This window comes from Paraburkholderia tropica (assembly GCF_914484835.1).
Taxonomy (GTDB): Bacteria; Pseudomonadota; Gammaproteobacteria; order Burkholderiales; family Burkholderiaceae; genus Paraburkholderia; species Paraburkholderia tropica_A.
The window spans coordinates 342,381-400,051 of record NZ_CAJZAR010000062.1; the positions used below are offsets into that span (position 1 = coordinate 342,381).

Annotated in this window: 52 protein-coding genes (2 of these 52 cut by a window edge); 30 read left to right on the forward strand and 22 right to left on the reverse strand. The window is 64.7% G+C overall.

Translation table 11 applies throughout. The features are described from left to right. From LDO54_RS22585 to trpS, 5 genes are all read left to right on the forward strand, one after another. Positions 1–624, forward strand: partial view of a TonB-dependent siderophore receptor gene (locus LDO54_RS22585; protein ID WP_224012883.1) — the 3' portion only. It extends 1,554 nt beyond the left edge of the window; the window shows 624 of its 2,178 coding nt (coding positions 1,555–2,178); its start codon lies beyond the left edge, outside the window; the stop codon is at positions 622–624. A gap of 25 nt (positions 625–649) precedes the next feature. Then, the gene (locus LDO54_RS22590) at positions 650–1,576 is read left to right on the forward strand and encodes an ABC transporter substrate-binding protein (protein ID WP_224012884.1); all 927 of its coding nucleotides are present in this window, start codon (positions 650–652) and stop codon (positions 1,574–1,576) included. Beyond that, the gene (fhuB, locus tag LDO54_RS22595; RefSeq protein WP_224012885.1) at positions 1,569–3,590 is read left to right on the forward strand and encodes a Fe(3+)-hydroxamate ABC transporter permease FhuB; all 2,022 of its coding nucleotides are present in this window, start codon (positions 1,569–1,571) and stop codon (positions 3,588–3,590) included. The genes LDO54_RS22590 and fhuB overlap by 8 nt, the downstream gene beginning before the upstream one ends. Before the next feature lie 195 nt (positions 3,591–3,785). Then, on the forward strand, positions 3,786–5,852 hold the full coding sequence (locus tag LDO54_RS22600; protein WP_224012886.1) for a M3 family metallopeptidase: 2,067 nt from the start codon (positions 3,786–3,788) through the stop codon (positions 5,850–5,852). A gap of 222 nt (positions 5,853–6,074) precedes the next feature. Continuing rightward, on the forward strand, positions 6,075–7,091 hold the full coding sequence (gene trpS / locus LDO54_RS22605) for a tryptophan--tRNA ligase (RefSeq protein WP_224012887.1): 1,017 nt from the start codon (positions 6,075–6,077) through the stop codon (positions 7,089–7,091). 55 nt (positions 7,092–7,146) lie between these two features. On the opposite strand, the gene dinB is transcribed toward trpS, so the two are convergent. After that, positions 7,147–8,307, reverse strand: a complete 1,161-nt coding sequence (gene dinB / locus LDO54_RS22610) for a DNA polymerase IV (RefSeq protein ID WP_224012888.1) — start codon at positions 8,305–8,307, stop codon at positions 7,147–7,149. A 537-nt stretch (positions 8,308–8,844) separates the two neighbouring features. Between dinB and LDO54_RS22615 the strand changes: the two genes are divergently transcribed. Then, positions 8,845–10,182 carry an MFS transporter gene (locus tag LDO54_RS22615; protein WP_224012889.1) on the forward strand — a complete coding sequence of 446 codons (1,338 nt, stop codon included), beginning with the start codon at positions 8,845–8,847 and terminating at the stop codon, positions 10,180–10,182. Here LDO54_RS22615 and LDO54_RS22620 read toward each other — a convergent pair. The 10 genes from LDO54_RS22620 to LDO54_RS22665 form a co-directional block, all read right to left on the reverse strand. After that, on the reverse strand, positions 10,174–10,428 hold the full coding sequence (locus LDO54_RS22620) for a hypothetical protein (RefSeq protein WP_224012890.1): 255 nt from the start codon (positions 10,426–10,428) through the stop codon (positions 10,174–10,176). The two genes, LDO54_RS22615 and LDO54_RS22620, sit on opposite strands and share 9 nt — an antisense overlap. Before the next feature lie 69 nt (positions 10,429–10,497). Next, the gene (locus tag LDO54_RS22625) at positions 10,498–11,493 is read right to left on the reverse strand and encodes a hypothetical protein (protein WP_224012891.1); all 996 of its coding nucleotides are present in this window, start codon (positions 11,491–11,493) and stop codon (positions 10,498–10,500) included. 25 nt (positions 11,494–11,518) lie between these two features. Further along, the gene (locus LDO54_RS22630; RefSeq protein ID WP_224012892.1) at positions 11,519–12,676 is read right to left on the reverse strand and encodes a mandelate racemase/muconate lactonizing enzyme family protein; all 1,158 of its coding nucleotides are present in this window, start codon (positions 12,674–12,676) and stop codon (positions 11,519–11,521) included. A 76-nt stretch (positions 12,677–12,752) separates the two neighbouring features. Next, on the reverse strand, positions 12,753–13,838 hold the full coding sequence (locus tag LDO54_RS22635; RefSeq protein WP_224012893.1) for a glycerol dehydrogenase: 1,086 nt from the start codon (positions 13,836–13,838) through the stop codon (positions 12,753–12,755). Between the two features lie 39 nt (positions 13,839–13,877). After that, positions 13,878–14,630 (reverse strand): SDR family NAD(P)-dependent oxidoreductase, encoded by a 753-nt coding sequence (locus tag LDO54_RS22640; RefSeq protein WP_224012894.1) that lies wholly within the window; start codon positions 14,628–14,630, stop codon positions 13,878–13,880. A gap of 73 nt (positions 14,631–14,703) precedes the next feature. Then, complete coding sequence (locus tag LDO54_RS22645) at positions 14,704–16,395, reverse strand: GMC family oxidoreductase (protein ID WP_224012895.1); 1,692 nt, start codon at positions 16,393–16,395, stop codon at positions 14,704–14,706. A gap of 73 nt (positions 16,396–16,468) precedes the next feature. After that, positions 16,469–17,464 (reverse strand): ABC transporter permease, encoded by a 996-nt coding sequence (locus tag LDO54_RS22650; RefSeq protein WP_224012896.1) that lies wholly within the window; start codon positions 17,462–17,464, stop codon positions 16,469–16,471. 3 nt (positions 17,465–17,467) lie between these two features. Continuing rightward, positions 17,468–18,406 (reverse strand): ABC transporter permease, encoded by a 939-nt coding sequence (locus tag LDO54_RS22655; RefSeq protein ID WP_224012897.1) that lies wholly within the window; start codon positions 18,404–18,406, stop codon positions 17,468–17,470. Then, complete coding sequence (locus tag LDO54_RS22660; RefSeq protein WP_224012898.1) at positions 18,403–19,926, reverse strand: sugar ABC transporter ATP-binding protein; 1,524 nt, start codon at positions 19,924–19,926, stop codon at positions 18,403–18,405. Before LDO54_RS22660 ends, LDO54_RS22655 begins: the two co-directional genes overlap by 4 nt. Positions 19,927–19,945: 19 nt before the next feature. After that, positions 19,946–21,022: an ABC transporter substrate-binding protein gene (locus LDO54_RS22665; protein WP_224012899.1), complete on the reverse strand. Its 1,077-nt coding sequence runs from the start codon at positions 21,020–21,022 to the stop codon at positions 19,946–19,948. Between the two features lie 151 nt (positions 21,023–21,173). Between LDO54_RS22665 and LDO54_RS22670 the strand changes: the two genes are divergently transcribed. From LDO54_RS22670 to LDO54_RS22705, 8 genes are all read left to right on the forward strand, one after another. Then, a complete protein-coding gene (locus LDO54_RS22670; protein WP_224012900.1) occupies positions 21,174–21,863 on the forward strand; it encodes a GntR family transcriptional regulator in 690 nt (229 codons plus the stop codon). Positions 21,864–21,942: 79 nt separating this feature from the next. Then, the gene (locus LDO54_RS22675; protein WP_224012901.1) at positions 21,943–23,043 is read left to right on the forward strand and encodes a lactonase family protein; all 1,101 of its coding nucleotides are present in this window, start codon (positions 21,943–21,945) and stop codon (positions 23,041–23,043) included. Positions 23,044–23,074: 31 nt separating this feature from the next. After that, positions 23,075–23,959: an NAD-dependent epimerase/dehydratase family protein gene (locus tag LDO54_RS22680; protein WP_224013000.1), complete on the forward strand. Its 885-nt coding sequence runs from the start codon at positions 23,075–23,077 to the stop codon at positions 23,957–23,959. A gap of 15 nt (positions 23,960–23,974) precedes the next feature. Further along, positions 23,975–25,207 (forward strand): alpha-hydroxy acid oxidase, encoded by a 1,233-nt coding sequence (locus tag LDO54_RS22685; RefSeq protein WP_224012902.1) that lies wholly within the window; start codon positions 23,975–23,977, stop codon positions 25,205–25,207. Positions 25,208–25,240: 33 nt separating this feature from the next. Beyond that, positions 25,241–25,768, forward strand: a complete 528-nt coding sequence (locus tag LDO54_RS22690; RefSeq protein ID WP_224012903.1) for a 2,4'-dihydroxyacetophenone dioxygenase family protein — start codon at positions 25,241–25,243, stop codon at positions 25,766–25,768. Between the two features lie 99 nt (positions 25,769–25,867). Then, a complete protein-coding gene (locus LDO54_RS22695) occupies positions 25,868–26,596 on the forward strand; it encodes an SDR family NAD(P)-dependent oxidoreductase (protein ID WP_224012904.1) in 729 nt (242 codons plus the stop codon). A 136-nt stretch (positions 26,597–26,732) separates the two neighbouring features. Further along, positions 26,733–27,722 (forward strand): 2-dehydro-3-deoxygalactonokinase, encoded by a 990-nt coding sequence (locus tag LDO54_RS22700; protein WP_224012905.1) that lies wholly within the window; start codon positions 26,733–26,735, stop codon positions 27,720–27,722. Between the two features lie 23 nt (positions 27,723–27,745). Continuing rightward, positions 27,746–28,408 carry a 2-dehydro-3-deoxy-6-phosphogalactonate aldolase gene (locus LDO54_RS22705; protein ID WP_224013001.1) on the forward strand — a complete coding sequence of 221 codons (663 nt, stop codon included), beginning with the start codon at positions 27,746–27,748 and terminating at the stop codon, positions 28,406–28,408. Between the two features lie 100 nt (positions 28,409–28,508). Here the strand turns inward: LDO54_RS22705 and LDO54_RS22710 are convergent, their stop codons facing one another. From LDO54_RS22710 to LDO54_RS22735, 6 genes are read right to left on the reverse strand one after another with little or no spacing between them, the layout of a single operon-like run. Then, positions 28,509–29,516, reverse strand: a complete 1,008-nt coding sequence (locus LDO54_RS22710; protein WP_224012906.1) for an ABC transporter permease — start codon at positions 29,514–29,516, stop codon at positions 28,509–28,511. Further along, positions 29,513–31,087, reverse strand: a complete 1,575-nt coding sequence (locus tag LDO54_RS22715; RefSeq protein WP_224012907.1) for a sugar ABC transporter ATP-binding protein — start codon at positions 31,085–31,087, stop codon at positions 29,513–29,515. The genes LDO54_RS22710 and LDO54_RS22715 overlap by 4 nt, the downstream gene beginning before the upstream one ends. Further along, on the reverse strand, positions 31,077–32,039 hold the full coding sequence (locus LDO54_RS22720; protein WP_224012908.1) for a substrate-binding domain-containing protein: 963 nt from the start codon (positions 32,037–32,039) through the stop codon (positions 31,077–31,079). The genes LDO54_RS22715 and LDO54_RS22720 overlap by 11 nt, the downstream gene beginning before the upstream one ends. A 52-nt stretch (positions 32,040–32,091) precedes the next feature. Further along, the gene (locus tag LDO54_RS22725) at positions 32,092–33,450 is read right to left on the reverse strand and encodes an MFS transporter (protein ID WP_224012909.1); all 1,359 of its coding nucleotides are present in this window, start codon (positions 33,448–33,450) and stop codon (positions 32,092–32,094) included. Between the two features lie 41 nt (positions 33,451–33,491). Beyond that, a complete protein-coding gene (locus LDO54_RS22730; protein WP_224012910.1) occupies positions 33,492–34,169 on the reverse strand; it encodes an RraA family protein in 678 nt (225 codons plus the stop codon). A gap of 27 nt (positions 34,170–34,196) precedes the next feature. Beyond that, positions 34,197–35,177 carry a C-terminal binding protein gene (locus tag LDO54_RS22735; RefSeq protein ID WP_224012911.1) on the reverse strand — a complete coding sequence of 327 codons (981 nt, stop codon included), beginning with the start codon at positions 35,175–35,177 and terminating at the stop codon, positions 34,197–34,199. A gap of 210 nt (positions 35,178–35,387) precedes the next feature. Here LDO54_RS22735 and LDO54_RS22740 point away from each other — a divergent pair, with 210 nt between their 5' ends. The 16 genes from LDO54_RS22740 (at position 35,388) to LDO54_RS22815 (ending at position 52,641) form a co-directional block, all read left to right on the forward strand. Further along, positions 35,388–36,134, forward strand: coding sequence for an IclR family transcriptional regulator (locus LDO54_RS22740; RefSeq protein WP_436975649.1), 747 nt, complete (start codon positions 35,388–35,390; stop codon positions 36,132–36,134). Between the two features lie 314 nt (positions 36,135–36,448). Next, positions 36,449–37,489 (forward strand): sialidase family protein, encoded by a 1,041-nt coding sequence (locus tag LDO54_RS22745; RefSeq protein ID WP_224012913.1) that lies wholly within the window; start codon positions 36,449–36,451, stop codon positions 37,487–37,489. Positions 37,490–37,506: 17 nt separating this feature from the next. Further along, positions 37,507–38,367 carry an HpcH/HpaI aldolase family protein gene (locus tag LDO54_RS22750; protein ID WP_224012914.1) on the forward strand — a complete coding sequence of 287 codons (861 nt, stop codon included), beginning with the start codon at positions 37,507–37,509 and terminating at the stop codon, positions 38,365–38,367. A 33-nt stretch (positions 38,368–38,400) separates the two neighbouring features. Then, a complete protein-coding gene (locus LDO54_RS22755; protein WP_224012915.1) occupies positions 38,401–39,339 on the forward strand; it encodes an ABC transporter substrate-binding protein in 939 nt (312 codons plus the stop codon). A 25-nt stretch (positions 39,340–39,364) separates the two neighbouring features. After that, on the forward strand, positions 39,365–40,261 hold the full coding sequence (locus LDO54_RS22760) for a phosphate ABC transporter substrate-binding protein (protein ID WP_224012916.1): 897 nt from the start codon (positions 39,365–39,367) through the stop codon (positions 40,259–40,261). A gap of 35 nt (positions 40,262–40,296) precedes the next feature. Then, complete coding sequence (locus LDO54_RS22765; RefSeq protein WP_224012917.1) at positions 40,297–41,229, forward strand: VOC family protein; 933 nt, start codon at positions 40,297–40,299, stop codon at positions 41,227–41,229. Positions 41,230–41,268: 39 nt separating this feature from the next. Further along, a complete protein-coding gene (locus LDO54_RS22770; RefSeq protein WP_224012918.1) occupies positions 41,269–42,279 on the forward strand; it encodes an amidohydrolase family protein in 1,011 nt (336 codons plus the stop codon). A gap of 24 nt (positions 42,280–42,303) precedes the next feature. Next, positions 42,304–43,083, forward strand: coding sequence for an SDR family oxidoreductase (locus LDO54_RS22775; protein ID WP_224012919.1), 780 nt, complete (start codon positions 42,304–42,306; stop codon positions 43,081–43,083). A gap of 53 nt (positions 43,084–43,136) precedes the next feature. Then, positions 43,137–43,994: a fumarylacetoacetate hydrolase family protein gene (locus LDO54_RS22780; protein WP_224012920.1), complete on the forward strand. Its 858-nt coding sequence runs from the start codon at positions 43,137–43,139 to the stop codon at positions 43,992–43,994. 36 nt (positions 43,995–44,030) lie between these two features. Next, complete coding sequence (locus LDO54_RS22785) at positions 44,031–45,335, forward strand: LysR family transcriptional regulator (RefSeq protein ID WP_224012921.1); 1,305 nt, start codon at positions 44,031–44,033, stop codon at positions 45,333–45,335. A 142-nt stretch (positions 45,336–45,477) separates the two neighbouring features. Next, positions 45,478–46,728: an MFS transporter gene (locus tag LDO54_RS22790; protein ID WP_224012922.1), complete on the forward strand. Its 1,251-nt coding sequence runs from the start codon at positions 45,478–45,480 to the stop codon at positions 46,726–46,728. A 214-nt stretch (positions 46,729–46,942) separates the two neighbouring features. After that, positions 46,943–48,322: an MFS transporter gene (locus LDO54_RS22795; RefSeq protein ID WP_224012923.1), complete on the forward strand. Its 1,380-nt coding sequence runs from the start codon at positions 46,943–46,945 to the stop codon at positions 48,320–48,322. A gap of 157 nt (positions 48,323–48,479) precedes the next feature. Then, on the forward strand, positions 48,480–49,211 hold the full coding sequence (locus tag LDO54_RS22800) for a maleate cis-trans isomerase family protein (protein ID WP_224012924.1): 732 nt from the start codon (positions 48,480–48,482) through the stop codon (positions 49,209–49,211). Between the two features lie 43 nt (positions 49,212–49,254). Next, the gene (locus tag LDO54_RS22805) at positions 49,255–50,091 is read left to right on the forward strand and encodes an amidohydrolase family protein (protein WP_224012925.1); all 837 of its coding nucleotides are present in this window, start codon (positions 49,255–49,257) and stop codon (positions 50,089–50,091) included. Between the two features lie 83 nt (positions 50,092–50,174). Next, positions 50,175–51,389: an MFS transporter gene (locus LDO54_RS22810; protein ID WP_224012926.1), complete on the forward strand. Its 1,215-nt coding sequence runs from the start codon at positions 50,175–50,177 to the stop codon at positions 51,387–51,389. A 106-nt stretch (positions 51,390–51,495) separates the two neighbouring features. Then, entirely contained in the window at positions 51,496–52,641 is a 1,146-nt protein-coding gene (locus LDO54_RS22815) for a porin (protein WP_224012927.1), read from the forward strand. A 145-nt stretch (positions 52,642–52,786) separates the two neighbouring features. On the opposite strand, the gene LDO54_RS22820 is transcribed toward LDO54_RS22815, so the two are convergent. The 5 genes in view from LDO54_RS22820 to LDO54_RS22840 are tightly spaced (at most 43 nt apart) and all read right to left on the reverse strand, a layout consistent with a single transcriptional unit that may run on beyond the window. Further along, a complete protein-coding gene (locus tag LDO54_RS22820; protein ID WP_224012928.1) occupies positions 52,787–53,554 on the reverse strand; it encodes an SDR family NAD(P)-dependent oxidoreductase in 768 nt (255 codons plus the stop codon). After that, entirely contained in the window at positions 53,551–54,660 is a 1,110-nt protein-coding gene (locus LDO54_RS22825) for a glycerol dehydrogenase (RefSeq protein ID WP_224012929.1), read from the reverse strand. Before LDO54_RS22825 ends, LDO54_RS22820 begins: the two co-directional genes overlap by 4 nt. Continuing rightward, a complete protein-coding gene (locus LDO54_RS22830; protein WP_224012930.1) occupies positions 54,654–55,346 on the reverse strand; it encodes an HAD family hydrolase in 693 nt (230 codons plus the stop codon). Before LDO54_RS22830 ends, LDO54_RS22825 begins: the two co-directional genes overlap by 7 nt. After that, the gene (locus LDO54_RS22835; RefSeq protein WP_224012931.1) at positions 55,343–56,908 is read right to left on the reverse strand and encodes a xylulokinase; all 1,566 of its coding nucleotides are present in this window, start codon (positions 56,906–56,908) and stop codon (positions 55,343–55,345) included. The genes LDO54_RS22830 and LDO54_RS22835 overlap by 4 nt, the downstream gene beginning before the upstream one ends. A gap of 43 nt (positions 56,909–56,951) precedes the next feature. Next, positions 56,952–57,671: the 3' portion of an MBL fold metallo-hydrolase gene (locus LDO54_RS22840; RefSeq protein WP_224012932.1), read on the reverse strand. 231 nt of this gene lie beyond the right edge of the window; only the last 720 of its 951 coding nucleotides appear in the window; the start codon falls outside the window, past its right edge; it ends in the stop codon at positions 56,952–56,954.

Here is a 57,671-nt window from a genome sequence, read left to right on the forward strand (position 1 = left end):
ACGGGCGTGAATTTCTCGGGCCAGGCGCTGATGCCGACCACGGGCCAGGAATACGAGGTGGGCGTGAAGTATCAGCCCAGGAGCTATAACGCGCTCTATTCGGCGGCGATTTTCGATCTCACGCAGCACAACGTCACGACCACCGATCTGAACCATCCGGGCTATTCGGTGCAGACGGGCGAAGTGCGCTCGCGCGGTCTCGAACTCGAAGGCCATATCCAGCTGACCGACGACCTCGCGCTGCTCGGCTCGTACACGTATCTGAACCAGGTCGTGCTGGAGACCAACACGCCGTCGCAACTCGGCAAGCGTCCGACGATGGCGCCGCGCAACATGGCGAATCTCTGGGCCGATTACACACTGCATGGCGGCCCGCTGCGCGGTCTGGGCTTTGGCGGCGGCGTGCGTTATATCGGCATGTCGGCGGGCGATACGGCCAATACGTTCGACGTGGGCAGCGTCGTGCTGCTCGATGCGGCGCTTCACTACGACATCCGCAACTGGAAGTTCGCGCTCAACGGCACCAACCTGACGAACCGCACCTATGTCGCGTACTGTTCGGGCGGCGCGTGCTATTACGGTTCGAAGATCGGCGTGCTCGGGACTGCGAAGTATCAGTGGTGAGCGATTCACGGTGAAAGGGGCGCGCATGCATCGACGTCAATGGATCGGGTTCGCCGCCGCGGGCCTCGCGTGCGGGCTGGGCGTCTTCGGCGCGCGGTCGGCGTGGGCCGCGCCGCGCGCCGCGCCGCAACGGATCGTCGTGATGGATTTCGGGCTCACGGAGATGCTGCTCACGCTCGGCGTCACGCCGCTCGCGGCCTCGGTGCCCGACTGGTATCGGCGCACCAACGTCGAGCCGCCACTGCCGGCCAGCGTGATCGACATCGGCTTGCTCTATCAGCCGAATTTCGAGCTGCTAGAACAATTGCGTCCCGATCTGCTGTTGCTCACGCCCGCGCATGCGCCGATGCGCACGCAGCTCGAACGCATCGCGCCGACGCTCACGCTCGCGCTGTCCGCGCCGGGCGTCGAGCCGTGGCGGCAGATCGCGCACGAGACGCGCCGTCTCGCGAGCGTGCTGGATCGCGTGCCGCAGGCCGAGTTGGCGATCCAGCACGCCGACGCGCAACTGAGCGCCGCGCGCTCGCGTCTCGACACGGGCGGCGAGACTGGCGCGCCGCTGTTTGTTGTCGAATTCATCGACGACCGGCATTTGCTCGTGTACGGGCCGGGCAGTCTGTTCGGCGATGTCATGACGCGCATGGGCGTGCGCAATGCGTGGCGTGGGGCGACCAACGCGCGCGGTTACGCGGTGACCGACTTCACGCGTCTGGCCGATGCCGCCGACACGTCCGACTCCGCCGGAGCACGCCTCGTTTATCTCGACCCGCTGCCCGACGCCGCGCGCGCGACGCTCGCGCACGGCGTGCTCTGGCACAGCCTGCCGTTCGCGCGCGCGGGCCGCGTGGCGGGCATGCCGAAGGTCTCGCAGGGCGGCGCGCTCTATAGCGGCGCGCGCTTCGCGCGTCAACTCGCGGACGTACTGCTTGCGCTGGAGGCACGCCATGCATGATCTGCCGATAACGCGCACGCAAGGCACCTGGCACACGCGCACTCCGTTGATCGGATTGTTCGGATTGCTGATCGTTGCGATGATCATGACGCTGCACGGGCTCGCGACGCATCTGCCCGCGAGCGATTGGACGCGGGCGTTGTTTGCGCCCGATGAGAGCGACATCCGCGAAATGGTGGTACATGAGAGCTGGCTGCCGCGCCTGGCGATCTCGCTGCTGTGCGGCGGGGCGCTCGCGCTGGCGGGTGTGGTGCTTCAGCAGGTCTTGCGCAACCCGCTCGCCGAGCCGATGACGGTGGGTGTGTCGGCCGGATCGTATCTCGCGCTGCTGCTCGCGACGCTTTGGGCGCCCGCGTGGCTTCAGCCGTGGCGCGCGGGCGTCGCGCTCGCGGGCGGGGCGCTGGCGATGCTGTTCGTGTTCGCGCTCGCCTGGCGGCGTGCGTTCGCGCCGGTGACGCTCGTGCTGGGCGGCATGATCGTCAATCTGTACTGCGGCGCGCTGAGCCTCGCGCTGTCGATCGTTTACGAGCGTTCGCTGGCGGCGATGTTCATCTGGGGCGGCGGCGCGCTCGCGCAACAGGACTGGCAGACGACGCTGTGGCTGCTGCCGCGCGTGCTCGTCTGCGCGGCGCTGTGCGGCGCGCTGGTGCGCCCGCTCACGCTCGCCGGACTCGATGATGCGGGCGCGCGCAGCCTCGGCCTCGCGCTCACACGCACGCGTTTTCTGGCGCTGGCGGCGGCGGTCGCATTGACGGCGTTCGTGGTCGCGGCGGTCGGCGTGATCGGCTTTATCGGGCTCGCTGCGCCCGCCGTCGCGCGCGCGTGCGGCGCGCGGCGCTTGCGCGATCAACTGACGTGGGCGCCCGCGATTGGCGCGCTGCTGCTCTGGGTCACCGATCAGGCGATCCAGCAGTTGGGCGGCCTCGCGGGCGAACTCCTGCCGACGGGGGCGGCGACGGCGCTGTTCGGCGGCCCGCTGCTGCTCTGGCTGGTGCCGCGCCTGAAGGTGCGCGCCACGCCGCCGGGCATCGATTCACCCGCTGCATCCGGCGCAATGCCGCTGCGTTCGCTGCGGGCTACGCGTCGGCTGCTGGCGGGCGGCGCGCTGGCGCTGGCCGTGGCGGTAGTCGCCGCCGCCGCTTTCGGGCGCGGCATGACCGGCTGGCATTGGGCGAGCGCCGACGAATGGCGCGGCCTGTTGCACTGGCGCGCGCCGCGTATCGAAAGCGCGCTCGCGGCGGGCGCGCTGCTTGCGCTCGCGGGCACGCTGCTGCAACGGCTCTCCGGCAATCCGATGGCGAGCCCCGAGGTGCTCGGCATCAGCGGCGGCGGCATGCTCGGCATGATCCTGCTGCTGTTCGCGGTGCGTGCGCCCGGCGCGCCGCTGATGTTCGCCGCTTGCGGCGCGGGCGCGCTGACGACCTTGCTGGCGATGCTCGCGCTCGCGCGCCGCAGCGGCTTTGCGACCGAACAACTGCTGCTCGCGGGCATTGCGGTCGGCGCGCTGTCTCAAGCCGTGTTCGGCCTCGTGATCGCGGGCAGCGGCCCCTATGCGCCGATGCTGCGCAATCTGCTGATGGGCTCGACCTATCTGATCGATGCCTCGCTCGCGGGGGGCGCGCTCGCGCTGACGGTCGTGCTGCTCGCGCTGACGCTGTGCTGCGCGCGCTGGCTCGATATCTTTCCGCTGGGCGCGCCGGCGGCGGCGTCGCTGGGCCTGCCGGTGCGCCGCGCGCGTTTGCTGATCCTGCTGCTGGCGGCGTTGCTGAGCGCAGCGGCCGCGATGATCGTCGGTCCGCTGTCGTTCATCGGTTTGATGGCGCCGCATGCGGTGCGGCGCATGGGGTTTCGGCGCGCGGCGGTCGAACTGCTGGCATCCGCGCTGCTCGGCGCGCTGTTGATGGTGGTCTCCGACTGGTTGAGCCGAAACGTGCTGTTTCCTCAGCAGATGCCGGCGGGCTTGCTGGCGATGCTTGCCGGTGGGGTGTATTTGATGGTGGCGTTGGGGCAGTGAGTGGCTGAATTGTGATGCTTTCGTAAGCCGACTGCGAGCGCGGCAGAGATGGCGTCAGCAATTCTGGCTTGGTACGCTCGACGACGCGCCGATTGATGCGAATGGCCCGAGTCGCAGCGCTTTCGTGCCCCGCGATTGAATCCGCGCGATGGATCTTCTCCTGGAAATTTCAATTGAAAGGATCGCAAGCAATCTATGACCGCGTCGACGCACAATCCGTTGTTATCGGACTGGAAAGCGCCGGGCGAATTTCCGCCTTTCGCCGAGATTCGTCCCGAGCATTTCGCCCCCGCCGTTGCTCACCTTGCCAGGGAGCGGATCGCTCAGGTCGACGCCATCGCCGCGAATCCCGAACCGCCCACGTTTGACAATACGGTCGCGGCTTTTGAAGCAACGGGCGGCCACCTTGAAAGAATCGATGCCCTGTTTGAAATCCTGCGGCTAACGATGGGGACCCGCGATGTGTGGGCGGTTGCAGGCGAAGTCTGCGCATTGCTCGCGAATCACCATGCCGCGTTGCTCAGTCATCGGCCATTCTTCGCGCGTCTCGATGTGCTGTGGCGCACGAGGCACACGCTTGACCTGAAGGCGGACGAACTGCGTTTGCTCGAATTGATTCACGCGGATTATGTTCGCAACGGCGTTCATCTTTCGCCTCAGGATTCGACGCGCCTTCACGCAATCAAAGAACGTCTCGCGCAACTCTACGTGTCGTTCAATCACAATCTCGTCGCATCGACGGACGCATTCAAACTCGTTCTGACCGAAGACGCGGAACTCGCGGGCCTGCCGGATTTCATCCGGCGCGCCGCGCTCACCGAAAAGCAAGCGGAGCACGCGAATCAGTATGTTTTCACGCTCACCTATTCGAGCGTCGTTCCATTCCTTACCTGGTCGGCGCGGCGGGATCTGCGCGAACGCATCTGGCGTGCGTGGACAAGCCGTTGCACCGAACCCGATGTCGACAACCGGCCCGTCGTGCGAGAAGTGATTCAGCTGCGCGCCGAACAGGCGAAACTGCTCGAATTCGAAAACTTCGCGCACTATGCGTTGACGGACCAGATGGCCGGCACGCCGCAGGCCGTGCGCGATATGCTCGAAAGCATTTGGGAACCGGCCAGCGCATTGTGCGAAAGCGAACTCGCGGCGCTACGGTTATTCGCGCAGGAAACCGGCGAGCCGGTCGATATCGAACCGTGGGACTGGCGCTATTTGACAGAGCGCTTGCGTACCCGCGAATTCAATATCGACGCCGAACTGGTTGGCCAGCATTTCGAACTGGAGTCGTCGATTCGTGCGGCGTTTGACTGCGCTCACCGTCTCTTTGGCCTGAGTTTTCGCGAGCGGCACGACGTGGCGCTTTACCACCCGGATGTGCGGCTTTGGGATGTCGAGCAACGCGGGCAGACCATCGGCTATTTCGCCGCCGACTATTACGCGCGCGACGGTAAAACATCCGGTGCGTGGGAATCGGAATTCCGCATGCGTTGCGACGGGCTCAACGCGACTTTGCCCTTCGTGATCAATAGCGCGTCGTTCCAGGGCGCGCGAGGCAAGCGAACGCAACTTGCCCTGAAAGATGTGCGTACGCTATTCCATGAACTCGGGCATGCGCTGCATAGTCTTTTGTCCGGCGTCCGTTTTCGCCGTTTGTCGGGAACGCGCGTGCAGCGCGATTTCGTCGAGTTTCCGTCTCATCTGATGGAAAATTGGGTTCTCGATCCCACGTTGCTCGCAACACACGCGAGACACGCCGATACCGGCAACGTCATTCCCGATGAACTCGTCCGCAGTCTGCGCGCGGCGAGTCGCTTCAACGAAGGCTACGAACTGGTTCGATACATTGCCTCTGCGCTCGCCGACATCGAATTGCATTCACTCGACGATTGCAGCGATGTCGATATCGACGCATTCCAGGCGAGCTATTTCGAGCGGCTCGGTGTGATGCGCGAGGTCGACGTCAATCATCGGCTGCCTTGCTTTCGGCACGCCTTTGGCGGGATTGAATACGCTGCGGGTTACTACAGTTATTTGTGGGCGCAGGTGCTCGAAGCGGATGCTTTCGAGGCGTTTACCGAAACAGGCGATGCCTTCAACACGGAACTGGCCGCGCGATTGCACGATTCGCTATTCAGCATTGGCAATTCGATCGATCCGGGGTCTGCCTATCGGGAGTTCCGCCGTCGTGCGCCCGATCCGTTGGCACTCGCGCGCAAACGCGGATTTGGTGCCGGGCTGAAGAAGGAGCGTACCCCGGCATGAAACCACCCGGATCAGCGCCATCGCCGGACCTACGCTATACTCCCTCCCATGGAAACCAAACCGCTTACGCTCATGCTGCATGGTTGGTGGCGCGCCTGAATCCGGCGGCCCGTTTCCCCACGCATAATGCAAACGTGATGCCGCCAGTCCTGGCGGCATTTTCGTTTCTGCACGCCGACGACTGGTGCATCGAACAGCTCGAACACTGTGAGGCACCCGTCAATGACCCAAGCCACCCGTTCCACGATCCTGACCGGCGACCGGACCACCGGCCCGCTGCATCTCGGCCACTATATCGGCTCGCTGCGCGCGCGCGTTCAGCTTCAGCACGAAGCCAATCAGTTTCTGCTGCTCGCAGATGTGCAGGCGCTGACCGATAACGTCGGCCGCCATCAGAAAGTCACCGAGAATGTCGTCGAAGTCGCGCTCGATTATCTCGCTGCCGGCATCGATCCCGCGAAGTCGACCATTCTGATTCAATCGCAGGTGCCGGAACTCGCGGAGTTGTCCCAGTATCTGCTCAATCTCGTGACTGTCGCGCGTCTCGAACGCAATCCGACCATTAAGGAAGAAATTCGCCTGCGCGGATTCGAGCGCGATATTCCGGCCGGTTTCCTGACGTATCCGGTCAGTCAGGCCGCCGATATCACGGCGTTCAAGGCCACGCACGTGCCGGTCGGCGACGATCAGTTGCCGATGATCGAGCAAACCAACGAGCTCGTGCGCCGTTTCAACAACACGGTCGATCGCGCGGTGCTGGTCGAATGCGAGGCGGTGCTTTCGCAGGTCACGCGCCTGCCCGGCATCGACGGCAAGGCCAAGATGAGCAAGTCGCTCGGCAACGCCATTACGTTGGGCGCGACGCCGGACGAAATCACCAAGGCCGTGAACAATATGTACACCGATCCGAACCATCTGCGCGTCAGCGATCCGGGGCAGGTGGAAGGGAATGTCGTGTTCGCGTTTCTCGATGCGTTCGAACCCGATGTGCAAAAGGTCGATGAACTGAAAGCGCATTATCAGCGCGGCGGTCTGGGCGACAGCGTGGTGAAGCGCGTGCTCAATGAGCGCCTTCAAACGCTGATCGAACCGATTCGCACGCGTCGTCAGGAACTGGAAGCCGACCGTGGCGAGGTGATGGAGATTCTGCGTCGCGGCACGATGCGCGCGCGGGAAGTGGCGGCGCAGACGCTGTCCGAGGTGAAGGGCGCGTTGGGACTCAGCTATTTCCAGAACTGAGATTCAGCATTGAGTTCCAGCACCGAGGAGCGCGCGTCTTAAGCACCGAACGGCATTAAGGACCGAACGGCAACTCGCCCTGGATGGCGCCCGCGATGGGGCTGTCCGCCGAGTACCGTTCGAGCGCGCTGACGCGCACGCCAATCAGCCGGATGCGGCGGTCGAGTTCGATACGCTTCAGACACGCGCCGACCGCGCGGCGAATCGCGGCGGTATCGCGCACGGCCATCGGCAATGAAATATCGCGCGTGACGATTTTAAAGTCCGCGAATTTGATTTTCACGCCGACCGTGCGGCCGCAATAACCTTTGCGATCCAGATCCTGCGCGACGCGCTCGCATAGGTGCGTGAGCGCGGGCGTGAGTACCGCACGGTCGCGGCCGACGTGCATGTCGCGCTCGAAGGTCGTTTCGCGGCTCATCGATTTCGGCTCCGACGACACCACGACCGCGCGATCGTCCTCGCCGTGCGAAATCCGCGCGAGCCATGCCGCGTAGGTGCGTCCGAAATGCTCCTGCAAGAGACCGAGGTCGGCCTTCGCGAGATCGCCGATCGTGGCGATGCCCAGTTCCTCGAGCCGCTTGCTCGCGCGCGGCCCGATACCGTTGACCTTCCGCGCCTCCAGCGGCCAGATGCGCGCCTGGAGATCGGCCATCGTGAGCAGTGTGAGGCCGTCTGGTTTGTCGAGTTCGGAACCGATCTTCGCGAGCAGTTTGTTGGGCGCGATGGCGATCGAGCAGGTGAGGCCGGTTGCCTCGCGTACCGCGGCCTTGATGCGTGCGCCGATGTCGCGCGATTCGCCGTCCACGTCGGTGAGATCGACATAGATTTCGTCGATGCCGCGATCCTCGATCTGATCGGTGAAGGTGCGCACCGCGCTTTTGAACAGCCGTGAATAGTGGCGATAGGACTCGAAGTCGGTGGGCAGGAGAATGGCGTCGGGTGCGAGTTGCGCGGCCTTCATCATGCCCATGGCGGAGAACACGCCGAATTTGCGCGCCTCGTAGGTGGACGTGGTCACGACGCCGCGCCCTGCATAGTCACGGAGCTTTGCGAAGCGGCGTGTGCCATCGGGCTGCAACTGCGGCTCGGCGTTGCGCCCGCCGCCGATGACGACCGGCTGTCCTCGTAACTCAGGATAGCGAAGTAATTCTACCGATGCATAGAACGCGTCCATGTCGACATGCGCGATGCGGCGTAACGGTGAGCTGTTCATGTCGACGGTCCTGCCAAAAATACGGCTTTGCTCGAAGTTGTCAAATGGGTTGTCGAGCGCAACAGGTGTTTAGATTGCGCTATCGGAGCAGACAACAGCGCCAGGCGAACCCGGCAACGCCCCGAATGAGTTTCTTCAGATAAGACAGACTATCAGGCGTTTATTGACTGTATATTTGTACAGTATTTTACTGCGGCGCGGCGTGCTTCGGCAAGATATCAGCCGCCCGCATCTACGCCAGGCGCACATAGGCAGCGGTCGTTGGCGCAACCGGTATTGGCACGCGGTGATCGACACACCCATGTCGGTGCCTAGCCATGATCTCGTGGCACGATTTGACCCCGTATCTTGGGTCCAGCAGAGCACCGAAAATTATCGTAAGATATGTTTTTCGATATTTTCACCTGATGCGCCGGCCAGAGTCGTTTGACGCGCCCGCGTGCTCACCGTATGCCCCATCTGCCCCCAGCCAAGACCGTGCCGTCCTCCTCAGTTCGTCTCCGCGCGATCATGATTCTCGTAACAGGGGCGCTTTTCATGGAGATCCTCGACGGCACCGTGATTGCCACGGCGCTGCCCGCCATGGCGCGCTCGTTCGGCACAACGGCGGTCGCGCTGAATATCGGCGTGAGTGCCTATCTGCTCGCGCTTGGCGTGTTCGTGCCTGCGAGCGGTTGGGTGGTCGACCGCTTCGGCGCGCGCCGCGTGTTCGCGTTCGCGATCGCATTGTTCACGTTGACGTCGGCACTGTGCGGCTTGTCCAACGGGCTGGTGATTTTCGTTGCATTGCGCGTGCTACAGGGCGTTGCTGGTGCATTGATGGTGCCGGTGGGCCGGCTGGTTGTCATGCGCTCCACGCCGAAAGAGCGCCTCATGGCGGCGATGCAGTCGCTTGTCTGGCCTGCGCTTATCGCGCCTGTGCTTGGGCCTCCGATTGGAGGCTTTATCACGACACACTTTGGCTGGCGCTGGATTTTTTATTTGAACGTGCCGATCGGTCTGATAGCACTGGCGGTCGCTTGCTTCATCATCCCCGACGCGCGAGAAGCGCGCGCGCACCGCTTCGACTGGCCGGGATTTCTGTTAAGCGGCGCGGGGACATTCGCTTTGCTTACGGGTCTTGAGCGCGCCGACGCACGACTCGATGTCATTGCATTCGCCATGCTGGCCGGTGGCATCGCGCTTTTAATCGTGGCGATTCGCCATTTATTGCATTCGCGCGCCCCGCTTGTCGATCTGTCCGCATGTTCGATTCCGACCTTTCGCGCCGCATTGCGGGGCGGTTCGCTGGCACGTATGGCGATCGGCAGCGCGCCGTTTCTCCTGCCGTTGATGTTTCAGGTCGGCTTCGGCTACGACGCTTTTCATTCGGGCTTGCTCGTGCTCGCCGTGTTCGCGGGCAATCTCACGATGAAGTCGGTCACCACGCGGATTCTGCAGCGCTTTGGCTATCGGCCGGTCATGATCTGGAATGGCGTGTTCTGTGCGGTTTGCCTCGCAGCGTGCGCGTGGCTCCGGCAAGACACGCCAGTGCCGGTCACGGTGCTCCTGCTTTTCCTCGGCGGCATGACGCGGTCGATGCAATTCACCGTGCTCGGCACGATTGCTTATGCGGATGTCCAGAAAGAGCGTATGTCCGACGCTAACAGTCTCTTCAACACGGCTTCGCAAATTGCAATGGCGGCGGGCATTACGCTCGGCGCTTTGGGCGTGCGTCTCGGTCACTTTGTTGCACTGAGCGCCGATTGGCATAGTCCCGGAATCGAGTACCGCGTGGCATTCGATCTTATCGGAGTCGTTGCGCTCGCAAGTATCGTCGACGCAATTCGTCTTCCCCGAGGGGCTGCCGATCATTTCATCACGCGTTCAGCTTGATTTATTCCGATTCATTCGCAGGGGGGAATGCCTGGAGTTCCCACGCTGAACTGCGGAAAACCGGTTTGCGTTGGCGAGCGTGTACGTGGCTGCGCTTTCGTACGCGTTCTGGCCCACGGCAGGGTCATGCTGTCGTCGGCCAAACACCACCGTTGAGAAACCATCGGCGAACAGGGCGTCGAACGCGTCAGTGTCCTGCGGGTGCAGCGACGGCGCGGCGTGTTCGCGGCGATCGTAGCGATTCATATTCCCGGCTCCTGTGAATAGATAAGGACGATTTGTCGGCTTAGCCATGGCTTGCGCTGCCGACTCGCATCACACCGCAATTGCCGATAGCCGATAGCGGATCGTGCGCGGCGTGCTGCTCACAAACGCCAATCCTGTCCGGCTCGCGAGCGGGTGGTCGGCAGACGGCGTTACAACTCTGCCCAGATCGAAAAACCCGCTGACAGGCTCCACGCCCAGCGCAAAATTGCGGCTGGCCCATGGTTCGTACTTGCGCCCGCCGTTACTGATCCAGAGCACGGCGTCCGGAAAATCGCCAGGGTCCCAGTCCAGTTTGACTTCGGCCCGGTCCGCCGGGTAACGCAGCACGAAAGGCGGCTCGCAGGCCTCCAGTTGAACGAGTTCCTCGGTTTGCTGTGGCAACGGTAGCCGCGACAAATCGATCGATCCATCCCAGGTTTCGAGCTTGCGCAGCGAAGCGAAACTCCGGTTGCGCAGAATCTGCGAAAACTCCGGCTCGATGGCGACCGGATACGTGTGAACGGCGCGATACGGGCACGCCAGTACATCGACACCCTCCGGCGGCACCGCGAAAGTCGGATGGAGTGCGAAGGGCAGCGTCACGTCGCGCCGCACGTGCACCGTCAGCGAGACGGACAGTGACGCTTCGTGCGGGCTCGCTTCAATGAGCCGTTCGAGATAGTCGACCGGGCTTTCGGGCGGGTAGTCGATGCGCAACCTGATCGCGTGCCCGGTCTGCTCCACGCGCCGCCACATGTGATTCGAACTGTAGCCGTGCCGCCATGCGTCGTCGGCATCCCGGGACTCGAAGCCTTCCGGCAGGCCCGGCGGCGCTTCGGTAGTGCCGAACGGCAGGCAAGGCCATTCACCGCGCAGCGCACGCAGGAGTCCAGGCCATTGGGGATCGTCGCCCCAGGGCGCGACATGCAGCGGCGAGACGCTGCGTCCCGCGCCGAGGTCGAATCGCACCGGCGCCAGCATGCCGCCCAGCGATTGCACAGTCGCCTCGCCATGCGGCCACTTCAAGGTCCAGCGTTCGTTGTTCACCGTCGTTGCGTCTTCCACGTTCGTCTCCTGGAGCGCAGGGTTCTCAATGCCCGATGCGGATTGCGGTTTTGTCGAAGAACGCACGGTCCAGTTCGAAGCCCAGGCCCGGCCGGTCGGGGACATCGAGCCAACCGCTGCGCTGTTCGAGAGGCTGCGTGACCAGTGCCGTCCTGAACGGATGCGACGACGTATCGTATTCAAACAACGGCTGATCGGCGTACAGCGCATAGTGCGTGTCGGGCGTCGCGGCGATCATGTGTAGCGAAGCGTATTGGCCGATGGCGGTGCCCCAAACGTGCGGATTGACCTTCACGCCGTGAACCTGCGCGAGCGCATTGATGTGCCTGAGCGCGGTGAAACCGCCCGCGAGACAGATATCGGGTTGCGCGATATCGACGGCGCCTGCTGCGAACAGATCGTGAAAGCCATACATCGAAAACTCGGCTTCACCGCCTGCGATCGGCGTGTCGATGGCATCGCGCACGCGGCGATAGCCGGCCAGGTCTTCCGGCACCACGGGTTCTTCGAGCCAGCGCAGGCGCATCGAGTCGAGCGCGCGCCCGAGACGGATCGCTTCGTTCGCGCTGTACGCGTGATTGACGTCCACCATGAGTTGCGTCTCGGGCGCGAGCGTGTCGCGGATTGCGTGCATCACCGCGATATCGCCGTTCAGGCCGAAGCCCAGTTTGACCTTCATGATCGAGAAGCCGGCGGCCTGGTGGCGTTTCGCTTCGGCGGCCATATCGGCGGATTGCCCTTGTCCCTCGGGGCGGAAGAAGCCCGTCGCGTAGCACTGCACGCGCTGGCGGAACGCGCCGCCCAGCAGTTGCCACACGGGCTGGTTCGCGACCTTGCCGCAGATGTCCCACAACGCGATGTCGACCGCGCTGATGGCGCCCAGCACGACGCCTTTACGGCCGAAGTCGCGCGTGCGGACATACATGGAGTTCCAGAGTACTTCGGTGTCGAGCGGATTTTTTCCGAGCAGCAGCGGCTTGAGTGCGCTGTCGATCACGGTCGCCGCGATTTCGGGCGGCTGGAGGCCGACGCTGAACGTTTCGCCCCATCCTTCGATGCCGTCGGTGGTGCGAATCCGCACGACGGTTGTCGAGCGGCCGGTAACCCATCCCTGCGAATAGGCGAAGGGTTTGTCCAGCGCGGTCTTGAGCACGTAGGTGTCGACGCTTTCGATTTTCAACATGAGAGACGTTCCTTGCAATGCGTTCGATAAATGGCGGCAACTGTCGCAAGTGCGCAGCGCCATACGGCGGGTGTTGCTAGTCGACGAGTCTCGCGGCGTATCGGTCCATGGCTTGCAGCGCCGCGACGACCCGCTCGGGCGTGACCGGATACGGCTCGTTATGGATGATCTCGCCCGCGCGGCATGCGCGCTGCGCGACCGTCATCAGCGCGGCCGTATCGTCGACATCGACGTTGATCGCAGCGAGCCGCGTGGGCAGGCCGACATCGCGGCAGAAGCGGAATATCCGCTTGCGCTCGTCGTCGGGGACCGCCCACAGAAAGAGCGACGCGAGCGTGCCCACGGCCACTTTTTCTCCGTGCAGCAACGCGTGCGCGGCGGGCAATTCGGCGAGTCCGTGATGAATGGCATGGGCGGCGGCGACCCCGCCAGACTCGAAGCCGATACCCGACAGCAGCACGGTGGCTTCCAGCGTGGCCTCGAAATCCGGGGTGACGAGGTGGGCGCGGCAGTCGTCGACCGCCTGTACCGCGTGCGCGAGCAACGTGTCGAGGCACAGCTTTGCCGCAGCGAAGGCGAGGGCGGTTGCGCGTCCGCCGCAAAGGTTCGGCGCGTAGGCGCGATGGCAGGCCTGCGCTTCGTACCAGGTGGAAAGCGCGTCGCCGATCCCCGCGATAAGGAAACGCACGGGTGCCTGCGCGACGATCCGCGAGTCGACGAGCACGAGGTCGGGATTGCGCCGGACGAAACGATCGCGCAGCACCCGGCCGTTATCGTCATAGATGACCGACAGCGCGGAGCAGGGCGCATCCGATGCCGCGATCGTAGGCACGCACACGAAGGGCAGGCGCAGATCGTCGGCAGCCGCGCGGCCGACGTCGACCACCTTGCCACCGCCGAACGAGACGACCATTTGCGCGCCGGTTTCGCGAATCCATGCAGCGGTGTCGGCAATCGTGCGGTCCGTGCAGGCGGCTTCCAACGTTCGCACGTTGAGTTCGACGCGTTGTGCGTTGGTGTGCAGACGATCGAGCATCGCACGCACCTTGTCGTCGACGAGGCAGGCAGCCGAAGTGCCGAATCGGGCCAGTTCGTCGTCGAGCGTGTCGAGTGCGCCGGCGCCCTGCACGTATCGAGAAGGAAAAACGCTGGTTCTCAGCATGAACGGAGGCTCACGGTCGTGGCGCAATGGGTCCGTCGATCAACCGACGACATAGCCGCCGTCGACGGCCAGCGTGGCGCCCGTTATATAGCGCGAAGCGGGGGTCGAAAGAAAAACCGCTGCACCGACGAGATCGTCGGCTTCGCCCCAGCGCTTGAGCGCGGTACGGTCGGCGATTTTCGTTGCCGCGTGCGGTTCGCTCCAGAGGCCGTGCGTCATGGCGGTGCGGTGATAGCCCGGCGCGATCGCGTTCACGCGCACGCCGTCGCGCCCATGCCGGTGCGCCAGCGCGCGCGTCAGGCCGAGAATGCCGCTTTTGCTCGCGCAATAGGCGGGCACTTCCTCATCGGCGAGATAGCTGAGCATCGACGCGATATTGATGATCGTGCCGTGCGAGCGTTTCAGGAGCGGCATCATGGCCGTCGAAAGACGCATCGCGCTGATGAGATTGATATCCACGACATTCAGGAACGTCGCGTCCTCGTATTCCTGACCGGGCCGCGAAATGCCCTGCGAATTGACGAGGATATCGAGGCGGTCGAAACGTTGCGCGAACGCGGCAATCGATTCCGGCGAGGTCACGTTCAGGCTGTCGAATTCGATCCGATCCGTCGCGTGTTCACGTTTGAGTTGCGCGATCTTGTCGGCCGAGCTGCCGGTCGCCGTGACGCGTGCGCCGAGACCGGCGAGCCCCCTGGCGATCTCCAGGCCGATGCCGCTCGTGCCGCCCGATACCAGCGCGGTCTTGCCGGCAAGCAGGTCGGGCGCGAAGCAGGAGAGAATATCGTTCATTGAATGGTTTCCAGTTTAGGCATCCTGATCATGTCGGGGCGATCAAGGAGGCGTCGAATAAGGAGGCGAACGGTTAGAGCGCGGGCATCAGCGTCGCATCGGCCGGGCTAATCAGGGTTGCGGCAGGCGCGCCCGGCAGCGTCTCGCCCATCATCAGCGCCACGCCGCGATCGGCAACGGCATAAGTCGTGGCAACCGTATTGCCGCTGATGATGGTGGGCCACGACGACGTGTCGAACACGCGCAGGCCCGCGATGCCGCGCACGGTCATGTCGTTGCGCAAGACGGCCATGGGGTCGTTGTCCGTGCCCATGCGCGCCGTGCCCGCCGGGTGATAGACGGTCTTGACGGTGCGTCTGCAATGCTCGGCCAGCGCGTCGTCCGAAGCGGATGAAGTCTGGGTGACGGCCTGCTCGTCGGGCAGCACGATCCGGTCGACCATCGCGGCGAGCGGACCTTCGCGCATGATCTGCGCGGCGCGGCGCAGTCCTGCAATCGACAGCCGCAGATCGTCGGGGTGCTCCAGATAGTTCGGATGGACGATGGGCGTAGCGTTCGGGTCGGACGTTTGCAGCGTGACGCGGCCTCGGCTCTTCGGGCGCATCACGCAACTGTTCAGCGTGAAGCCGTAGGTCGCTTTGGTCGACGTTACGTCGGGGTCGAGGTACACGGTCGGCAGGCAGAACATCTGGATCGAAGGCGCGCCGGATGCATCGTCGGGATTGAAGAAGGCACCGGCTTCCACGGCGTTCGACGCAACGGGTCCATTGCGGAACGCGAGATATTGCAGGCCGTTGCGAAGCTGGTTCCAGCCGCGGTCCTGGCCGAAATAGCCTTGCTTGCCGTTGCAGAACGCCACGACCGGCACTTCATGATGATCCTGGAGATTCTCGCCGACGCCCGGCAGATCCGCGATCACCGGAATGTTCAGGCGCGAGAGTTCATTGGCCGGACCGATGCCGGAAAGCATCAACAGCTTGGGCGTGACGAGCGCGCCCGCCGTGAGCACGATCTGATCCGCGAACACCTGCTCGCGCTGCGTTCCACTCTGGATTTCGATGCCCTTCGCGGCGTTTCGCTCGATCAGAATCCGCGTGACCTGCGCGCCGGTGCGGATCGTCAGACGCGAATCGTTCATGACCGGCGCGAGGAACGCGTCGACGCCGCTGCATCGGCGGCCCTGAAACGCGGTGGTCTGGAAGAAGCCCGTCCCCATCTGCGTGCCGCTGTTGAAGTCCGGGTTATAGGGCAGACCGTTCTGCTGCGCCGCGAGCACGAACGCACGCGATACGTCGCTCAGATTGGCGCCATCGGATACTTTCAGCGGCCCGTTGACACCGTGCGCGGCATTGTTGAAGGTCGAGTTGCCTTCGAGCCGCATGAAATGCGGCAGCAACTGCCGATAGCGCCACGACTCGTCGCCGGTGATCGAGACCCAGTCGTCGTAATCGCGCGCCTGGCCGCGAATGTAGACCATCGCGTTGACCGAACTGCCGCCGCCCAGCACCTTGCCCTGCGGGATCGACGGTTGCCGGCCGTTCAAGTGCGGATGCTGCGCGCTGCGGTGGAACGTCATGTAATCGTGATTCGACAGCAGTTTGACGAAACCCGCAGGCATGTGAATGAGCGGGTTGCGATCGGGCGCGCCGGCTTCGACGAGCAGAACGCGCGCGCCGTGATCGCGCACGAGCCGGCCCGCCGTCAGGCATCCCGCCGCGCCCGCGCCGATGACGATGAAGTCGTAGTGTGTCGTTGCTTTAGCCATGAATAAAACCTTGGAACTGATCTGTGGTCCGTCCGCTGGCCCGGCGCGATGGCCATGCCAGCGGGCCGGGCGTTCAGCGGCGCGCTTGCCGCGCCATGCCCGCGAGAATCGCCGCGCCCGCAATCGCGAGGCCTTGAACGATGAGCTTGCCAGACTCGCCCGCACCATACGCGTTGAGCACGTTGAACAGCAGTGTCAGCGCGAAGGCCGCGGCGCCGGGGCCGATGAGCCCGCCACGTCCGCCGCCGAACGTGATGCCGCCCAGAATCACGCCGGCAATCGAATTCATCACCACATCCGCGCCGACGCTGGTCGTGCTCACGCCCACATAGCCCGAGAGCAGGAGGCCGCCGCCCGCAGCCAGCAGTCCGGCCGCGACGTGCGAGGCAATGAACACGCCTTCGACCGGCAGCCCGGAGAGCGCGGCTGCGGCCGGATTGCTGCCGACCGCCTTGAGCAGGCGGCCGAACACCATCAGCCGCAACGGGATGGCAAGCAGCACCAGCACGGCCAGCCAGAGCACGGTTGCGATCGGCACGATGCCGATCTTCGCGCTGCCAAGCACCTGCACGGCGTCGGGCACCGAGCCGGGGCTGCTTCCTGAGCTCAGGAACAACACCGTGCCCGTGAGGATCGACGCCATCGCCAGCGTCGCGATCACGGCGGACGCGCGGAACTGCGTGATCAGCAGACCGTTCACAAGGCCGACCAGCGCACCGATGGCGAGCGCGCCGGCGATCAGCATCGGGGCCGACATCTCGTTGAGCGGCGCGGAGGTGATTACATAGTTGGTGAGGACGAAAACGCCGCCGATCGACAGGTCGATCGACCGGCAGCGCATCACGATCATCTGCGCGGCCACGGCGAGGCCGAGCGGCGCTGCTTGCCGCGCGATCACCATCTGAAACGGCCATTGCAGCAGCACGGGCCTGAAGAACAGACAGAACAGGAGCAGCGCGACGAGCACCACAATCGACGGCGGCACCACATTGACGAACTGGCGCACATTGAAGCGCGGTGCCGCGCGCAGCGTCAGGTTTCCGGTTTCGGAGGCGTGTTGAGCTGGCATGATTTAGATCCCGATTTCTTTGCGGCGACGCAGGCACACCGCGAACAGAAGCAGCGTCCCGTTGACGACGGAGAGCAGGAAGGGATTGATCTGAACGATATTCATCCCGTTGCCGACGATGCTGAGCAGCAGCGCGCCGAAGATCGTGCCGAGCGGGCCGCCGATGCCGCCGCTCAACTGCGTGCCGCCCAGCGCGACGGCCGCGACCGAATCGAGCCCGTACGACGCGCCGACCCACGGGTCGCCCGACGAAATGCGTCCGGCGAGGAAGATGCCCGCAATCGCTGCGAACAGCGCGCAGAGCACGTAAGCGGCGATGGTCGTGCGCGCGACGCTCACCCCCGCGAGCGCGGCGTTATCCGCGCCGCCGCCCACCGAGTAGAGATGCAGCCCGAAGCGCGAGCGATGCAGCAGCGACCACGCGATCCAAGCTGCCAGCGCGACCCACACCACGGCGACCGGCACGCCCATCACCGAGTTGCCGACTGCCGCGGAAATCGGCGCCCAGATGCTGCCGCCGGGCGAAGGCTGGACGAGCAGCACGATGCCTTGCAGGATCGTGCCGGTCGACAGCGTCATGATGATCGGATGCACGCGAAACCGCGTCACGCCGATGCCGTTCACGACGCCGACCAGCGCCGCGCTCAAGACGGTGAGCGCGATCGCGAGTGCGGGCGAGCCGGTCGTCGCGAGGATGCAGGTCGAGAGACTCATGACGACGCCGACCGAAAGATCGAGGCCGCCGGTCAGAATCGGCAGCGTCTGTCCGAGCGCGACGACCAGAAGAGGCGTTGCCTGAACGATCAGGTTGGCGAGATTCTGCGGCGTGCGGAAACTGCTGAACGACACGGCCAGAGCAGCCACGGCGACCAGCAACAGCAGCCCCGATACATATTGGCCGCCGCTACGGTCCGCGCGCCACGACGTGATGCGATTGATCATGCTGTGACTCCTGCGGGTTGGGCGGTCCGCGCGACGGCGGCCTGAAGGATGTCTTCTTCGGTCGCGTCTTTCGCGTCGATTTCCTTCACGATGCGATGGCCGGACACCACCAGCACGCGATCGGCAAGGCCGATCACTTCGGGCAGTTCGCGCGACGTGAAGAGTACCGATCCGCCACGCGCGCAGAACGTGCGCAAGGCGTTGTAGATCTCCACTTTCGCCCCGACATCGACGCCGCGCGTCGGCTCCTCGATCAGCAGCACATCCGCGTCGATCGCGAGCCAGCGCCCCAGCATCACCTTTTGCTGATTGCCGCCCGACAGGTTCACGACAGCCAGCGCGTGACTCGCGGCGCGAATCCGCAAGTCGTCGGACAGGCGCTTGACGAGCGCCGTGAGCGGCCGCGCGAAGGCCCACGGCATCCGGCGCTGATGCACGCCGAGCGTGAGGTTGTCGCGAATCGGCTGATCGAGATACAGGCCTTCGCCTTTACGGTCCTCGGGCATGAAGGCGAAGCCGTTCGCCAGCGCGCGGCGGGCGCTCGCCCGCGGACGGAAGCTCATCGAGGCGCCCGAGCGGCGCTGCAATTCCAGCTTGCCTGTGCAGCCTTTCACGACGCCGGCCAGCGCGCGAACGAGGTCGCGCTGGCCTTGTCCTTCGAGACCGCCGAGCGCTACGATTTCGCCGCGCCGAACGGTGAAGTCCACGCCGGAGCGGCCCGGCGCCGTGCTCAGGCCGCTCACGCGCAGCGCAACGTCATGGCGTGTTTCGGCACGCGGCGGGTAAAGGTGCGCGACGTCGCGGCCCACCATCAGCGAAAGCAGGCGGTCCGGGTTCAGGTCGGCGGTGGCGTACGAGCCCACGAGCTTGCCGTCCTTGAGCACCGTCGCCGTATCGCACAGGTCGAAGATCTCGCGCATGCGGTGCGAAATGTAGAAGATGCACTTGCCCTGATCGCGCAGCTTCAGCAGGAGCGCTTCGAGGCGCTCGACGTCCTTCGTATTGAGCGCGGCGGTCGGTTCGTCGAAGATGAAAATATCGGCGTTGACCGCGAGACCCTTGGCGATTTCAACCGATTGCTGCTCCGCCACGGTCAGCGAACCGACCAGACGGCGCGGGTTGATCTGCAAGCCGATGTAGCCGAGCGCGGCCCGCGCCTCTTCTTCCATGCGCCGTCGATCCACGCTGTACAGCCCGCGCTTCGGTTCGCGGCCGAGGAACATCGTTTCCGCGACCGTGAGATTGGCGACCAGCGAAAACTCCTGAAACACGGTCGATATCCCCGCGTTCAGCGCATCGAGCGGCGACGAAAACTTCACCGGCTTGCCGCGCAGCAACACCTGACCCTCGGTCGGCGTGACCACGCCGGCGATGATTTTCATCAGCGTCGACTTGCCCGCGCCGTTTTCGCCGGTGACGGCGTGAATCGATCCGGCCCGCCCGGTAATGCCCACATTTACGAGCGACGGCACGCCGTCGTACAGCTTGGTGATGTGGGTCGCAGCGATTAACGTATCCATGCGAATGACTCCCGCGTGACTACTTCGAGCCGTAGAACTTTTTGAGGTCGGCGTCGGAGAGCGCGCTCGGCGCCCAGTAGTTGTCGTTCAGGTCAGGCCGGTAGAACTGCGCGAAATTCGCCTTGGTGATGGGCGCGGGGCGCAAGACGTAGTGCTTGTGCAGCGATTCGCCGCTGAGCAGCGCGACGGCGGCGCGAATACCCGCCGCGCCCTGCTCGGACGGGAAGACGGCGGCCGTGGCGTTTGCGCCGCTGTCCTTCCATGCGCGCATGAAGCCGTTATTGCCTTCGCCGGTGATGGGCGGGACGGGCTTGCCGAACTCCTTGAAGACTTCGATGCACGCGCGGCTCATGTCGCCGCCCGAGGACCAGATCCCATCTGGATTAGGATTACTGAGCATCAAGGACTCGCAAACCTGCTTGCCCTTGTTGTAAGACCAGTCTCCGTATTGTTCGGAGGCGATCTTGATGTTCGAACCGGCGAGCGCCTTGCGCAGGCCGTCGTAACGCATGGTGTCGGCGGCAATGCCCGCCTGGCCGCGCAGCACCCAGATATTGCCTTTGCCATGCAGCGTATCGACGAGGAACTTGCCGCCGACCTCGCCGAAGTACAGCGCTTCGCCCTGAATCTCCGTGGTGTAAGCGTCGGTTTCGACTTCCGTCGAATGCACGATCACGGGAATGCCTGCCGCGACGGCCTTCTTGATGACGGGCGTCAGCGCCGTATAGGAAACGGGCGCGACGATGATCGCATCGACCTTCTGCGCGATCATGTCCTCGATATCGGCGATCTGCTTGGCGGGTTTGGAATTGGCGTCGGCGAAAATGAGCTTGCCGATTTCCTTGTGTTTCGCGGCTTCCGCGTCGGTCTCGTGGACCATCTGCGTCATCCAGGTGTTGCCGAAACCCCAGATGCTGAAGCCGATGCGCCAGGGCGGCGCTTTCTTGAACTGGTTCGGCGCGGTCACCGGATTGTTGCCTTCGCGCACAATGGCGCCGGGCATCAATACCGGCTCGGCTGCGTGAGCTGCGACGCCCGCGAGGGCGAGCGCGGCCGCGACAATGGCTTGGCCGAACAAGGCTTTGCGTTGCTTCATGAGTGTCTCTCTCCAGGTTGTCCTGCGTCTTATGTCTTGTGTGCACTGCTTGGCAGCGTCATTCGTGTAGTGTAATATGTCACATGTTAGATGTTGATGTCAACGACATCTGCGACGGCTCGTCGCACTCGAATCGAAAGGAGCAGTGCAAATGAATCGCGTGTTTACGCCTATCACGCATACCCATCTGACCGATCAGGTGTACGACGCGGTGCGGGCCCGCATCCTGAGCCGCGCCATCAAGATCGATGAGCAGATCAACGTGGAAGAAGTGGCCGCCGAGTTGCAGGTCAGCCGCACGCCGGTGGTCGACGCCATCAAGCGGCTGGCGACCGACGGTCTGGTCGAGGTGAGGGCGCGGCGCGGCACGTTCGTCAAAGGCATCACCGAGCAGGATGCGAACGAGATCTTTCAGGTTCGCGAAGCGCTCGAACTGTTCGCGGCGTACCAGGTGATCCACAGCCCGGAGAGCGAGGCGGTGACGGCGCGCATGCAGTCGCTGATCGAGGAGATGAGCGGCTTCATGTCCAACGACGAGTTCCGCGACTACACCGCGTTTTCCATCGCCGACGCCGGTTTCCATAACGCGTTGATCGATGCCTGCGCGAATCAGCGCCTGAAAACCAGCTACGAAAATCTCAACATCTATATGCACATCATGCGCAGCCATTTTTATCGGCCGCTCGTGCCGCCCCGGCGCGTGCATACGGAGCACCTCGCGATTCTCGAAGCCGTCGTGGCGAAAGACGACGCGGCGGCGGCGCGCGCCATCCGCCAGCACCTGGCTTCGACGCGCGAAAAGATGATCAACAACATTCGCAACAGCGGCGGCGTGTTGTAGGCGGCAGCACGCCTGTCCCGAGCACCGGCCAGAAGAAGCCGGGCAGCGGGCCTGCCGGTTCGCCGGAAAGCAAACAATCATGGAGACAAACGTGAACAAGGACGCGGGCAGTACGTCCCTGCTGGCGGTGGGCACTTACACCTTGCCCATGCCGCATGTGGAGGGCAAGGGCGAAGGCATTTATCTGCTGAACTTCGACGCGACGACCGGCCGGTTGAGCGAACTCGCGGTGCAGCGGGCGGCGAATCCGTCGTATCTCACGCAATCGAAGGATGGCCGCCGCCTCTATGCGGTTCGCGAAGTGAACGCCGAAGACGGCCCCGGCGTGAGCACCTATGAAGTCGACGCGGCTGGCGGCTCGCTCAAGTTGCTGGGCGATCTGGCGACGCCGGGCGCGTGGCCGTGTCATGTGGCCGTGAACGAAGACCTGGCCCTGCTGCTCGCATCGAACTACTTGAGCGGCGAAGTGCTCGCCTACGCGCTCGATGCGAGCGGCGCACCGGCGGGCGAGCCAGTCGTGCTCGAACGTGACGGTAGTGGTCCGAACGCCGCGCGTCAGGAAGCGCCCCATGCGCATTGCGCAGTGGTCAGTCCCGACCGTCGCCATGTGTATCTGGCCGATCTCGGCGTCGACGGCGTCGTGCGCCATCCGCTGGACGGAGGCGCGGTCATGAAGACGCCGGACCATCTTCTCAAGGCCGCGCCCGGCGCCGGTCCGCGCCATCTCGTGTTCACCGCTTCGGGCAGCCATCTGCTCGCCAACTACGAACTCGCGTCGACGGTGCGCATGTACCGGCTCGCCGACAATACGGCGGAACTCGTCTGCGAAATTTCCAGCCTGCCCGAAGATTTCAGCGGCGAAAGCGGTGCGGGCGGCATGCGGCTGCATCCTTCGGGCAAGTTCGTCTATGTCGGCAATCGCGGGCATGACTCGATCTTTGGCGCGCGCATCGACGAAGCCGCGGGCACGCTCACGCCGATCGGCACCTGGAGTCTGGGCGGACGCACGCCGAGAGATCTGGCGATCTCCCCCGACGGAAAGCATCTACTGGCCGCCGCGCAGGACGACGGTTTCATCCGCGTGTTCTCGATCGACGCGCAGACGGGCGCATTGACCGACACCGGCTACACCTATCCGATTCCCACCGCAGTGTGCCTCGAATTTATCCAGGGAGAATGACACCGTGAATCAAACTCTGCCCCGCAAGATCATGGTTACGGGCGCTGGCGGCAACCTCGGCCAGAAAGTGGTCGAAGCGCTCACGCGCGCCGAGTGGTGTGAGCAGGTCATCGGCATCGATCGCAGCGGCGACTATTCGAAGTTCTCGGCAGAAGCGCGCAAGCGCCTGCGGCTGGTTCGCGGCGACCTCACGCAACGCGCCGGTGAATGGACTGAGGCGATGGACGAGGTGGATGCGGTCATTCACTTTGCCGCCTTGAATCCCGTACCGGATTCGTCGTGGCTCGACTCTCTGGGGTCGTACGACATGACGCGCAATCTGTTGATGGAATGCGTGCGCGCAGGCGTTAGCCGCTTCGTGTTCGCTTCGTCGAATCATACGATGGGCGCGTACAAGGACATGCCGCTCGCCGAACAGATGGGACCGGGGCGCTTGACCACCCAGATCGCCACGGCGCCCGGCACACGATGGCACGACGGCAAGCGCGAACTGCATTCGCTGGCGTATGGCACCGCAAAAGTCATGGGCGAAAAACTTTGCGCCTCCATTGCTGAGTTGTCCGAAGGACGTTTGAGCACGGTGTCGATACGAGTGGGCTGGGCGCTGACCGGCGATAACAATGCGCGCGACATCACGCATTCGGGCTCACCGGCTTCGACGTCGGATACGACTGAGCTGGACGAGTCCGCGCGCCGCACGCTACGGTGGTTCCGCAACATGTGGCTGTCCAATCGCGATCTCGATCAGTTGTTCATTCGCTCGGTGCTTGCGCCGAGCAACGAATGGCCGGCCCCGGCGATCATCGTCAACGGTGTGTCGAATAACGCGGGCATGGATTGGGATTTGAGCGATGCCATCCGCTATCTCGGCTATCAGCCCGAAGACGACGCTTACCTGCATGTCGAGCGCACATGACGGAATCGCGTGCCCATGACCATCTCCAATATTGAGGATCTGCGTCGGCAGGCGCGGCGCAAGTTGCCTCGCATGTTCTTCGACTATATCGATGGCGGCGCGTTTTCCGAGCGCACGCTGGCGAGCAACACCGAGGACTTCGACGCGTGGACGCTGGAGCAACGCGTGCTCGTCGATCTCTCGAAGCGCGATCTGTCGAGCGAATTCCTCGGCGCGCGTTACTCAATGCCCGCGATGCTCGCACCGGTAGGGTTCGCGGGATCGTTCTGGCCCAACGGCGAGGTCCAGGCGGCGAGGGCGGCGACGCAAGCCGATATCCCGATGTGCCTCTCGACTTTTTCGATCAACTCGATCGAGGAGGTCGGCGCGGTCATGCCGCGCGGCCTCGCGATGCAGCTATATGTATTCAAGGATCGCGAGCTGGCTTCCGAAATCGTCCAGCGCGCGTGGAAGGTGGGCGTGACCACGCTGTTCCTGACGGCCGACACCAACGTTTCTTCCGTGCGGGAACGCGATACGCGCAACGGGTTTCGAACGGCTTCGTCGCTGAAACTCGGTGCCTTGCTGGATCTGCTGTCGCGGCCCGCGTGGTGCCTGCGCATGGGGTTGAACGGCCGGTTGATGCTCGGCAATGTGAAGGGCAAGGCCGGTGTGCCGCACAGCTTGATGGCGCAGGCCGCATATTTATCTGGCAACGTGGACCCGAGCATGAACTGGGCCGATCTCGCGTGGCTGCGCGAGCAATGGCCGGGCAAGCTGGTCGTCAAGGGTGTGCTGTCCGTCGACGATGCGGGACGGGCGCTCGATGGCGGCGCGGACGGTGTTTGCGTGTCCAATCACGGCGGGCGTCAACTCGACGGCGCGCGTTCGTCGATTTCCGTGCTGCCCGAAATCGCGCGGTTTATCGGCGGCCGCGCGGAGGTGTTGCTCGACAGCGGGATTCGGCGCGGTAGTCATATCGTCAAGGCAATCGGTCTGGGCGCGGACGCCGTGCTGCTCGGGCGCGCCTATGCCTATGGACTCGGCGCGGCCGGGCGCAAGGGCGTGAGCCAGGCGATCGAATTGCTGCGCACGGAAACGGAATTGACGCTCGCGCTGATGGGCATGCGCTCGATCGACGAATTGCGCGCGAATCGCGACGCGGTGCGCCATCGCTGTCATCAGGTTGAGCAAGCTCGCGCCGTTGCCGTCGGCGAGTTGCTCGACGCTGCGATCCGCACGCCAGGTAACTCGACTGTCAACCATTGAACGTCCCCGATAAAAACATCACGGAGAACTACCATGTCGGAAATCATCGAGAAGTATTCCCCCATGACGCCGTACCAGCTGCCGTTTCCCAAGGAGGCCCAGCAGGAAATCGTCGTGCCGTTCGCCATTCCCGACGACGAGCGCGTATGGGTGCCGCAGGCGGAGAATGTCTCGTTTCGTCCTCTCTGCCTGAACGCATCGCAGGGTTACTGGATGAATCTGCTGCGCGTGCGCAAGTCGGGCGTGCTGAGCCGTCATCGCCATCCGCAGAGCGTTCACGGCATGGTGCTGAAGGGGCGCTGGAAGTATCTGGAGCATGACTGGACCGCCACCGAAGGCAGCTACGTCTACGAGCCGCCGGGGGAAACCCACACACTTTACGTGCCGGATGACGTGGAGGAGATGATTACCTATTTTCAGGTGAACGGCGTGATGTTCTATTGCGATCCGTACGGCAACTACACCGGTTACGAAGACGTTTTCACCAAGATCGATATGTGCAGAAAACACTATGCGTCGGTCGGACTGGGTGAAGACTACGTCGATCAATTCATTCGCTAATCAGGTTCAGTCAACCGTTGCCGTTCAATTTTATGTAAATCGTGTAGTAGTACACATGAAGACAATTTGAAACAGCAATCCCCTAATTCTGGAACTGACATGACGTTCAAAGAAGGACTCCTCGAAGGGAGAGTCGCGCTGGTGACAGGCGGTCGTACGGGCATTGGCGCGGCGATTGCCAATGGCCTGTCGCAGCTCGGCGCAAAGGTCGTCGCGGCAGGCTTGCCGCCGCCGGCCGATACGCCCGACGCGCTCGCCGGCACGGTGGAACAGGTCGCGCTGGACGTGTGTTCGACCGACGAAGTGAATGCGGTGCTTGGCCGGTTCGAACGGCTGGACATCGTGGTGAATTGCGCCGGTGTGATCCGGCGCGGCGACGAGCACAAGGTCGAGGTGTTCGAAAAGGTTCTCGACATCAATCTGAACGGCACCATGCGCGTGTGCGCGGGCGCACGCGCGCTGTTGAAGCAATCGTCGGGCTGCATCGTCAACACGGCTTCGATGCTGAGTTTCTTTGGCGGCGGACTGGTACCTGCCTATAGCGCGAGCAAGGGCGCGGTCGCGCAATTGACCAAGTCGCTGGCGATTGCCTACGCAGCCGATGGCATTCGCGTCAACGCCGTCGCGCCGGGCTGGATCGCGACGCCGCTGACCCAGACGCTTCAGAACGACGATGACCGCTCGCAGGCGATTCTCGGCAGAACGCCGCTTGGCCGCTGGGGTTCGCCGGAAGAAGTGGCGCAAGTCGCGCTGTTTCTGTGTACGCCCGCCGCGTCGTTCATGACGGCGGCGATCGTGGCCGTCGACGGCGGTTACCTCGCGGCATAGCCTCAATGCAGCGGTGGCGCGCGACAGAAAGCGCGCGCACCGTGCATTGTCAACGCGCCCCGTGCACGTCGGCGCCTGTGATACGCGGCGTGATGCGAAGTGTCCGGCGCAGGGATTCCTGTAGCAGGAAACATGCATGGACATTCAATTCACCGAAACGCCCGCGCTGATAGGGCTCGATTGGGGCACGTCATCACTGCGCGCCTATCTGTTCGACGCCACAGGAGGCGTGCTCGACTCCCGGCATTCAGCCAGCGGCATCATGCATTTGCCGAAGCCGCGCGAGTCCGGCGGCTTCGACGAAGTGTTCGAATCGTTATGCGGCGACTGGCTGAATGCGCACGCTGTGCCGGTGATCGCCGCCGGCATGGTCGGCAGTGCACAAGGCTGGGCCGAGGCGCCTTATGTCGCCGCGCCCGCGAACTGCGGACCGCTGATCGGCGCGTTAAAAACGGTCTGTTCGTCGCGCGGCGCGGCGATCCATATCGTGCCGGGCATCATCGAACACGGCGCGTTCCCTAACGTGATGCGCGGCGAGGAAACGCAAATCTTCGGCGCGCTGGCGGCGCAGCCCGAACTCGGCGCTGGCGGCAAGACGCTGATCGGCTTGCCAGGCACGCACGCGAAATGGGCGTTCGTGGTCGACGGCCATATCGAACGTTTCCTCACGTTCATGACCGGCGAAGTGTTCGCCGTGCTGCGCGACTACACCATTCTTGGCCGCACGATGCATCCGTGCGCTGGCAGCGACGATGAAGCGTTCCTGCGTGGTGTCGATATGGCCGTGCATTGCGGCGCGACCGGCGTGCTTTCTACCATCTTCAGTACGCGCACACTCGGGCTCACCGGTGAGCTGCGGCCGGAACAGCAATCGGATTACTTATCGGGCTTGTTGATCGGCCACGAACTCGCGGGACTGTCGAATCATCTGGCAGGCGAGGACTCGACTCTGGACGACTGGAAACTCGGCCTGATCGGCGGGGCGGACCTGTGTGAACGGTATCGCACTGCGCTCGCTCGAATCGGCGCCGCCGAGGCGCGCATCCTTCACGGAACAACCGAGCACGGACTCTTCCATATCGCACGCGACGCGGGGCTGCTGCCAGCGATCGCACGCGCTCACTGAATCCCTGAATGAACAATCCGATCATGAATTTCGAATCCGATGATTCGCCGCGTCTGGCGATCCGCTCGCAACTGAATGCGGCGCTAAACGCCTGCCCGTTGATCGCCATTTTGCGTGGCATTACGGTGCAGGATGCCGCTGCTCACGCAAGCGTGTTATACGAAGCGGGATTCCGCATCATCGAGGTGCCGCTCAATTCGCCACGCCCGATAGACAGCATTCACGCGATCCGGCAAGCGTTGCCCGCCGACGCCATCGTGGGCGCGGGTACGGTTCTGCGTCCGCACGAAGTGCGCGACGTACAGGCGGGCGGCGGTCAATTGATCGTCATGCCGCATGGCGATCCGGCGGTGATTGAGACCGCGCGCGAGTGCGGTCTCGCGACGGCGCCGGGTGTGGCCACGCCGACCGAAGCCTTCGCCGCGCTGAATTGCGGCGCGGATGTGCTTAAGCTGTTTCCGTTCGAGCAGTTGGGCCCGCGCGTGCTCAAGGCGTGGCGCAGCGTCATGCCTGCGGATACGGTGTTGATTCCCGTGGGTGGCGTGCAGCCCGCCGATATCGTGTCTTTGACGGCGGCGGGCGCGAATGGCTTTGGGTTGGGATCCGGGCTGTATAAGCCGGGGCAGAGCGTCGGCGTAACGAGAGAGAATGCGCAGAAGTATCGTCACGTCATCAAGCCTGCTTAACGTTTGAACGCGCCGCGGCGCGTTCTGCACATTGCGGTGGTTGCGTGGGCGGCATCGGTATTGAACGCCGCGCCACGCAACATGTCGATTGGAGAGATGTTCAGCGACGCTTGTCGGTCACCTGGCTGAGCATGACCGCGCCGACAATCAGGCCGCCGCGCACGACATACTGCCAGTACTCAGAAACATTCAGCAGCGTCATGCCATTGCCGATCACGCCAAGAAACAGCACGCCGACAAAGGTGCCCCAGATGCGCCCTTTGCCGCCGAACAGACTGGTTCCGCCGATGATGGTCGCGGCGATCACGTCGAGTTCCATGCCGGTGGCGGTCGTGCCGGTGCCCGAGCCAATCTGCGAGGCGATCAGAATGCCGCTCACCGCGGCAAGACCGCCGGTCAGCACCAGTGTGGCGGTCTTGATCCACGACACCTTGATGCCCGAGAGGCGCGCTGCCTCAGGATTGCCGCCGACTGCATAGACGGCGCGGCCGAACGTGGTGTAATTCATCACGAAGTGCATGATGAGCACCACCGCCACGAAGACGAAGGCCGGAAACGGCAGGCCAAACAAGGCGCCGTTGCCGACAAAATCGAACCAGCCGGGAAACGTCGCCAGCGGGTAGCCGCCCGTGATCAGATTGGCGGCGCCGCGCAGCGCGGTAAACAAACCGAGCGTCGTAATGAAGGTCGGCACATTGAACACCGCCTTCATCGCGCCACTGAACGCGCCGCAAGCCATGCCGCAGACGATTGCGGCGCACGCGCCGAGCACGACCGCCGCAACGCTCCCAACCAGCGGCGTGCAGATGCCCACCACCCACGCGAGAATGCAGCCTGCCAGCGCCATGCCCGAGCCGACCGAAAGATCGATTTCGGCGCAGATGATCACGGCGGTCATGCCGCAGGCGACGAGGCCGAGCATGGAGATCGCCCGCATCACATTGAGCAGGTTGGACAGCGTGGAAAAGCCCGGCGCGTAGATCGTGAGCATGACGGCCACGAGAATCAGCACGACCTCGAGCATGTAGCGATAGAGCAGCCCGTCCGTGGGCTGCCGCGTTCTCGCGGGCGACGTCGTGCTCGTCAAGGTGCTTTCTTTGGCGTTCATTGCACGCCCTCCATCATGATTTGGTAAAGATCGTCGAGTGCGATCGTTTGCGGGTCGACCTCGGCCACGAGCCGCCCGTGATGCATGACGAGGATGCGATCGCAAACCTCGAGCAATTCCTCGGGCTCGCTCGACACCACGATCGCGCTCATGCCGTGCAAGGTCTTTTCGCGGATGATGCTGAAGATCTGCTCCTTCGCCTGGATGTCGATGCCACGGCTCGGTTCATCGAAGAACATCACGCGCGGATCCGTGTTGAACCAGTTGCCCAGCACGACCTTTTGCTGGTTGCCGCCCGACATCGACGACACCGGCAGTTGCGCGTCCTGCGCCTTGATGGCCATTTCTGCGATCTGCCGGCGGACCGGCTCCGCTTCCATCCGGCTGTTGACGAAACCGAAGCGCGACAAGCGCGCAAGACCGGCCAGGCACAGATTCGCGTGAATGGAATGCGTCTGGACGAGTGCGTGCTCCTTGCGGTTCTCCGGCGTGTAGCCCAGGCCGCGCTTTTTCATGGCGGCGGGCGAGGGGGTGTCGACGGTTTCGCCGTGCAGTTCGATCGTGCCGCCATCGAGCGGGTCCGCACCGAAGATTGAACGGAGCAGTTCGGTGCGTCCCGCGCCGAGCATGCCCGCGATGCCCAGCACTTCACCGCGCCGCAAATCGAAATGGATGTCCTCGAATACGCCTTTGCGATGCAGGTGCCGAACCGAGAGCGCGGGCTGATCTGCGCCGAGCTGGCGCGGCTGGACGCGCGCCGGCATGTGATGCTCGCCGAACATGGCGCGCACGACTTCCTTGGGGCTCGTCTGCGCGATCGGCACCGAACTGATGTGGTCGCCGTCGCGCAGCACCGTGCAGGTATCGGCAATATCGAAGATCTCGTTCATGCGGTGCGTGATGTACAGCATCGTCACGCCGTGCGCGCGCAGGCGGCGCACCAGCATGAAGAGGCGCTCGACTTCGCGATGACTAAGCGCCGAAGTCGGCTCGTCGAGCAGCAGCACGGCGGGCGAGGTCGCGTAAGCCTTGACGATCTCGACCATCTGCTGCTGACCGACCGGCAGCTTCGACACCAGCACGTCCGGCGGGATCTCCAGCCCGGTGCTTTCGAGCATGCGGACGGCGTCCTCGCGCAGCTGTTTCCAGTCGATGCCGCGCACAAACCCTTTGCGCGCAATCGGCAAGCGTCCGAGGAAAATGTTCTCGGCGACCGAGAGCGTGGGCACGAGCGACAACTCCTGGTGCACCATGCGGATGCCGGCGTCGAACGCATCGGACGGGTGATGGAAGTCGCACGCTTCACCGTTGATGAGGAGCTTGCCCGCGTCCGCGCGAATCGAACCGGCCAGGATCTTCAGCAACGTCGACTTGCCTGAGCCGTTCTTGCCCATCAGCGCGTGAATTTGCCCGGGCTCGAACGTGTGCGTGAAGGGCCTGAGCGCGACGCTGGCGCCAAAGCTGCGGGACAAGCCGCGCGCTTCGATACGCGCGGTCGTCGGATAGCGTGCTCGTTCGTCGGAGCCGGGCGCGAGCGCGGCAGGCGTGTCAGCCGGGATTTCAATTGACATTTTTGAGGCTCGCGGCGTAATTGGCGAGCGTCTTGGGATCGTCGCGGCTCAGCGGCACGGCGGGCACCTCGATGACCTTGTCCACCGGCTGTCCCTTGACGGCCTTGAGCGCCGTCTTGACTGCTTCGCGGCCGATCAGCCTGGGCTGTGCGGCGGTGGTGGCCACCAGCACGTCGTCGTTATCCTGAAGAAAGCTCGTCAACTGCTCGGAGCCGTCGGTGCCGAAGACGAAGACTTTGCCCTGCTTGTTCATGCGCCGCACGGCCTGGACCGCGCCCACGGTGCCGCCTTCGTTGGCCGCGTAGATGACATTGATGTTGGGGTTGGCCGTGAGCATGTCGCTGACCACGCTCACGGCTTTTTCCGCGAGCCACGCATCCTGCTCCGCGACCACATTGAGCTTGCCGCCCTTGCGCGCTTCGGTGAGGAAGCCTTGCGTGCGCGCGTTGCTCAACTCCGGCAGTTGCGCCTTGAAGCCGATCAGTCCAACCGTGGCGGAGCCGCCGAGTTTCTCCTTGATGAAGCGAGCGGCGGCCTTGCCGGTTCCGCCGCCCATGATCGCGCCGGATGAACCGACGCGCGCGACCGGAAAGTCGGCCTTGATATCGGTGGTCCACGTGACGATCTGTACGCCTTTGTCGTGCGCCCGCTTGAGTGCGGGAATCGACGCCTGATCGCTGAGCGGCGCAATGACGATGGCCTTCACGCCGCGCGCCACGTAGGTGTCGATCAGGCTGGCTTCCTTTTCGGCCTTGTTGTCGGAGTTGCCGTCGAGCAGGGTGACGTCTTCCGCCTTGGCTTCGTCGCTCATGCCGCGAGCGACGCTGCGCATGAACATGTCCTGTTGAAAGACGATACCGGCAATGGAAGTGCCGTCCGCGGCGTGGGCCACGCCAGCATTGAAGGCGAAGAGGGCCGCGATCGCGAGCAGGGGCAGGTTACGTAGTTTCATCATCGACGTCCTTGATCGTTGGAGAGTTTTCTTGAACGAAGCAACGGGTTGTTCAGGTAGCGGAGATCTGGATGGAGGCGTTCAACGCGTCTTCTTGCACGGCGATGATCGGCTGGCGCACGAACCGGTGATAGATGCCGGCGCCCAGCACGGAAACGAATGCCGATATGACGAACACCGACGCGAACGACCCTGTGGCATCCACGATCACGCCCGCGACGAGCGGCGAAACCGTCGCGCCGAGAAAGCCCCCGAAGTTCTGCACCGCGCCGACCGAAGCAACCGTCGACGGCGCAGTGACTTCGGCAGGCAGCGACCACGCATGCGCCACCACCGCGCCGTTGAAGCCGAGCGCGAACGCCATCAGCAGAACGGCGAACGTCAGACCTTGCGTCGCGCCGAAGAGGCTGTTGAGCGGCAGCAGCGCCAGCACGACCGCCTGCAGCAGCAGGGCGCCTACGAGCGTGACTTTCTTGGCGCGCAGGGTGCTCCAGCCGGGTCGTGCGGCGAGCTTGCCTGAGAGGACTCCGCTGGCTAGGTCGCCGATGATGGCGCCGATCCACGGCACGCTGGCGATCAGGCCGAGCGATGCGAATTTCACGCCGAACTGCTTGATGATGAAAAGCGGAATGAAGACCAGGAAGGTCTGGTAGACCCACATGTTGCAGAAGAAGCCGGCCATCATGCCCCACATGCTGCGGCGTTTGAACAGCGTGAACCAGGGTACGCGTGATTCCGTTCTGGATGATGATTCGTGATCCTGATCGATCCATTGGCGTTCCTCGTCGCCCAGATGCTGACAGCGATCCACGTCGCGGAAACTCGCCAGGAAGACGACGGCGACGACAATGCCGGCGGCGCCCGCAAAGTAAAACATCGTGCGCCAGCCGAGTTCCGCCACGACCCACACGAGCGCAAACGTCAGAAAGGCGGGGCCGACTTTCAGCGCCGCGTCCCAGCTTGCGTTGGCGATGCCTTGCTCGCGGCGCGGAAACCATTGCGTCACGATCTTGTTGGTGGACGGCAAGGATGGCGCTTCGGCGATGCCAAGTGCCGCGCGGGCGCAGACGAATGCGCCGAGCGAATTCGAAATCCCCATGGCGGCGGTCGCCGCGCTCCAGACCGTGACCGAAATGCCCAGCAGCCAGCGCGGCCCGAAGCGATCGACGAACCAGCCCGCGGGCAATTGGCCGAACGCGTAAAAGAGCGAAAACGCGCTGCCCAGCAGGCCGATTTCGGTCGCGGTGATGCCGAGATCGGCCTGCATGGCAGGCGCGGCGATCGACAAGGCGAGGCGGTCGATGTTGTTCACCAGCGCGAGCAGGCACAGCAGGGCGAGGACGTACCAGCGGCGTCGGCCTCGCGGTTTGGGTAGCGCGCGCATCGGCGCGCCTTTGAGATGGGTATGCATACGGTGTCTCCTTCTTGTCTGCCAGCCTGCAGGCGCGCGGACTAGATGCGTCCGAACTTCGCGAGCAGGTCCTGGAAGGTCTTGCCTTCCAGGATGAGTTCGCGCATTTGCGCTTCGTTGCGCGCGATCGTTGCGGCGCGTTCGTGAACCTCGGCCATCTGCGCGACTGGCACCACCGCCACGCCGATTTCGTCGGCGACCACGAGGTCGCCCGGGTTGACGATCACGCCGCCGCACGAGACGGGAACGTTGACCTTAAGCGGCTCGCGGCGTCCCGAGAGTGCCGTGTGCGCCTGGCGCGGGCCGACGGCCTTTGACGAGATCGGGAAATCGAGGAAGCGCGCTTCGTCGGTGTCGCGGCAGCTTCCGTCGATCACCGCACCGACGATTCCCGCGTTCTTCGCGAGCCCCGTCATGAGGCCGCCCCAGATCGACGTTTCGGTTTCGCCGAATGCGTCGATCACGACGACGTCGCCGGGACGCGCGACCGTGAAGATTTCGAGGCAGTCGACGATGTCGCCCGCCGTCAACTGAACCGTCAAGGCGGGGCCGATGATCTTGTGATCGGCCGCGCGCGGCTTGATGTCGTGGCGCATGGTGCCGTTGCGCTCAAACGCGTCGGATACCACACAGGAAAGCGACATGACGTCGGCCATGGCGACGAATCGCGCGATCAGGTCGGCGTTCAACTCGGGACGCGGGTTGATGATGATGCTCATTTCTATTCCTGAAGTAGTACTAAAAGATCAGTTGCGAAAAGGCACCGCGTTAGGCGGCACCTGTCCCAGCAGCACGGCACGCACGTTTTCGGCGGCGACGCGGCGAGCCTCGTGCAGCGCATCTTCCGAAACATAGGCGACATGCGGCGTGATGATGCAGTTGTCGAGCGCGAACAGCGGGTTGTCGCCCGGCGACCAGTCGGTTTGCTTGGCGGGTTCTTCCTCGGTGTCGTCGAGCGCCGCCGCGGCGAGCCGGCCGCTGGTGAGCGCGCGATGCAGCGCCGCGTTGTCGACGATCTTGCCGCGCGCGCAATTGACCAGCAGCGCGCCGGGTTTCATGCGCTCGATGGCTGCTTCGTCGATCAGGTGATGCGTTTCGGGCGTGTACGGGCACATCACGTCGACGAGATCGGCGTGACGAAGCAGTTCGTCGAGGTCGACCTTGCGCACGCCGTGGGATTGCATCACGCCAGCCGAAACATACGGGTCGTACGCGAGCAGCTCCAGCCCGAACGGCTTGAGTTTGCGCGCCATGTTCTGCGCGATGCGCCCGAACCCGACAAGGCCGAACACGCTGCCGCGCAACCGCCGGATAGGCCGGTTCCAGGCCGACCAGTGCCAGGTTCCGCGCCGCGTGGCGTCGGCGTAGGTGGGAATCGAGCGCAGCAGCGTGAGGGCCATGCTGATGGAATGATCCGCCACCTCTTCGAGACAATAGTCCGGCACGTTGGTGACGACGATGCCCGCCGCGTGGGCCGCCTTGACATCGAGGATGTCGAGGCCGATGCCGTAGCGTGCGATGACCTTGCATTGCTCGAGCGAGCCGATCGTATCGGCGGAAATCCTGGCGTATTGCTGCATCAGTGCATCGGCGTCGCGTGCGGTTTCTGCGAGATGCGCACCCGAGCGGTCCTGTAACCCGATAACCTGCGCCCCGATGGGAGCCAGCACGGATTCCTCGATGGCGAGGTCGGGGTAATCGTGGTCGGTGACGTACACCTTGTACACGTTGATGTCCTCCTTCAGGTTTGACGTGTGTGCCGCAATCTAATTTGTTGCGTAATACGCAACACGGATGTATATTTCGCAACACAGGCTCGACGTTACCCTTCGCAGGTCGTCGGGGCAACCAAGGGAAAACGCGTAGGCATGCGTGCGCCGCGTCGATTTTTCCGCGACGGCTGGGCGTCCGGCCGCGATAGAGAGAGGAGAAAAGCCGTGTCACAAAGCATCGAACGCGCGATCGACGTGCTGATTTTGCTGGGCGACGGACCACAAACGCCGGCGGAGGTCGCGCGTCGGCTCGACGTTCATCGTTCGACCGCGCTGCGCATCATGGAGGTGTTGCAGGCGCAACGGCTGCTGCGCAAGCTCGCGGACGGGCGTTATGGTGTCGGGCCTGGCATCGTGTCTCTAGCGCATCGCGCGCAGGACCAGTTCAATCTCGCGCAGCTTGCGCATCCGCATCTCGTTGCCTTGAGCGAGTTGCGCGATCAGACCGTGCATCTTGCCGAGTTGCAGCACGACACGATCGTCTATATCGACAAGATCGAGCCCAAGCGGTCCATTCGCCTGACGTCGCGCATCGGTCAGGCGGTCTGTCTGCATACGGCGAGTGTCGCGAAATGCATTCTCGCGTCTCTGCCCGATGACGCGAGAGCGGCGCTTTTCGAGAATTATGTGTTTGAGAAGCACTCGCCGACGAGCCTGGTTTCCTATGAGGCGCTGGAGCGTGAACTCCGGGCAGTGCGCGAGCGCGGCTGGGCGACCGACGACGGCGAGCGCGAGGATTACGTGACGAGTATCGGAGCGCCCATTCGCGACGTGAGCGGACAGGTGGTCGCGGCGGTGTCGGTCATCGAACTCAAGGCGATCCATGACCTCGAGGCGATGCAGAAACTCATGCTGGAGCCGTTACTGGAAACGGCGAATGCGATATCGCGCGATCTTGGGTGGAATAGTTAGCACCGGGCACTTAAAGATCCGGCAAGTTGTCGGTCGGCTCAAGGACTCGGCACACGTAGCCACGGCAGAGAAACCTCCGCTCCACCGTTTAACGCTTTTCAATTTTCCTTCCAGACCACTTCCTCTTCAGCGTGCGCGCGCCTAGCGGCCCGACTCAGCAAGAACTGATCGCGACGGCTCATTTCGAATGACAAAGCGTAGCCGCCCCGCCATACACTGCATTCCGTCAGTTGAAGACAACCGGGACCAACGCCCGGATGAATCGACACAAGGCCCGCGCCGATGGCGCGCGGCACGAAAACGATGGAGGCGTTATGCGCAAATTGATGTTGGTCGGCACCGCCGTTACGCGGCCCGAGGCGATCGGTTCGCTGTTCAGACTCGAACCCGGCGGCGAATGGGAGCAGGTGAGCGATATTCCGGCCGATGCGTCGGTGCAGGCGATCACGCCGCATCCCACGCGTGAGAATGTGATCTACGTGGCGGCGCGCAAGGGCGTGTTCCGTTCGACCGATGGCGGCGAGTCGTGGCACAAGCTGAACGTGACCGACGAAGATGTGCAGTTCTGGACCGTCGTCGTCCATCCGCAAAAACCCGACGTGCTGTTCGCGGGCACCGGCCCAGTCGGCGTTTATCGTAGCGACGATGGCGGCGAAACCTGGCGCAAGTGCCATGCGCATCATCCTGAACGCTTCCAGATCCGCTTCGGCCACTCGCGCGTCATGCGCATTGCGTTTCACCCGACGAATCCCGCGATCATGTACGCCTGCGCCGAGATCAACGGTTTCCTCGTCAGCGAGGACGGCGGTGAAACCTGGCGCGGCGAGCCCGAAGGCCTCGTGAAGCTGGCCGATGCGCCGCATCTCAAGAGCAAGATCGAAACCGACGACGACACCGAAGGCATGTTCGATGCCCATTCGGTCTGCACGACGCCGGCCACGCCCGATTCGCTGTTCTATATCTGCCGTCTCGGCATCTTCGAAAGCACGGACAAGGGTAAAACCTTCCGCGATCTCGAAGTGGGGAAGTTCGCACCGTTTCAATACACGCGTGAATGTCGCTTTGTATTTGGGACTCCGAAGAAAATGTATGCCTGCTTCAGCATCTCGTCACGCAGTGAGGCGGGCGCGCTGTATGTGAGCGACGACCTCGGCAAGACATGGGCGCGCGCCGACTCGGCCGTCGAGCCGCGCAGCACGATGATGGGCTTCGGCACGCACGTGAGCGATCCCGATGGCGTGATCACGGTCACGCGCGGCGGCCAGGTGTTCTTCACGACTGACGGCAGCGAAAGCTGGACGGAAAAACAACTGCCTGCGCAGGCAGGCGACGCGTTCTGCGGCGCCATTCTTTGAGAGCGGAGAGGATCGACATGTCGGAACGACTCAACGGCATCATCCGCGCGCTGGAAAGCGGACGCGGCATCGCCTTTACCTCCTTCATTCAGGCCGAGATCGAGAACGCGGTCAGCTTCGCGCAGTCGTCGAATGACGGCGTGGTCTTCGAACTCGAACACACGCCCTGGGACATCGGCGCGCTGCGCAACGCCATGCAGTTTCTGCTGCTGCGTCAGCGCATCGCGCAGAGCGCTTCGGTCGCCTGCCAGATGACGCCGCTCGTGCGCATTCCGCCGAGCGGCAGCGAGATGAACCAATGGTTCGCCAAGCAGGCGCTCGATCTCGGCGCGTACGGCATCGTGTGGCCGCGCATCAGCACGGCAGAGCAGGCCTATAACGCGGTGGCGGCTTGCCGTTATCCGCGTCTGCCGGGTAAGCCGCTTTACGAACCGGCCGGTTTGCGCGGCGACGCGCCGATGCCCGCCGCACGCTATTGGGGCCTCTCGCAGCAGGAGTATTACCGCAAGGCCGACGTCTGGCCGCTCGCACCGGAAGGCGAAATTCTCGTGACCTTGATGATCGAGGACACGGCGGCGATCGAGAACCTGGAAGAGATGGTCAAGCGCGTGCCGGGTATCGGCGTGCTGCTGATCGGCGAGGGCGATCTCACACAGGAGCTGGGCTGTCCGCGCGAATACGACAACCCGGAACTGCTGCGGCTGATGGCGCACGTGCGCGAGATCGGCAAGGCGTACAACATTCCGGTCGGTCATCCGCACGTGAACGAGAACAACGTGTCGCGCGTCATCGACGAAGGTTATCGCTTCCTGATGACGTTCCCGAAGCGCGATTTCGGTGCGCTGGACAAGGGCCGTCAACTGGCGGACCGTGTTTGAGCGTGCCATCGACGCAGACAGGGAGACATCGACATGACTGAAAAATATTCCATCGTTCTCGGCCGTCATGGTCAGGTCGAGGATCTGCGCAGCGGCGCGGTGAGCGTGGAAGGCGCCGAACTGGCGTTCATCGACGTCAAGCGCATGCCCGACGCCTATCGCAGCATGGCGCGCAGCCAGCCTTACGACATCTGCGAAATGGCGCCGACGTCGTATCTGATGGCGCACGCAGCAGGCGCGCCCATCACGGCGCTCGCCTTGCCGATGACGCGCCGCTTTCGCCACGCGGGTTTGCAGCGTCTGAAAGATTCATCGATTCGGTATCCGAAAGATCTGGAAGGGCGGGCAGTGGGCGTGCGCGCCTATTCGGTGACGGCTGCCGTGTGGACGCGCGGCATTCTCGCCGATGAATACGGCGTGGACTTCGACAAGGTCACGTGGCTCACGGAAGAAGACGAGAACGTCGAGACCTTCGTGCTGCCCGCGAACGTGCGGCGCGTGGCGAGCGGCGCATCGCTCGCGCAGATGATGAACGATGGCGAGCTGCAAGCCGGCTTCGGCGGTCTCGCGGGCGTCGGTGCGGATCTCGACGACCGGCTCGTCGATCTGGTCGAGGACGCTGCTGCACGCGAGGCAGACTGGTATCGGCGCACCGGCATCTATCCGCTGCATGGCGTGATCGTGGTCCGCAACGAGGTGCTTGCGCGCTCGCCGGATCTGCCGCGTCGCCTGTTCGAAGCGTTCGCGCAGACCAAGGAGAACTATCTCGCGCGCGTGCGAAGCGGGGAGGCGGACGGTCCCGAGGACAAGCGCTACCGGCGTCTTGCCGATGTGGTTGGCGATCCGTTGCCCTATGGCCTCGCGCAGAACGCGAAGTCGTTCGAGGCGCTCGTGGACTACGCCCACGCGCAGCGCCTGATCGCGCAGCGTCCGCCGCTCGCCGCGGCGTTTCTCGACCCGAACGCGGTCTAGTCACAGCATGCTTATCGAGGAAACGATGAATACCGCTTCCCTGCTTTCCGTGTCCACGATGCTGGGCACGTATCCCAAGACCCAGCCGCTCAAGGACGGCACGCTTGCCTCGTCGCTCGTGCGACTCGATTTCGCCGACGTGGACACCGCGCAGAAGGCCTTCAAGGACGTGGTGCGTCACGAGAAATACGACGTGGCCGAACTCGCCATCGTCACCTTCCTGCAGGCTTTCGAGGCGGGCAAACCCTATGTGATGCTGCCGTTCGTGATGAATGGCGGGTTCCATCACAAGAGCCTCGTCGTGCGCGATGGCGCGACGTTCACGGCGCGCGAGCTGGCCGGCCGCCGTGTGGCGATGCGCGCCTACACGCAGACCACGCCCACCTGGGTGCGCGGCATCCTCACCGACGACTACGGCGTGCAGCTTGCCGATGTGCAATGGCTGAGCCAGGAAGAGGCGCACGTGGCGGACTACGCGGAGCCCGCGTGGGTTTCGCGGCTCGCCTCCACGGCGAGTCTCGAAGCGATGCTGCGCGCGGGCGAAGTGGACGCCATCATCGCGGGCGGCGGGCTGTCGGGCGAGCCGGGCATCCGGGCGCTGATTCCCACGCCCGCCGAAGCGGCGGCGGCCTGGCACGCGCGCACGCATGCGGTGCCGATCAACCACGTGGTCACGGTCAAGCGCTCGCTGGCCGAGTCGCGGCCGGACGCGGTGCGCGAAATCTACCGGCTGCTGTGCGAGGCGCGCGAACGCGCGCTCGCGGGCAAGCCGCCGGGCGGCGTCGATCTGCAGCCTAAGGGTTTTGCGGAACTGGCGCCGGCTCTCGAACTGGCGATACGGTACGCATTCGAACAGCGGCTCATCACGCGCCGCTATACGCTGGAAGAGTTGTATGGCCCGGTGCTGGATATCCTGGCCTGACGCATCGAAGAACTGACGCACGCAAGGAGACACACTTGGCCTCGACCATTTCAGGTATCGCCTATGTCCGGCTGAGCGCCCCCGACCTGGGGCGCATGGAAGCCTTTCTCACCGACTTCGGCATGGTGAAAGTCCATCGCGACGCCCAGCGCCTCTACATGCGCGGCGTGGGCGAAGCGCCTTTCCTGCACGTGACCGAACTGGGCGACCCCGGCGTCGTGAGTTGCGCCTATGAACTGCGCGCCCCCGCGCTGCTCGGCGAGGTGGCGAAGCTGCCCGGCGCGCGCGGCATCGAACAGATCGACGGCCCCGGCGGCGGCCAGCGCGTGCGCGTTCAGGACCCGGACGGTTTCTGGCTCGAATTCGTTACGGCGCGCGAGCCGGTAGCGCGTCTGACACCGCGTGCGCTCGTGCGCGGCGAGACGGGCGAGAGCCGCGCGCTCGGCGCGGCGCGCGTGGAGCGCATCGCGCATACGGCGTTCGCCACGCCGCAATTGCAGCAGTCGATCGCGTGGTATCAGCGCACGCTCGGCCTGCTGCCGACCGACGAGCTGTTCGTCGGCGAACCCGACAACGTGATCGGCCGCTTCAGCCGCGTCGATCTCGGCGAGACGCCGGTCGATCATCACGTCGTGTTTCTGCTGCGCGGCCCGCGCGCGGGATTGCATCACGTCTCGTATCAGGTGGAAGGCGTCGACGATATTTTCTTCGGCTACGACCATCTCGCGCAGCGCGAATACGACCACGTGCGCGGCATTGGCCGACACGCGCTCGGCAGCCAGATTTTCGACTACTGGATGAGCCCGTTCGGGCAGATGCACGAACACTGGATCTCGCAGGAGCGCATGACCGCGGCGAGCGGGTTCAACCGCATCCGCATCGGTGACGGCATGAGCTACGACACGGGCGAAAAGCCGCCCGAGCGCTTCGTCAAACAGGCCACGCCGATCGTTGCCTGGCAGGACTGATCAATCGTCACTTTCACTTTCATTACCAGGCCGAATGCCATGATCATCGATTGTCACGGTCACTTCACGACCGTTCCCAAGGCGCTGCACGAATGGCGCCGCCGTCAGCTCGAACACGCAGGCCCCGTCTATGGCGCGCCGCTCGATATCAGCGACGACGAACTGCGCGACGCGCTCGAAAACGGCCAGCTCAAGGCGCAGCGCGAGCGCGGCCTCGACCTCACGCTGTTCTCGCCGATCGCGGGACAGATGGGCCATCACCTCGGCACGCTCGAGCAGGGCATCGAATGGGCGCGCGTCTGCAACGACCTGATTCATCGCGTCGTGCAGCTTTATCCGCGCAATTTCGCCGGCGTGTGCCAGCTGCCGCAATCGCCGGGCAAGGACGTGAGCGCGTGTGTCGCGGAGCTGGAGCGCTGCGTGACCGAACTCGGTTTCGTCGGCTGCAATCTGAATCCCGATCCGTCGGGCGGCTACTGGACCGATTCGCCGCTCACCGACCGCCGCTACTACCCGCTCTACGAGAAGATGGTCGAACTCGACGTGCCGGCGATGATCCACGTGAGCAGCTCGTGCAATCCGTGCTTTCACCACGTCGGCGCGCACTATCTGAACGGCGACACCACGGCGTTCATGCAGTTCCTGCTCGCGCCGCAACTGTTCGAGGACTTCCCGACGCTGCGCTTCGTCATTCCGCACGGCGGCGGCGCGGTGCCGTATCACTGGGGACGCTATCGCGGACTCGCGCAGGACATGGGCTTCAAGACGCTCGAAGACGGCCTGATGAACAACCTGTTCTTCGACACCTGCGTGTATCACCAGGCGGGCGTGAACCTGCTTGCCGAAGTCGTGCCGCACCGGAACATTCTGTTCGGCTCGGAGATGATCGGCGCGGTCAAGGGCGTCGATCCGCGCACCGGCCATAACTACGACGACACGCGCCGCTACGTGAGCGCCACGCCGCATCTGTGCGACGCGCATCGCCACGACGTGTTCTGCAACAACGCCCTGCATGTCTATCCCGGCCTGAAGTATCGCTGCCAGGACTGATCGACACCTCCCAGAGAGAGCCACATGAATCTTGGAATCGCCGGAAAAACGGCGCTCGTATGCGCCTCGTCGCGCGGCCTCGGACTCGCCTGCGCCACGGCGCTGGCGCGCGAAGGATGCCGCGTCTTCATCAACGGACGTCACGCCGACGCGCTGGAAACGGCCGCGCAGCAGATCGAGGCGGCCACGGGCAACCGCCCGGAGATCGTGGTCGCCGATCTGACCACCGAAGCGGGGCGCGAGGCGCTCGCGGCCGCCTGCCCGGAGCCGGACATTCTCGTCAACAACAACGCGGGCCCGGAGCCGGGCAAGATCGCCGACTGGAGCCGCGAGGACTGGCTCGGCGCGGTCGAGGGCAACATGCTCGCCCCGATCTTCCTGATCAAGCACTTCGTGCCCGGCATGCGCAGCCGCAAGTTCGGCCGCATCGTCAACATCACCTCGGCGATGGTGAAGTCGCCGAGCGCGACGATGGGGCTGTCCGCCGCCGTGCGCGCGGGGCTCACGGCGCTCAGCAAGTCGGTGCAGCGCGATTCGGTGGTCGATAACGTCACGATCAACAACATGCTGCCCGAACGCTTCGACACCGATCGTCAGCGCTATATGGCCGATCGCATGTCCAAGAAGGACGGCATCACGGTCGCCGAAGCGAAGCAGCGCATTGCCGCGACGATCGCCGCGAAACGCCTCGGCGATCCGATGGAATTCGGCGACGCCTGTGCGTTCCTGTGCAGCGCGCAGGCGGGCTTCATCTCGGGACAGAACCTGCAACTCGACGGCGGTTCTTACGCCGGGCTCGTCTGAGTCCCGTCGCGTTTGAGCGCCATCCGCAAATCGTAATAGTGAGGAGAAACCGCATGAAATATGCAAGCTTTCTGGTTGACGGCCGCGAGACGTGGGGCATCGTCGACGGCGATAACGTGATCGATCTCGGCAAGCGCATCGGCGATCGCTTCCCGACGCTCAAGGCGTTCTGCGAAGCGGACCTGCCGCGCGAGGCGTTCGCGCAGGCCGATGCGCGTCCCGATTACGCGCTCGCCGACATCACCTTCTTGCCGCCGATCGCGCATCCGGTCCATATCTGGTGCCTCGCGCTCAACTACGTCGAGCATCACAACGAAGTGCAGGGCGCGGGACGCGTGCAGGAATTGCCGAAGCAGCCGGCGCTGTTCGCGCGCGCCAGCGACTCGCTCGTCGGCCACGGCCAGGCGCTGCGCCATCCGGGCGTGAGCGAGCAGTTCGACTACGAGGGCGAACTCGTCGTGGTGATCGGCAAGCCCGGTTATCGCGTGAAGGCGGAGAACGCGTTCGAGCACGTGGCGGGCTACACGATCATGAACGAAGGCAGCGTGCGCGACTGGCAGTTCCATACGCGCCAGATCACGCCCGGCAAGAACTTCTATCAGAGCGGGGCGATCGGTCCCTGGATCGTGCCGCGCGATGAAGTCGGCGACGTCGGGGCGCTGCGCATCCAGACGACGCTCAATGGTCAGATCATGCAGGACGACACGGCGGCGAGCATGGTGCACAAGATTCCGCGCTTCATCGAATATGTCTCGTCGATTGCGCCGCTGCACGCAGGCGATATTCTCGCGACGGGCACGCCGAGCGGCGTCGGTTTCTCGCGCACGCCGCCCGTTTTCATGAAGCCCGGCGACGAATGCGCAATCACCATCGAGCGCATCGGTACGCTGCGCAACCGCGTGACCGGGTAGGAAACCTGGTCGCGCACTGCCGGAGCGCTGTGCTATATGGAAACCTTCTCCTTATCGGAAAGCGGCATCATGGCATCGGTCGTGGCGTCACCCATCGAGCAGATTGAAGCCGCGGTCGAACAGCCGAGTCTCTGGCAGTTGCGCGTGTTCGAGGCGGTCGCGCGGCATGAGAACGTGACGCAGGCTTCGCAGGAACTGCTGCGTTCGCAGCCGGCGACCACCTCGTGTCTCGCGGCGTTCGAGTCGCTGATGGGCGTGAGCCTGTTCGAGCGCTCGACCACGGGCACGTGGCTGGCGCCTGCCGGTGTGGCGGCGCTGGTGCGCACGCGCAAGATCCTGCAAGCGGCGCAGGACGCGGTGAGCGAGGTGGGCAGCACGCGCAACGTCGCGGCGGCGGTGTTGGTGGGCGGCATCACGCGCACGCAGATGCGCTGCCTGATCGCCATCGCGGAGTGCGGCTCGTTTCGCGCGGCGGCGCGCCTGCTCAGCATCACGGAGGCGTCGTTGCAGCGCGCCGCGCGCACGCTTGAACAGAATCTCGGCGCGCCCCTTTACCGCCATTCGGCCTCGGGCGTCACGACGACCGAGGCTGGAAAGACCTTCGCGCGCCAGCTCAAGACGATCTCGAACCTGATCGCCGCGATGACCGACGCGCTGCACGCGTATCAGTTTCCGCGCGAGCTGAGCGTGACGGTGGGCGTGCTGCTGCTCGATCCGTCGATTCTTATCGTGAGCGCGATCCGCGAGTTGAGCGCGCAGTTTCCCGATGCGCGCGTGGTGGTGATCAACGGCACCTACGATCAGTTGCTCACCAAACTGCTGCGCGGCGAAATCGACTTCATGCTGGGCGTGCTCAAGCAGCCGGATGCGTCGTTCGATTTCGTCGAGTCGCCGCTTTATCACGAGCGTTATTGCGTGGTCGCGCGCCGCGATCATCCGCTCGCGCGCGAGACCGTCGTGACGGCGGACGCGTTGCGCAACTATCAGTGGATCGTGCCGCCGCGCAGTTCGCCGCGCCGCGAAGCCTACGAATACGTGTTTTCCGATGGCGCGACGCCGTTCGCGAGCATCGAAACCTATTCGCTCTCGACGATCCGCATCACGCTGTTCGATAGCGACATGCTGACGGTGCTGAGCTGGACCGAGGTGCTGAGCGAGCGGCGTTTCGGCCTGCTCGCGCCGCTGATGATCGACGTGCCCTGGGACGGTCCGGTGGTCGGCATCACGGCGCGGCGCGACTGGCAGCCCAACGATGTGCAGGAGACCTTTCTGCGCAGCGTGCGCCGCAATGCGCTGGCGATGACGGGCGGGCAGGGCGAGCCGCCGTTTTCGGAGCGCTGATCGTCAGCGCCTGACCGCGTTCCCGCTGAGATTCCACGCGTCGCTCGACGCGCGTCAAAGCGTATTTTCCCGCCTCTTTACACGCGCGCATCGGCCGATGCGCCGCCCGGCTGCGCGCGTTTTTCCTGTGGATTGCCCTCTCATGTCGACTGACTCCTCCGTCGCCTTCGCGTCCGCGCGCGCGGATGTCCGGCTGTTCGCCTGTGCGCCGTTTCGCTGCCTGCTCGCCGTGCGCGTCGCGTGGACAGTGAGCATCCAGATGCTGTTCGTCGCCATCGGCTGGCAGATGTACGCGCTCACGCACGATGCGTGGGCACTCGCGCTGGTCGGGCTCTATCAGTTCGTTCCCGTGCTGTTGCTGACCTTGCCTGCGGGACACGCGGCCGATTGCTGGCCGCGCGCGCGCATCGTGCTCGTCTGCCTGCTCGTGCAAGGGCTGATCGCCACGGCGATGACGTGGGCCACGTACCGCCATGGCCTCACGCGCGATGGCCTGTTGTACGCGTCGCTGCTGCTCGGCGCCGCGCGTGCGTTCCAGATGCCCGCGCTACAGGCGCTCGTGCCCGCCACGGTGCCGCCCGCCGCGCTGAGCCGTGCGATGGCGGCCGTCTCCACCGGTTCGCAGTCGAGCGTGATCCTCGGCCCCGCGCTGGGCGGTCTGCTCGTGAGTCTCGGCATCGGCGTCGTGTATGGCGTTGCCGCGCTGCTGTTTCTCGCTGGGCTCGTGATGGCGGCGCGATTGCGCGCGCACGCGTCGGAGCCTGCGCGCGTGAAAAAGGGCGCGTCGCTCGGCGAACTCGCGGGCGGCCTAGTGTTCGTGTGGCGCAAGCCGGTGGTGCTCGCGGCCATCAGCCTCGATCTGTTCGCCGTGCTGTTCGGCGGCGCTGTGGCGCTGTTGCCGATCTACGCCGACACCATTCTGCACGGCGGCCCCGCGATGCTCGGCTGGCTGCGCGCCGCGCCCGCCATCGGTGCCTTCGCGATGTCGCTCTGGCTCGTGCGTCATCCGCCGCGACGGCGCGTCGGCATCACCTTGCTGGCGGCGATCGGCGTGTTCGGTCTCGCGACAGTCGTATTCGGTGTCTCGACGAACCTCGTGCTTTCGATGCTCGCGCTCGTCGTGACCGGCGCGGCGGACATGGTGAGCGTGGTGATCCGCCAGACACTGGTGCAACTCGAAACGCCCGACGACATGCGCGGGCGCGTGAGCGCCGTCAACGCGATTTTCGTCGGCGCGAGCAATCAGCTAGGCGAGTTCGAATCGGGCTCGCTCGCCAGCATGATCGGACCGATCGGCGCGGTCGTGCTGGGCGGCGCGCTGACGTGTTGTGTCGCGCTCGCCTGGGCATGGCGCTTTCCGCAACTGCGCGAACGCAAGACGCTGGACGCCTGAACGCGCACGCGTTGCGGCCCTCGCCGAACTGCACAGCAACAACTGATGACCACGCGCTCTTTTCCTATGCCGCGTGAACTCGACCCGTCACTAGAATCGGAATCCTGACAATGACACAGGCGCCGCACCACATGGGCGGCACGCCTCTCAGGAGACGGAGGTCGAGATGCAGTTCATACAAAGCGGGCAGAGCCCTTTTCAGGATCAACGCAGCTTGAGCCGCAACCAGCGCATGCTGCTCGCGCTGATCGGCGTCGGCAGCATGCTGGAGTTCTGGGACGCGTACCTGATCGGTTTCATCATGGCGTTCCTCGTCAAGCCGTGGGGCATGACATACGGGATGATGGGCGCGGTGCTGCTGGCGTCCGGCGCGGGCGCGATCGTGGGCGGCGTGGTGTGGGGCATGATGGCCGACCGGCTCGGCCGCAAGCCCGTGTTCGTGGCCTCGCTGCTGCTGCTCGCGGCGATGAGCCTCGGCCTCGCGTTCACGCCTGCGGGCGGCTGGATCTACATGGCCGCGCTGCGCACCGTGATCGGCTTTTGCACCGGCGGCTATTTCATCCAGATCGCGCTCGTCAACGAATTCATTCCGCCGCGCCGACGCGCCGTGCTCACGGGCGTCGTGTCGGCGATCACCACCTGCGGACTGTTGCTCGGCGCATTCAGCGGCGCGTTTGTGATTCCCGCCATCGGCTGGCGTTTGACGTTCGCGCTCGGCGCCGCGCCTGCAATCGTCGCGCTGATCGGTGCGTTCTACGTGCCTGAATCGCCGCGCTGGCTGAACCTGCAAGGACGCCGCGAGGAAGCGCGTCAGTCGGTGCAGTGGGCGCTGGGCGCCGAGGTGCAATGGCGTGACAGCGAGACGCCGGTTCGCGCCGCGCCGCCCGCGCGCTGGTCCGGGATCTTCGCGTATCCGCGCAGCGTCGTGACGGCCACGCTCGTCAACATCGGACTGATCGCGGGCTACTACGGCATCGTGCTGTGGGCGCCGACCCTGCTCGCCCAGGTGCAATCGCTCACGCCCGCTGGCGCGTCGCGTCTGATGATCGGCTTCAGCGTGTGCGGGATCGTTTCGCGTCTCGCGGCGGCGTATCTCGCGGACCGCTTCGGCCGCCGCCGCACGGGCGGCTGGTTCGCGATCGGCGCGGCGCTCGCGGCGCTGTGCGCGGGCTACGTGGGACACGGCGACCTGCTCACGCCCGCGTGGTTCTGGCTGTCGCTGCTGCTCGCCTTCGTGTTCGCCGACGGCAGCTTCTCGGTCTGCGCCGTCTACTCCACGGAAATCTGGCCGACGCGCCTGCGCGGCAGCGGCGCGGGCTACGCCGGGCTCACCGGTTCCGTCGGCAAGATGATCGGGCCGATCGGGCTCGCGTGGGTCGCCGGGTCAAGCAACATGGTGATGCCTTCGGCGACGCTCGGCGTGATCGTACCGGCGTTCCAGTTTCTCGCGTTGTGTCTGCTGCTGTGCGGCGTGACCTATCTGTTCGTCGGGATCGAGGCGCGCGGCAAGACGCTGGAAGCGCTCGACGAAAGCTTCGAGCAGCGCGAGACACCCGCCGTCATGGCACCGGCCAACGACCGCGGCGGGCAGTGAGAACGATCACGTTCCGGCGCGATCGCGTCGATTCAGAAAAAACGAATGGCGACGGCCGTTTTCCGATTGGTGGCGCAAAGCGCCGAAAAATACACTGAATTCGAGCCCGCAGCGCTTTTCGGCGTGAGCGCGGCATTCGCAAGCAACGAGGAACGAGATGAAGAAAGTACGCGTGGGCATGGTGGTGCCGTCGCTGAACACCATCGCCGAGGACGATTTCCGCCTGTTCTGTCCCGACGACGTGGCGTATCACGTGCATCGCATCCGGCTGAGAAAGGAGGGCGGCCGCGTGACGATGGAGAGCCTGCAACGCGCCTGGCTCGAAGCCGCCGACGAGGCGGACTACCTGAAGGATCTGTCGCCGGATGCGGTGGTATTCAACTGCACGGGCGCGAGCGTGGCGAACGGCGCGCAGGGCGACGCGGTGCTCGCGCAGCGTCTGGGCGAACGTCTCGGCCTGCCCGCGACGAACACGATGGTCGCGATCAAGGAAGCGCTGGCGGCGCTGCGCTGCGAACGCATTCTGCACGTTTGCCCCTTCGCGGATGTGTTCTCGCGCATCGAACGCGAATCGCTCGAAGCGTCGGGTCACGATGTCGCGCGCACGGTCTCGCTCGGCTTCACCGACGCGAAGGAAGCCGCGCTGATGACGCCGCAGCGCATCGCCGCCATCGTGCGCGAGCAGATCGACGCCAATATCGGCGCGGTCCTGCTCTCGTGCGCGAACGTGCGGGCCTTCGAGGCCGCGCACGAACTGGAAACGTCGCTCGGCCTGCCCGTGGTGACGAGCAATCAGGCCACGCTCTGGGCCGTGCTGCGGCTCGCGGGCTGGCGGGGCCGCATCGAGGGCGCTGGTCGGCTGTTCGCCAGCGCACGCGCCGAAGCATGAAGCCGGGCAGCCCAGGTCAACTTTGAAATTGAAGGAAAACAGCATGCAAATCGTCGATGCCCAGGTGCACGCATGGGTGAGCGGAAATTCGACCGGCCATCATCGCCGCGCGCCGGTCACGCGCGACGTCCTCGTGGACGAAATGGCGCGCGCGGGCGTGGACCGCGTCCTGCTCGTGCCGCCGCTTTGGGACCCGGAAGGCAACGCGTACTCGCTCGCGCTGGCTCAGGCGGAGCCGGATCGTTTCGCGGTCATGGGCCTGCTGCCCGCCGACTGCGAAGACCCGGTCGCCGCGCTCGCGCGCTGGCAGGACACGCCGGGCATGCGCGGCGTGCGCTTTCTGTTCAACACGCCGGAACGCATCGCGCCGCTGCTTGAAGGGCGCTACGAGCGCGTCTGGCCTCTGGCTCAGGAAAGCGGGCTCGTCATCGCGCTGCATGTGCCGGGCGCGCTCGGCGAAGCGGAGTCCATCGCGCGGCGCTTTCCGCGGCTGCGTCTGATCGTCGATCACCTCGGCGTGCCGCGTGGCGCGAGCGGGCCGGCGGCGTTCGATCATCTGCCCGCGCTGCTCGCGCTCGCGCGCTATCCGAACGTGTCGGTGAAGGCGGCGGGCGTGGGCGATTACGCGCTCGATCCCTGGCCGTTCCGCTCGATCGAGCCGACCTTGCGGCAGATCTTCGATGCCTTCGGCGCGCAGCGCATCGTGTGGGCCAGCGATTTTTCGCGGCTGCATCATCCGTACCGGCAGTGCGTGACCCACTTTAGCGAGGCGCTGCCGTGGCTGTCCGAGGCCGAACGCGCGGACGTCATGGGCGGCAATCTCTGCCGCCTGCTCGACTGGCAGACGGGCGCCGCCGCGGGCGCGACGCTTGCCGCATAATTGCCGGGTTCATGCCGGCCGCATCGACGGCCGCTGAAGCGGTGACGGCAGCGCCACAAAAAACATAGATCGGAGACAACATCATGCTTACCCCAGGCAGCTGGCCCTGCATCCTTTTGCTGTATCTGTACGGCACCGTTGCGACTTCGCTCGTCACGCAGTCGGTGCCCGTCATCGGCGATATCGCGCGGCAGTTCGGGCTCTCTCATGCCGCAGCGGGCTGGGTCATCTCGATTCCCTCGCTCATCACGGCGGTCTTCGCGCTGTTCGGCGGCTGGGTCGTCGACCGTATCGGCGACAAGCGTGTGATTGTCGGCGGGTCGCTGTTCGGGCTCGCGGGCAATCTGGGCGTGGTGTTCGCGCACGACGTGACGTCGCTGTTCGCGTGGCGGCTGCTCGAAGGCGTCGGCTATCTCTCGCTGACGGTCGGCGCGGTGACGCTCATCATGCGCACGACGACGGGCGCGCGCCGGGGCATCGCGCTCGGTCTGTGGACCTCGCATACGGCGGTGGGCATCGGCCTCACGCTGAGTGTCGTTGCGCCGCTCGCGCAGCGCGGCGAGATGTGGCGCTGGGCGTTCGGCGGCCACGCGATCCTGATGGCGGCGCTGGCGCTTGCGGGCTTTCTGCTGCCGGGCAAGGCGCGCAATCTGCCGGCGCGCCGTCTCGCGGACATCTGGACCGTGCTCAGGAGCCCGCGTCCATATCGCGTGGCGCTCGCGTCGGGCGCCTCGGCGTTCATTCAGACTGGCATCATGGCGGCGCTCACGGTCTATCTCGCGAAGACATTTGGCGTACCGATCCGCACGGCGGCCGGCGTGGGGACGGTGGCAGAAGTGTTCGTGTGCGTCGGCTGCCTCTCCGTCGGCCATCTGCTCAAGGGCGGCGTCGGTGCGCGCCTGCTCGCGTCGGTGGGCGGAGTGGTCGCGCTGCTGGGCGGCGTCGCGCTCTATCTGCCGATGACGGGCTTCGGCGGCGCTGTGGTGGCGGTCTGCGTCTTCTCGCTGGGCATTGGCCTCGTGAACGGTCTCATCTGGACGATGGTGCCCGCCGCCGCGCCGAGCCTCGCGACAATGGGCGCAACCAGCGGACTCGTGGCGCAGGCGACTTATCTGGGCGTGCTGCTCGGGCCGCCCGCGATCTTCGCGAGTTTCCACGAAAGCGGCTGGACCGTGCGGATCGGCTTCGTGCTGCTTGCCACGCTGCTGCAACTCGCGCCGTTGCCAATCTGGGGACGCGCGCAGGCGCGGACGAACGAGACGGGCGCGCCCGCACCCACGGTGGCAGGAGGGAACTGACACAACCCGTTGTACCGCCCTTGCCGCAGTCGAAATCATCGGCGCGGCAAGGGACGCGAACAAGACAAGTAGTCGATAAAACAATCAGGATGACTAAGGAGACAAGATGGATCAGCGGAAATTTCGCATGCTGCGCAAGCGCGTGCTGGGCCTATGCATCGCTTCGATGCTCGGCGGCGTGGGTACGGCGCACGCACAGAGCAGCATCACGCTCTATGGCGTGATTTCGGAATCGCTCGAATATGTGAGCAACGCCAAGGGCAATCATCTGTTCGCCTTGTCGAACGCCGGGATGATGCCGCCGCGTTTCGGCTTTCGCGGCGTGGAGGATCTGGGTGGCGGCACGAAGGCCATTTTCACATTGGAGAACGGTTTCAACGTCACGAATGGCGCGCAGCTTAACGGCGGCATCTTCGGACGGCAGGCCTGGGTGGGGCTGAGCAACGACCGCGCGGGCTCCTTGACGATGGGCCGCCAGTACGAAGAGATGACCAGCACGATGTATTTCACCACGGCGTCGAACGTGTTCGCGGGCTACGGCGCGCATATCGGCGACAACGACAATATGTTCTTCACCAACCGCTTCAACAATTCCGTGCGCTATGCGTCGCCGAACTGGTACGGGTTTAAATTCGCGGGCAGCTACGCGTTTTCCAATTCGACCGAGTTCGCGAACAACAACGGTTTCAGCGGCTCGATTTCGTATGAGCACGGTCCGTTGAAAGTGGCGGCTGCGATCACCGAATTCAACCGCCGCAGCAATGCCGTGCCGTCGAACCTGACGAGCGGCGCAGTGGACAGTACCGGATGGGGATTCAGCTCGCCCTTCGTGACGAGTCTGCATGGCGCGGGCACGGATGAACAGCGCATCATGGGCGTGGGCGGCAGCTACGATTTCGGCTCGTTCCACGTGCTCGGCAACTACACGAACGTACTGTTCAACTATTCGGATTCGACCGGACTGCGCTTGCAGAACTTCGAAGCCTCGGCATACAAGTTCATCACGCCCTTCGTGGAATTAGGGCTTTCATACGTCTACACGCTCGGTAATTATTCATCCGCGCGTTCGATTCACTATAACCAGCTCGATCTCGCGGCCCATTATTTCCTGTCCAAACGCACCGAGCTTTACGTGGCCGGGATTTATCAGCGTGCCAGTGGCCCCGGCACGTATGCGCAGATCTACACGGCGGCGCCATCGTCCAGTCAAAGTCAGACGCTGGTCGAGACCGGCATCATGCACCGCTTCTAAGCGTGGATGACGCCGGGCGGCCGCTGCTGTCGCGGGTGGTTTAGCTCGGCGTCACCGCAGGCAGATAGCGGCGCGCCGACGGCCGCGATTTTCAAGGTGGATGGACCGTCGGCCTTTCGATGAAACGGTGCTTCGACACACTCAGTCAGGCACCCGACACATAGCCGCCGTCGACCGGCAAAGTCGCGCCGGTGATGAACGCCGCGCCGGGTGACGCCAAAAACAGCGTCGCGCCCACCAGATCCTCCGCTTCGCCCCAGCGCTTGAGCGCGCTGCGAGCGGCGATCTTTTGCGCGGCACTCGGCGACTCCCAGAGCGGGCGCGTCATGTCAGTGCGGTGGTAGCCCGGCGCAATCGCGTTCACGCGCACGCCAGCGGCGCCGAACGCATGCGCGAGCGAGCGCGTGAGGCCGAGCACGCCCGTCTTGCTCGCGCAATACGCGGGCACTTCCACGTCGGCGAGATAGCTGAGCATCGAGGCCACGTTGATCACGCAGCCTTTCGTGCGTTCGAGTTGCGGGCGCAGCGCCATCGAAAGACGCATCGCCGCCGTGAGGTTCACGTCGAGCACTTCGCGAAACACGTCGTCGCGGTATTCGTCGAACGGTCGCGCGACGCCCGCTGCGTTCACGAGCACGTCGAGCGTGTCTATTTTCGCCGCGAAATCCTGAATCGCCTGTGTGTCGCGCACGTCGAGTTGCGCGAAGCGAATGTGCGAGAGCGTCGAGTCGGCGCGCAACGTGCCGAGCTTCGTGGCCGAGCTGCCGGTCGCGATCACCTGAGCGCCGAGCGACGCGAAGCCGTCGGCGATCGCGAGTCCGATGCCGCTGGTCGCGCCCGATACCAGCACGGTGCGGCCGTCGAACAGGCCGGGGCGAAAGGCATGCAACTCCTGTTTTTGCGTCGTAGTCATTCGGTATCCTGAGTGTTGTGATGCGAGTCGAGTCGCGCGGCATAGGCATCCATGGCCTTGAGCGCGGCGACGACCATCGCCGGTTCGACCGGATAAGGCTCGTTGTGGATGATCTCGCCTGCGCGGCAGGCGCGCGCCGCGACGATGCCGAGCGCGGCGGTATCGGCCACGTCGACGTTGATTTGATGCAGGCGCGTCGGCAATCCGACCGCGCGGCAGAACGCGAATACGCGGCGGCGTTCCTCGTCGGGCACCGTCGAAAGAAACAGCGAGGCGAGCACGCCGATCGCCACCTTCTCGCCGTGCAGCAGGCCATGCGAGGACGGCAGGTCGGCGAGGCCGTGATGGATCGCGTGCGCCGCCGCCACGCCGCCCGATTCGAAGCCGATGCCCGAGAGCAGCACGGTGGCTTCGAGCGTGGCGTCGAAGTCGGGCGTGACGAGCTGGGCGCGGCAGTCGGCGACCGCTTGCGCCGCGTGCGCGAACAGCATGTCGCGGCAGAGACGCGCGGCTTCGAAGGCGAGCGCGGTGCCGCGTCCGCCGCACAGGTTGCGCGCGTAGGCGCGGCGGCAGGCGTCGGCTTCGTAGTAGGTGGCCAGCGCGTCGCCGATACCGGCGATAAAAAAGCGCGCGGGCGCGCGCACGATCACGGCGGTATCGAGCAGCACGAGATCGGGATTGCGTCGCACGAAACGGTCGCAGACCACGCGGCCTTCGTCGTCGTAGATCACCGCGAGCGCGCTGCACGGCGCATCCGACGCCGCGATGGTCGGCACGCAGACGAACGGCAGGCGCAGATCGTCGGCGGCGGCGCGGCCCGTGTCGATCACCTTGCCGCCGCCGAACGAGACCACGATGTCCGCGCCGCTCGAACGAATCCAGTCGGCGGTTTCGGCGACCGCGCGCTCGGTGCAGGCGGCGTCCACCGCGCGCACGTTCAGCGCGACTTTCTCGGCGCGCGCGAGCGACGGTTCGAGCAGGCCCGCGACATTGCGGTCGACGAGGCAGGCCGCGCGCGTGCCGAGCCGCGCGAGTTCGGTGTCGAGCGTGTCGAGCGCACCCGCGCCCTGGACGTAGCGCGAGGGAAAGATACTGGTTTTCAGCATGATCGTGGCGAGGTCGAAGGTGGGAGGGAAAGGCCGAGCGCGGCGGCGAGTTCGTCGGCGCTGCGCACGAGTTGAACCTGTGGCGGGAACAGCGCGACGTGGGCTTCTTCCGCTGGCCAGCCGAGCACGCGCATGCCTGCCGCGAGCGCGGCTTGCGCGCCGGTCGGGCTGTCCTCGACAGCGACCGCGTCGCGCGCGGCCACGTCGAGCAGATACGCGGCGCGCAGATAGGGCTCGGGCTCGGGCTTGCCGTGGCGCACATCGTTGGCGCTGACTGAAACGAGTTCGGGCGCTTGCAGGCCCAACGCGTTCAGATTCGCTTCGAGCAGCATGCGTCCCGCGTTCGAGACGATCGCCTGGCGCAGCCCGGCGGCCTGGGCGGCGCGCCACACTTCCAGCGCACCCGGCCGCGGCACGAGATGCCGCGCTTCGGCCACATAGTGCGCGGCGCGAAAGGCCGACCAGTCAGAGAAACCGGTTTGGATTCCGAAGCGTTCCTGCACGATGCGGTGCACGGCCTTGCCCGTCTGCCCGAACATCAGCGGATGCAGTTCGTCGCCCGCGATCACGCCGTTGTGCGCGAGCGCGGCGATCAGCGTGCGCATGTGTAGCGGTTCGCTGAGCGCGAGCGTGCCGTCCATGTCCCACAGGACCGCGCGCGGCGAAGTGTCGGTACGCGTGCTCATGCGCGTTCTCCTTGCAACGATGTCGTGGCGCTCGCGTCGTGCAGCGCGTCGAGATCGTCGTAAAACTGCTGGGCGTTCACGTAGAGCCGCTCGAACAGCGGCATCATGCGGTCGTAGAGATCGCTCGCGCGCGGATCGGGCTGCACTTCACGCTCGAAACGCACGAACTTGCGCACCGCGTCGCCGAGCGTGGCGAATTGCCCCGACGCCGTCGCGGCGAGCAGCGCGCAGCCGATAACACCGCATTCCACTTCGGCGGGCACGAGAATCGGCGTGCGATACATGCTCGCCTTGATGTCGAGCCAGAGCGCGGCTTTCGCGCCGCCGCTCGCCGCCACCAGACGTTCGATCGGCACGCCTTCGGGCTGGATCATCTGCATATGGCGGCGCACGCCGAACGCCACGCCTTCGAGCACCGCGCGATGCAGATGCGCGAGCCCATGCCGCGCCGCGATGCCGAAGAACTGCGCGCGCGAATTCGGATGATCGCCGAAGCGTTCGCCGGTCAGATAGGGCAGGAAAAACAGGCCTTCTGCGCCGACCGGCGCTTCGGCGGCCTTGCGCGCGACGGCTTCATAAGAGAGCGAGTTTTCGTGGAATGCACGGCGCGCCCAGCGCATGGCGTCGCCGCCCGAGTCGAGCAGCGTGAAGCGGCCCCACAGGCCTTCGCAGGTGGCCACGTTCGAGACTTCCGGGTGCAGCATGGGCGTCTCGGCGATCACGGTGATGATCGAGGAGGTGCCGGTGATATCGGAGGCGAGGCCCGGTTCGTAGACGCCCGAGCCGAGCACCGAAGCCGGATAGTCCGCCGCGCCGACCAGCACGGGCGTGCCTTCGCGCAGACCGGTCGCGGCGGCGGCGGCGCGCGTCACGTGACCGAGCAGCGCTTGCGGCGCGCGGATCGGCGGCATCTTGCGGATGTCGAGGCCGAGTTCGTCGAACATCGCGGGCGACCACGTACGCGTTTGCGGGTCCATCAGGAACATCATCGACGCGTCGCTCCAGTCGCACGCGCGCTCGCCGGTCAGGCGGAAGTTCACGTAGTCCTTCGGCATGAAGACGGTCGCGGCGCGCGCGTAGGCGTCGGGTTCGTGGTCGCGGATCCACTGGAGCTTGAACGCGGGCCACGCGGCCGTGGGCGGATTCGCCGTGCGCGCGAGGTAGTCGTGGCGTTCGCGCGTGGCGCTGCCATCCTGGCTGCGGTAACGTGTGCGGAACGCTTCGACCTGCGGGGCCGAACGCTTGTCGTTCCAGAGCGGCGCGGCGTCGCGCGTGAGCTGGCCGTTTGCGTCGATCAGCACGGTGCCGTGCATTTGCCCGCAGGCGCAGATCGCCGCGATCTGCTGCGCCGCGCCGGGTTCGGCGGCGAGCACTTCGCGGATCGCCTCGACCGCGCCCGTCCACCAGTCGAGCGGACGCTGTTCGGACCAGCCGTAGCGCGGCACGATCTGTTCGTGCTCGCGCGCGGCGAGCCGGCGGATCTTGCCGCTGGCGTCGACGAGCGCGGCGCGCACGCTGCCGGTGCCCACGTCGATCGCAAGGTAAGGGGTTGTCTCCATCATCGTTTTATCTGTTCGGGTGCCGTGGGATGCGGGAAGCGGCAGGCTAGCCGCTTTGCCGGGGTGCCGTCTGTGCGCTCGCGCGGATACGCCAGGTCGTTTGCGTGCGCGCGCGATAGAGCGCGAGCGCGCCGCGCTCCTCGACGATACGCGTGTCGATCACGGCGGGATCGAGCGTGTTGAAGTCGAACAGGCCGTGATGATGCGCGATCATCGCGCGCACGCCCGCATGCTTGCAGAGCGCGACGGCTTCGTCGAGCGTGAAGTTGCCAGGCACGCCGTTGCCGCTGCGTTCGTCGTCGCGGCCATTCACGGGCAGCAGCGCGAGATGCGGCTGCAAGGCCGCCACGTTCTCGTGCAGGCCGTCGTAGGGCACGCAGTCGCCGGAGTGATACACGCGCACGCCCGCCACGTCGATCACGTAACCGAGCCACGGATGGCGGCCCAGTTCGTCCACATCGAGCGTCTCGTGCGCGGACGGGACCGGCGCGACCCGCACGCCCGGCAGCGGCTCGACGATTTCGCCCGCATCGACGGGAATCAGGCGCGAGACGTCCACGCCGCAGCGCTTGATGGCTTCGTCGAGCGTCGCGGCAGGGACCACGAAACGTAGATGCGGAAAGCGCCGGGCGAGCGGCTGGAGCGTGTCCGGGTCCATGTGATCGGTATGGCGGTGCGTGCACAGCACCAGATCGATGTGCTCGAAGTCCTCGGGCGCGGCGGGCGCGGCCATCATGCGCCGGTGCGGATAGCGCGTGCCCTGATA

Bases quoted from the DNA above. Each gene is read 5' to 3' on its own strand.
- LDO54_RS22670 (WP_224012900.1), top strand. From the start codon at position 21,174: ATGAATCGCGTGTTTACGCCTATCACGCATACCCATCTGACCGATCAG.
- LDO54_RS22640 (WP_224012894.1), bottom strand. From the start codon at position 14,630: ATGAACGATATTCTCTCCTGCTTCGCGCCCGACCTGCTTGCCGGCAAG.
- LDO54_RS22645 (WP_224012895.1), bottom strand. From the start codon at position 16,395: ATGGCTAAAGCAACGACACACTACGACTTCATCGTCATCGGCGCGGGC.
- LDO54_RS22655 (WP_224012897.1), bottom strand. From the start codon at position 18,406: ATGATCAATCGCATCACGTCGTGGCGCGCGGACCGTAGCGGCGGCCAA.
- LDO54_RS22680 (WP_224013000.1), top strand. From the start codon at position 23,075: ATGGTTACGGGCGCTGGCGGCAACCTCGGCCAGAAAGTGGTCGAAGCG.
- LDO54_RS22810 (WP_224012926.1), top strand. From the start codon at position 50,175: ATGCTTACCCCAGGCAGCTGGCCCTGCATCCTTTTGCTGTATCTGTAC.
- LDO54_RS22755 (WP_224012915.1), top strand. From the start codon at position 38,401: ATGACTGAAAAATATTCCATCGTTCTCGGCCGTCATGGTCAGGTCGAG.
- LDO54_RS22750 (WP_224012914.1), top strand. From the start codon at position 37,507: ATGTCGGAACGACTCAACGGCATCATCCGCGCGCTGGAAAGCGGACGC.
- fhuB (WP_224012885.1), top strand. From the start codon at position 1,569: ATGCATGATCTGCCGATAACGCGCACGCAAGGCACCTGGCACACGCGC.
- LDO54_RS22720 (WP_224012908.1), bottom strand. From the start codon at position 32,039: ATGAAACTACGTAACCTGCCCCTGCTCGCGATCGCGGCCCTCTTCGCC.
- LDO54_RS22620 (WP_224012890.1), bottom strand. From the start codon at position 10,428: ATGAATCGCTACGATCGCCGCGAACACGCCGCGCCGTCGCTGCACCCG.
- LDO54_RS22780 (WP_224012920.1), top strand. From the start codon at position 43,137: ATGAAATATGCAAGCTTTCTGGTTGACGGCCGCGAGACGTGGGGCATC.
- LDO54_RS22650 (WP_224012896.1), bottom strand. From the start codon at position 17,464: ATGCCAGCTCAACACGCCTCCGAAACCGGAAACCTGACGCTGCGCGCG.
- LDO54_RS22815 (WP_224012927.1), top strand. From the start codon at position 51,496: ATGGATCAGCGGAAATTTCGCATGCTGCGCAAGCGCGTGCTGGGCCTA.
- LDO54_RS22770 (WP_224012918.1), top strand. From the start codon at position 41,269: ATGATCATCGATTGTCACGGTCACTTCACGACCGTTCCCAAGGCGCTG.
- dinB (WP_224012888.1), bottom strand. From the start codon at position 8,307: ATGAACAGCTCACCGTTACGCCGCATCGCGCATGTCGACATGGACGCG.
- LDO54_RS22700 (WP_224012905.1), top strand. From the start codon at position 26,733: ATGGACATTCAATTCACCGAAACGCCCGCGCTGATAGGGCTCGATTGG.
- LDO54_RS22615 (WP_224012889.1), top strand. From the start codon at position 8,845: ATGGAGATCCTCGACGGCACCGTGATTGCCACGGCGCTGCCCGCCATG.
- LDO54_RS22760 (WP_224012916.1), top strand. From the start codon at position 39,365: ATGAATACCGCTTCCCTGCTTTCCGTGTCCACGATGCTGGGCACGTAT.
- LDO54_RS22775 (WP_224012919.1), top strand. From the start codon at position 42,304: ATGAATCTTGGAATCGCCGGAAAAACGGCGCTCGTATGCGCCTCGTCG.
- LDO54_RS22600 (WP_224012886.1), top strand. From the start codon at position 3,786: ATGACCGCGTCGACGCACAATCCGTTGTTATCGGACTGGAAAGCGCCG.
- LDO54_RS22725 (WP_224012909.1), bottom strand. From the start codon at position 33,450: ATGCATACCCATCTCAAAGGCGCGCCGATGCGCGCGCTACCCAAACCG.
- LDO54_RS22660 (WP_224012898.1), bottom strand. From the start codon at position 19,926: ATGGATACGTTAATCGCTGCGACCCACATCACCAAGCTGTACGACGGC.
- LDO54_RS22690 (WP_224012903.1), top strand. From the start codon at position 25,241: ATGTCGGAAATCATCGAGAAGTATTCCCCCATGACGCCGTACCAGCTG.
- LDO54_RS22835 (WP_224012931.1), bottom strand. From the start codon at position 56,908: ATGATGGAGACAACCCCTTACCTTGCGATCGACGTGGGCACCGGCAGC.
- LDO54_RS22730 (WP_224012910.1), bottom strand. From the start codon at position 34,169: ATGAGCATCATCATCAACCCGCGTCCCGAGTTGAACGCCGACCTGATC.
- LDO54_RS22630 (WP_224012892.1), bottom strand. From the start codon at position 12,676: ATGTTGAAAATCGAAAGCGTCGACACCTACGTGCTCAAGACCGCGCTG.
- LDO54_RS22820 (WP_224012928.1), bottom strand. From the start codon at position 53,554: ATGACTACGACGCAAAAACAGGAGTTGCATGCCTTTCGCCCCGGCCTG.
- LDO54_RS22800 (WP_224012924.1), top strand. From the start codon at position 48,480: ATGAAGAAAGTACGCGTGGGCATGGTGGTGCCGTCGCTGAACACCATC.
- LDO54_RS22590 (WP_224012884.1), top strand. From the start codon at position 650: ATGCATCGACGTCAATGGATCGGGTTCGCCGCCGCGGGCCTCGCGTGC.
- LDO54_RS22710 (WP_224012906.1), bottom strand. From the start codon at position 29,516: ATGAACGCCAAAGAAAGCACCTTGACGAGCACGACGTCGCCCGCGAGA.
- LDO54_RS22805 (WP_224012925.1), top strand. From the start codon at position 49,255: ATGCAAATCGTCGATGCCCAGGTGCACGCATGGGTGAGCGGAAATTCG.
- LDO54_RS22785 (WP_224012921.1), top strand. From the start codon at position 44,031: ATGGAAACCTTCTCCTTATCGGAAAGCGGCATCATGGCATCGGTCGTG.
- LDO54_RS22685 (WP_224012902.1), top strand. From the start codon at position 23,975: ATGACCATCTCCAATATTGAGGATCTGCGTCGGCAGGCGCGGCGCAAG.
- LDO54_RS22675 (WP_224012901.1), top strand. From the start codon at position 21,943: ATGGAGACAAACGTGAACAAGGACGCGGGCAGTACGTCCCTGCTGGCG.
- LDO54_RS22715 (WP_224012907.1), bottom strand. From the start codon at position 31,087: ATGTCAATTGAAATCCCGGCTGACACGCCTGCCGCGCTCGCGCCCGGC.
- trpS (WP_224012887.1), top strand. From the start codon at position 6,075: ATGACCCAAGCCACCCGTTCCACGATCCTGACCGGCGACCGGACCACC.
- LDO54_RS22825 (WP_224012929.1), bottom strand. From the start codon at position 54,660: ATGCTGAAAACCAGTATCTTTCCCTCGCGCTACGTCCAGGGCGCGGGT.
- LDO54_RS22635 (WP_224012893.1), bottom strand. From the start codon at position 13,838: ATGCTGAGAACCAGCGTTTTTCCTTCTCGATACGTGCAGGGCGCCGGC.
- LDO54_RS22745 (WP_224012913.1), top strand. From the start codon at position 36,449: ATGCGCAAATTGATGTTGGTCGGCACCGCCGTTACGCGGCCCGAGGCG.
- LDO54_RS22790 (WP_224012922.1), top strand. From the start codon at position 45,478: ATGTCGACTGACTCCTCCGTCGCCTTCGCGTCCGCGCGCGCGGATGTC.
- LDO54_RS22665 (WP_224012899.1), bottom strand. From the start codon at position 21,022: ATGAAGCAACGCAAAGCCTTGTTCGGCCAAGCCATTGTCGCGGCCGCG.
- LDO54_RS22695 (WP_224012904.1), top strand. From the start codon at position 25,868: ATGACGTTCAAAGAAGGACTCCTCGAAGGGAGAGTCGCGCTGGTGACA.
- LDO54_RS22705 (WP_224013001.1), top strand. From the start codon at position 27,746: ATGAATTTCGAATCCGATGATTCGCCGCGTCTGGCGATCCGCTCGCAA.
- LDO54_RS22830 (WP_224012930.1), bottom strand. From the start codon at position 55,346: ATGAGCACGCGTACCGACACTTCGCCGCGCGCGGTCCTGTGGGACATG.